The sequence below is a fragment of the Nonomuraea indica genome, from assembly GCF_002850745.1.
GTDB lineage: Bacteria > Actinomycetota > Actinomycetes > Streptosporangiales > Streptosporangiaceae > Nonomuraea > Nonomuraea indica.
The window spans coordinates 91,961-146,200 of the sequence record NZ_KZ559479.1; the positions used below are offsets into that span (position 1 = coordinate 91,961).

Annotated in this window: 57 protein-coding genes and 2 pseudogenes (2 of these 59 only partly in view); 32 read left to right on the forward strand and 27 right to left on the reverse strand. The window is 73.6% G+C overall.

What is annotated here, in order from left to right:
- Positions 1–643 carry the 3' portion of a dienelactone hydrolase family protein gene (locus CXR44_RS29475; RefSeq protein ID WP_180903764.1) on the forward strand. 92 nt of this gene lie to the left of the window's left edge, so 643 of the gene's 735 nt are visible here — the last part of the coding sequence; its start codon lies off the left edge, out of view; it ends in the stop codon at positions 641–643.
- 22 nt (positions 644–665) lie between these two features.
- On the opposite strand, the gene CXR44_RS29480 is transcribed toward CXR44_RS29475, so the two are convergent.
- Complete coding sequence (locus CXR44_RS29480) at positions 666–2,105, reverse strand: FAD/NAD(P)-binding protein (RefSeq protein WP_101789401.1); 1,440 nt, start codon at positions 2,103–2,105, stop codon at positions 666–668.
- Positions 2,106–2,292: 187 nt separating this feature from the next.
- Between CXR44_RS29480 and CXR44_RS29485 the strand changes: the two genes are divergently transcribed.
- The gene (locus CXR44_RS29485) at positions 2,293–3,372 is read left to right on the forward strand and encodes a helix-turn-helix transcriptional regulator (protein ID WP_101789402.1); all 1,080 of its coding nucleotides are present in this window, start codon (positions 2,293–2,295) and stop codon (positions 3,370–3,372) included.
- 203 nt (positions 3,373–3,575) lie between these two features.
- Here the strand turns inward: CXR44_RS29485 and CXR44_RS41240 are convergent, their stop codons facing one another.
- The 3 genes from CXR44_RS41240 to CXR44_RS29500 form a co-directional block, all read right to left on the reverse strand.
- The gene (locus CXR44_RS41240) at positions 3,576–4,991 is read right to left on the reverse strand and encodes an RNA polymerase sigma factor (RefSeq protein ID WP_101789403.1); all 1,416 of its coding nucleotides are present in this window, start codon (positions 4,989–4,991) and stop codon (positions 3,576–3,578) included.
- A gap of 166 nt (positions 4,992–5,157) precedes the next feature.
- The gene (locus CXR44_RS29495; RefSeq protein WP_101789404.1) at positions 5,158–5,538 is read right to left on the reverse strand and encodes a hypothetical protein; all 381 of its coding nucleotides are present in this window, start codon (positions 5,536–5,538) and stop codon (positions 5,158–5,160) included.
- A gap of 43 nt (positions 5,539–5,581) precedes the next feature.
- The gene (locus CXR44_RS29500) at positions 5,582–6,730 is read right to left on the reverse strand and encodes an AMP-binding protein (RefSeq protein WP_101789405.1); all 1,149 of its coding nucleotides are present in this window, start codon (positions 6,728–6,730) and stop codon (positions 5,582–5,584) included.
- A gap of 129 nt (positions 6,731–6,859) precedes the next feature.
- Between CXR44_RS29500 and menD the strand changes: the two genes are divergently transcribed.
- Positions 6,860–8,518 (forward strand): 2-succinyl-5-enolpyruvyl-6-hydroxy-3-cyclohexene-1-carboxylic-acid synthase, encoded by a 1,659-nt coding sequence (gene menD / locus CXR44_RS29505; protein ID WP_101789406.1) that lies wholly within the window; start codon positions 6,860–6,862, stop codon positions 8,516–8,518.
- 6 nt (positions 8,519–8,524) lie between these two features.
- Here the strand turns inward: menD and CXR44_RS29510 are convergent, their stop codons facing one another.
- Complete coding sequence (locus tag CXR44_RS29510) at positions 8,525–9,265, reverse strand: GntR family transcriptional regulator (protein ID WP_101789407.1); 741 nt, start codon at positions 9,263–9,265, stop codon at positions 8,525–8,527.
- A gap of 136 nt (positions 9,266–9,401) precedes the next feature.
- Between CXR44_RS29510 and CXR44_RS29515 the strand changes: the two genes are divergently transcribed.
- A complete protein-coding gene (locus CXR44_RS29515) occupies positions 9,402–10,187 on the forward strand; it encodes an inositol monophosphatase family protein (RefSeq protein ID WP_101789408.1) in 786 nt (261 codons plus the stop codon).
- Between the two features lie 60 nt (positions 10,188–10,247).
- Here CXR44_RS29515 and CXR44_RS29520 read toward each other — a convergent pair whose 3' ends face one another.
- Positions 10,248–10,874, reverse strand: a complete 627-nt coding sequence (locus CXR44_RS29520) for a GntR family transcriptional regulator (RefSeq protein WP_101789409.1) — start codon at positions 10,872–10,874, stop codon at positions 10,248–10,250.
- Between the two features lie 153 nt (positions 10,875–11,027).
- Here CXR44_RS29520 and CXR44_RS29525 point away from each other — a divergent pair, with 153 nt between their 5' ends.
- Together CXR44_RS29525 and CXR44_RS29530 are read left to right on the forward strand one after the other, a co-directional pair.
- Positions 11,028–12,215 carry a CaiB/BaiF CoA transferase family protein gene (locus CXR44_RS29525; RefSeq protein ID WP_101789505.1) on the forward strand — a complete coding sequence of 396 codons (1,188 nt, stop codon included), beginning with the start codon at positions 11,028–11,030 and terminating at the stop codon, positions 12,213–12,215.
- Positions 12,212–13,159, forward strand: coding sequence for an HpcH/HpaI aldolase/citrate lyase family protein (locus CXR44_RS29530; RefSeq protein ID WP_101789410.1), 948 nt, complete (start codon positions 12,212–12,214; stop codon positions 13,157–13,159). The genes CXR44_RS29525 and CXR44_RS29530 overlap by 4 nt, the downstream gene beginning before the upstream one ends.
- Positions 13,160–13,163: 4 nt before the next feature.
- Here the strand turns inward: CXR44_RS29530 and CXR44_RS29535 are convergent, their stop codons facing one another.
- Positions 13,164–13,796 (reverse strand): TetR/AcrR family transcriptional regulator, encoded by a 633-nt coding sequence (locus CXR44_RS29535; protein ID WP_245899538.1) that lies wholly within the window; start codon positions 13,794–13,796, stop codon positions 13,164–13,166.
- Positions 13,797–13,929: 133 nt separating this feature from the next.
- Between CXR44_RS29535 and CXR44_RS29540 the strand changes: the two genes are divergently transcribed.
- From CXR44_RS29540 to CXR44_RS29550, 3 genes are read left to right on the forward strand one after another with little or no spacing between them, the layout of a single operon-like run.
- The gene (locus tag CXR44_RS29540; RefSeq protein ID WP_101789412.1) at positions 13,930–14,904 is read left to right on the forward strand and encodes a sugar ABC transporter substrate-binding protein; all 975 of its coding nucleotides are present in this window, start codon (positions 13,930–13,932) and stop codon (positions 14,902–14,904) included.
- A gap of 19 nt (positions 14,905–14,923) precedes the next feature.
- Positions 14,924–15,976 carry an ABC transporter permease gene (locus CXR44_RS29545; RefSeq protein WP_245899540.1) on the forward strand — a complete coding sequence of 351 codons (1,053 nt, stop codon included), beginning with the start codon at positions 14,924–14,926 and terminating at the stop codon, positions 15,974–15,976.
- A complete protein-coding gene (locus CXR44_RS29550; protein WP_101789413.1) occupies positions 15,973–16,731 on the forward strand; it encodes an ATP-binding cassette domain-containing protein in 759 nt (252 codons plus the stop codon). Before CXR44_RS29545 ends, CXR44_RS29550 begins: the two co-directional genes overlap by 4 nt.
- A 5-nt stretch (positions 16,732–16,736) precedes the next feature.
- Here CXR44_RS29550 and CXR44_RS29555 read toward each other — a convergent pair whose 3' ends face one another.
- Both CXR44_RS29555 and CXR44_RS29560 read right to left on the reverse strand, forming a co-directional pair.
- The gene (locus CXR44_RS29555) at positions 16,737–17,315 is read right to left on the reverse strand and encodes a TetR-like C-terminal domain-containing protein (RefSeq protein ID WP_180903765.1); all 579 of its coding nucleotides are present in this window, start codon (positions 17,313–17,315) and stop codon (positions 16,737–16,739) included.
- A 218-nt stretch (positions 17,316–17,533) separates the two neighbouring features.
- Positions 17,534–18,652, reverse strand: coding sequence for an epoxide hydrolase family protein (locus CXR44_RS29560; RefSeq protein WP_245899542.1), 1,119 nt, complete (start codon positions 18,650–18,652; stop codon positions 17,534–17,536).
- A gap of 134 nt (positions 18,653–18,786) precedes the next feature.
- Between CXR44_RS29560 and CXR44_RS29565 the strand changes: the two genes are divergently transcribed.
- A complete protein-coding gene (locus CXR44_RS29565) occupies positions 18,787–19,548 on the forward strand; it encodes a TSUP family transporter (protein ID WP_101789416.1) in 762 nt (253 codons plus the stop codon).
- A gap of 11 nt (positions 19,549–19,559) precedes the next feature.
- Here the strand turns inward: CXR44_RS29565 and CXR44_RS29570 are convergent, their stop codons facing one another.
- Positions 19,560–19,799 (reverse strand): hypothetical protein, encoded by a 240-nt coding sequence (locus CXR44_RS29570; protein ID WP_101789417.1) that lies wholly within the window; start codon positions 19,797–19,799, stop codon positions 19,560–19,562.
- Between the two features lie 173 nt (positions 19,800–19,972).
- Between CXR44_RS29570 and CXR44_RS29575 the strand changes: the two genes are divergently transcribed.
- Positions 19,973–20,944: a helix-turn-helix transcriptional regulator gene (locus CXR44_RS29575; RefSeq protein WP_101789507.1), complete on the forward strand. Its 972-nt coding sequence runs from the start codon at positions 19,973–19,975 to the stop codon at positions 20,942–20,944.
- A gap of 24 nt (positions 20,945–20,968) precedes the next feature.
- A complete protein-coding gene (locus tag CXR44_RS29580; RefSeq protein ID WP_101789418.1) occupies positions 20,969–21,181 on the forward strand; it encodes a hypothetical protein in 213 nt (70 codons plus the stop codon).
- Positions 21,182–21,188: 7 nt separating this feature from the next.
- Here the strand turns inward: CXR44_RS29580 and CXR44_RS29585 are convergent, their stop codons facing one another.
- From CXR44_RS29585 to CXR44_RS29610, 5 genes are all read right to left on the reverse strand, one after another.
- A complete protein-coding gene (locus tag CXR44_RS29585; RefSeq protein ID WP_180903766.1) occupies positions 21,189–21,698 on the reverse strand; it encodes an SRPBCC domain-containing protein in 510 nt (169 codons plus the stop codon).
- On the reverse strand, positions 21,695–22,018 hold the full coding sequence (locus CXR44_RS29590; protein WP_101789420.1) for an ArsR/SmtB family transcription factor: 324 nt from the start codon (positions 22,016–22,018) through the stop codon (positions 21,695–21,697). The genes CXR44_RS29585 and CXR44_RS29590 overlap by 4 nt, the downstream gene beginning before the upstream one ends.
- Before the next feature lie 61 nt (positions 22,019–22,079).
- Positions 22,080–22,520, reverse strand: coding sequence for a MerR family transcriptional regulator (locus CXR44_RS29595; RefSeq protein WP_101789421.1), 441 nt, complete (start codon positions 22,518–22,520; stop codon positions 22,080–22,082).
- A 223-nt stretch (positions 22,521–22,743) separates the two neighbouring features.
- Positions 22,744–23,574, reverse strand: coding sequence for an alpha/beta fold hydrolase (locus tag CXR44_RS29605; RefSeq protein WP_101789422.1), 831 nt, complete (start codon positions 23,572–23,574; stop codon positions 22,744–22,746).
- 138 nt (positions 23,575–23,712) lie between these two features.
- Positions 23,713–24,858, reverse strand: coding sequence for an alpha/beta hydrolase family protein (locus CXR44_RS29610; RefSeq protein WP_245899543.1), 1,146 nt, complete (start codon positions 24,856–24,858; stop codon positions 23,713–23,715).
- Between the two features lie 194 nt (positions 24,859–25,052).
- Between CXR44_RS29610 and CXR44_RS29615 the strand changes: the two genes are divergently transcribed.
- The gene (locus CXR44_RS29615; protein ID WP_101789424.1) at positions 25,053–25,523 is read left to right on the forward strand and encodes a pyridoxamine 5'-phosphate oxidase family protein; all 471 of its coding nucleotides are present in this window, start codon (positions 25,053–25,055) and stop codon (positions 25,521–25,523) included.
- Between the two features lie 73 nt (positions 25,524–25,596).
- On the opposite strand, the gene CXR44_RS29620 is transcribed toward CXR44_RS29615, so the two are convergent.
- On the reverse strand, positions 25,597–26,358 hold the full coding sequence (locus CXR44_RS29620) for an SDR family NAD(P)-dependent oxidoreductase (protein ID WP_101789425.1): 762 nt from the start codon (positions 26,356–26,358) through the stop codon (positions 25,597–25,599).
- Between the two features lie 119 nt (positions 26,359–26,477).
- Entirely contained in the window at positions 26,478–27,146 is a 669-nt protein-coding gene (locus tag CXR44_RS29625) for a TetR/AcrR family transcriptional regulator (RefSeq protein ID WP_101789426.1), read from the reverse strand.
- A 141-nt stretch (positions 27,147–27,287) separates the two neighbouring features.
- Here CXR44_RS29625 and CXR44_RS29630 point away from each other — a divergent pair, with 141 nt between their 5' ends.
- The 4 genes from CXR44_RS29630 to CXR44_RS29645 all read left to right on the forward strand — a co-directional run bounded on the left by CXR44_RS29630 (position 27,288) and on the right by CXR44_RS29645 (position 31,983).
- On the forward strand, positions 27,288–27,833 hold the full coding sequence (locus tag CXR44_RS29630) for a (2Fe-2S)-binding protein (RefSeq protein ID WP_101789427.1): 546 nt from the start codon (positions 27,288–27,290) through the stop codon (positions 27,831–27,833).
- Positions 27,833–28,825: an FAD binding domain-containing protein gene (locus CXR44_RS29635; RefSeq protein WP_101789428.1), complete on the forward strand. Its 993-nt coding sequence runs from the start codon at positions 27,833–27,835 to the stop codon at positions 28,823–28,825. The genes CXR44_RS29630 and CXR44_RS29635 overlap by 1 nt, the downstream gene beginning before the upstream one ends.
- A gap of 124 nt (positions 28,826–28,949) precedes the next feature.
- A complete protein-coding gene (locus CXR44_RS29640; RefSeq protein ID WP_101789429.1) occupies positions 28,950–31,259 on the forward strand; it encodes a xanthine dehydrogenase family protein molybdopterin-binding subunit in 2,310 nt (769 codons plus the stop codon).
- A 49-nt stretch (positions 31,260–31,308) separates the two neighbouring features.
- Complete coding sequence (locus CXR44_RS29645) at positions 31,309–31,983, forward strand: TetR/AcrR family transcriptional regulator (RefSeq protein WP_101789430.1); 675 nt, start codon at positions 31,309–31,311, stop codon at positions 31,981–31,983.
- A 121-nt stretch (positions 31,984–32,104) separates the two neighbouring features.
- On the opposite strand, the pseudogene CXR44_RS29650 reads toward CXR44_RS29645, so the two are convergent.
- A pseudogene (locus tag CXR44_RS29650) lies at positions 32,105–32,851 on the reverse strand (MBL fold metallo-hydrolase); the annotation flags it as partial.
- A 142-nt stretch (positions 32,852–32,993) separates the two neighbouring features.
- Between CXR44_RS29650 and CXR44_RS29655 the strand changes: the two are divergent.
- Positions 32,994–33,596, forward strand: coding sequence for a CGNR zinc finger domain-containing protein (locus CXR44_RS29655; protein ID WP_101789432.1), 603 nt, complete (start codon positions 32,994–32,996; stop codon positions 33,594–33,596).
- 85 nt (positions 33,597–33,681) lie between these two features.
- Here CXR44_RS29655 and CXR44_RS29660 read toward each other — a convergent pair whose 3' ends face one another.
- On the reverse strand, positions 33,682–33,924 hold the full coding sequence (locus tag CXR44_RS29660; protein WP_101789433.1) for a hypervirulence associated TUDOR domain-containing protein: 243 nt from the start codon (positions 33,922–33,924) through the stop codon (positions 33,682–33,684).
- A 132-nt stretch (positions 33,925–34,056) separates the two neighbouring features.
- Between CXR44_RS29660 and CXR44_RS29665 the strand changes: the two genes are divergently transcribed.
- Both CXR44_RS29665 and CXR44_RS29670 read left to right on the forward strand, forming a co-directional pair.
- Positions 34,057–35,529 (forward strand): SDR family oxidoreductase, encoded by a 1,473-nt coding sequence (locus tag CXR44_RS29665; RefSeq protein WP_101789434.1) that lies wholly within the window; start codon positions 34,057–34,059, stop codon positions 35,527–35,529.
- Positions 35,530–35,591: 62 nt separating this feature from the next.
- Positions 35,592–36,461: an aldo/keto reductase gene (locus CXR44_RS29670; protein ID WP_342748608.1), complete on the forward strand. Its 870-nt coding sequence runs from the start codon at positions 35,592–35,594 to the stop codon at positions 36,459–36,461.
- Between the two features lie 17 nt (positions 36,462–36,478).
- Here CXR44_RS29670 and CXR44_RS29675 read toward each other — a convergent pair whose 3' ends face one another.
- The 3 genes from CXR44_RS29675 to CXR44_RS29685 form a co-directional block, all read right to left on the reverse strand.
- A complete protein-coding gene (locus CXR44_RS29675; RefSeq protein ID WP_101789435.1) occupies positions 36,479–37,393 on the reverse strand; it encodes an LLM class flavin-dependent oxidoreductase in 915 nt (304 codons plus the stop codon).
- A 130-nt stretch (positions 37,394–37,523) separates the two neighbouring features.
- Positions 37,524–38,627, reverse strand: coding sequence for an NAD(P)/FAD-dependent oxidoreductase (locus CXR44_RS29680; protein WP_101789436.1), 1,104 nt, complete (start codon positions 38,625–38,627; stop codon positions 37,524–37,526).
- A 99-nt stretch (positions 38,628–38,726) separates the two neighbouring features.
- A complete protein-coding gene (locus CXR44_RS29685; RefSeq protein ID WP_180903767.1) occupies positions 38,727–39,209 on the reverse strand; it encodes a MarR family winged helix-turn-helix transcriptional regulator in 483 nt (160 codons plus the stop codon).
- A gap of 310 nt (positions 39,210–39,519) precedes the next feature.
- Between CXR44_RS29685 and CXR44_RS29690 the strand changes: the two genes are divergently transcribed.
- Together CXR44_RS29690 and CXR44_RS29695 are read left to right on the forward strand one after the other, a co-directional pair.
- Complete coding sequence (locus CXR44_RS29690; RefSeq protein ID WP_101789437.1) at positions 39,520–40,164, forward strand: TetR/AcrR family transcriptional regulator; 645 nt, start codon at positions 39,520–39,522, stop codon at positions 40,162–40,164.
- Positions 40,161–40,481 (forward strand): DUF6204 family protein, encoded by a 321-nt coding sequence (locus tag CXR44_RS29695; RefSeq protein ID WP_245899545.1) that lies wholly within the window; start codon positions 40,161–40,163, stop codon positions 40,479–40,481. The genes CXR44_RS29690 and CXR44_RS29695 overlap by 4 nt, the downstream gene beginning before the upstream one ends.
- Before the next feature lie 18 nt (positions 40,482–40,499).
- On the opposite strand, the pseudogene CXR44_RS29700 reads toward CXR44_RS29695, so the two are convergent.
- A pseudogene (locus CXR44_RS29700) lies at positions 40,500–40,769 on the reverse strand (FBP domain-containing protein); the annotation flags it as partial.
- Between the two features lie 109 nt (positions 40,770–40,878).
- Here CXR44_RS29700 and CXR44_RS29705 point away from each other — a divergent pair.
- Positions 40,879–41,841 carry a hydroxyacid dehydrogenase gene (locus tag CXR44_RS29705; RefSeq protein WP_101789439.1) on the forward strand — a complete coding sequence of 321 codons (963 nt, stop codon included), beginning with the start codon at positions 40,879–40,881 and terminating at the stop codon, positions 41,839–41,841.
- Between the two features lie 80 nt (positions 41,842–41,921).
- On the opposite strand, the gene CXR44_RS29710 is transcribed toward CXR44_RS29705, so the two are convergent.
- Positions 41,922–42,677, reverse strand: a complete 756-nt coding sequence (locus CXR44_RS29710; protein ID WP_245899547.1) for an SDR family NAD(P)-dependent oxidoreductase — start codon at positions 42,675–42,677, stop codon at positions 41,922–41,924.
- A 197-nt stretch (positions 42,678–42,874) separates the two neighbouring features.
- On the opposite strand from CXR44_RS29710, the gene CXR44_RS29715 reads away from it, so the two are divergent.
- From CXR44_RS29715 to CXR44_RS29735, 5 genes are all read left to right on the forward strand, one after another.
- On the forward strand, positions 42,875–43,447 hold the full coding sequence (locus tag CXR44_RS29715; RefSeq protein ID WP_101789440.1) for a TetR/AcrR family transcriptional regulator: 573 nt from the start codon (positions 42,875–42,877) through the stop codon (positions 43,445–43,447).
- 124 nt (positions 43,448–43,571) lie between these two features.
- Positions 43,572–43,937, forward strand: coding sequence for an MmcQ/YjbR family DNA-binding protein (locus CXR44_RS29720; RefSeq protein WP_101789441.1), 366 nt, complete (start codon positions 43,572–43,574; stop codon positions 43,935–43,937).
- Positions 43,938–44,198: 261 nt separating this feature from the next.
- Positions 44,199–44,543, forward strand: a complete 345-nt coding sequence (locus CXR44_RS29725) for a YbaB/EbfC family nucleoid-associated protein (RefSeq protein WP_101789442.1) — start codon at positions 44,199–44,201, stop codon at positions 44,541–44,543.
- On the forward strand, positions 44,540–45,445 hold the full coding sequence (locus CXR44_RS29730; protein WP_101789443.1) for a WXG100-like domain-containing protein: 906 nt from the start codon (positions 44,540–44,542) through the stop codon (positions 45,443–45,445). Before CXR44_RS29725 ends, CXR44_RS29730 begins: the two co-directional genes overlap by 4 nt.
- Positions 45,446–45,455: 10 nt before the next feature.
- Positions 45,456–45,971 (forward strand): LysM peptidoglycan-binding domain-containing protein, encoded by a 516-nt coding sequence (locus CXR44_RS29735; RefSeq protein WP_101789444.1) that lies wholly within the window; start codon positions 45,456–45,458, stop codon positions 45,969–45,971.
- 1 nt (position 45,972) lies between these two features.
- On the opposite strand, the gene CXR44_RS29740 is transcribed toward CXR44_RS29735, so the two are convergent.
- On the reverse strand, positions 45,973–46,734 hold the full coding sequence (locus CXR44_RS29740) for an IclR family transcriptional regulator (protein WP_101789445.1): 762 nt from the start codon (positions 46,732–46,734) through the stop codon (positions 45,973–45,975).
- Positions 46,735–46,999: 265 nt separating this feature from the next.
- Between CXR44_RS29740 and CXR44_RS29745 the strand changes: the two genes are divergently transcribed.
- The 3 genes from CXR44_RS29745 (at position 47,000) to CXR44_RS29755 (ending at position 49,688) form a co-directional block, all read left to right on the forward strand.
- Complete coding sequence (locus tag CXR44_RS29745) at positions 47,000–47,494, forward strand: hypothetical protein (protein WP_144070129.1); 495 nt, start codon at positions 47,000–47,002, stop codon at positions 47,492–47,494.
- Between the two features lie 186 nt (positions 47,495–47,680).
- Positions 47,681–48,241 carry a dihydrofolate reductase family protein gene (locus CXR44_RS29750; protein WP_101789447.1) on the forward strand — a complete coding sequence of 187 codons (561 nt, stop codon included), beginning with the start codon at positions 47,681–47,683 and terminating at the stop codon, positions 48,239–48,241.
- A 70-nt stretch (positions 48,242–48,311) separates the two neighbouring features.
- A complete protein-coding gene (locus CXR44_RS29755; protein ID WP_144070130.1) occupies positions 48,312–49,688 on the forward strand; it encodes a pentapeptide repeat-containing protein in 1,377 nt (458 codons plus the stop codon).
- A gap of 219 nt (positions 49,689–49,907) precedes the next feature.
- Here CXR44_RS29755 and CXR44_RS29760 read toward each other — a convergent pair whose 3' ends face one another.
- A complete protein-coding gene (locus CXR44_RS29760) occupies positions 49,908–51,689 on the reverse strand; it encodes an nSTAND1 domain-containing NTPase (protein WP_342748609.1) in 1,782 nt (593 codons plus the stop codon).
- Positions 51,690–51,816: 127 nt separating this feature from the next.
- A complete protein-coding gene (locus CXR44_RS29765) occupies positions 51,817–52,011 on the reverse strand; it encodes a hypothetical protein (protein ID WP_101789450.1) in 195 nt (64 codons plus the stop codon).
- 136 nt (positions 52,012–52,147) lie between these two features.
- Between CXR44_RS29765 and fxsT the strand changes: the two genes are divergently transcribed.
- A protein-coding gene (gene fxsT, locus CXR44_RS29770; RefSeq protein WP_101789451.1) for an FxSxx-COOH system tetratricopeptide repeat protein crosses the window boundary here: on the forward strand, positions 52,148–54,240 show its 5' portion. 412 nt of this gene lie beyond the right edge of the window; only the first 2,093 of its 2,505 coding nucleotides appear in the window; its start codon is at positions 52,148–52,150; its stop codon lies beyond the right edge, outside the window.

A 54,240-nucleotide genomic window follows, 5' to 3' on the forward strand; every position in this document is an offset into this window, starting at 1 on the left:
GCCGGGGGTGGTGATCGTGCACGAGGTCTACGGCGTCGAGCCCGACATGCTCGATGTGGCGGACCTGTTCGCCGACCACGGGTACGCGGCCGTCCTGCCCGACCTCTACAGCCACGGCACCAGGATCGCGTGCCTGGCGCGGTCCATGCACCAGCTGGTCACCGGCAGGCCGGGGCGGCCCACCTCCGACATCGACGCGACGCGGCGATGGCTGGCAGGACGCGACGACGTCGACGGCCACCGGCTCGGCGTGATCGGGTTCTGCATGGGCGGCGGGTTCGCCCTCGCCTACGCCGCGGGCGCGCCGCCTGGCGTGCGGGCCGCGTCGGTGAACTACGGCGCGGTCCCGCGCGACATGGCGCGGCTGCGGGCGGTGTGCCCGGTGGTGGGCTCCTACGGCGGCCGTGACAGGGGCTTCCGGACACACGGCAGCCGGCTGCGGGAGCACCTGAGCGCGCTCGGCGTCGAGCACGACGTCGAGATCTACTCCGACGCCGGGCACTCCTTCATGACCGACGGTCACCATCCCGTGGCGAGGCTCGCGCTGTTCCCGCTGCGGCACGGCCTCGTCCGCCCGGCCGCGGACGAGGCCTGGCGGCGCACGTTCGCCTTCTTCGACGCGCACGTCGCCGGCCACCGCTGACGCGCCCCCGGCCCGCGACGGATCAACCGTTGCGGGAGGCCGCCAGCGCGACCGCGGCACGGGCGCCCGCCGCGGCGACGCCGGGGATGCTCGACGTGATGAACGGACCGCCGCCGGCAAGGTCCCCCACCACGTGCAGGCGCGGGTCGGCGGGGACCAGCCCGCCCGCCGGGTGCAGCGCGGCGAGCCCGTCGTCGAGCAGGGACGTGACCAGCGGCTCGGCCGCGCGGGGCAGTGCCTGGGGCGGCGGGTTCACGGCGTTGACGACGGCGTCGGCGTCCAGCTCGCCGGTGTCGCCCAGCACCCGGAACCCGCCCTCCACCGCCTCGATCTTGCGCACGCCCGCCACCATGGTGAGCTGCCCGTCCTCGAACAGCCGCAGCAGGACGGCGGCGTTCACCGGCACCATGGGCGAGGCCAGGCTGGTGGCGAGCCGGAAGTGCGCGCGCAGCCGCTCGCGGTCGGCCTCGGGCAGCAACCGCCACGCGTACGGGCCGACGGTGTGCGCGGCCTCCTGCAGCACCCGCCGCCCGATCCCGGGGTCGTCGACGGCCGCCAGCTGCCGCCGCAACCGCCGCACGGGCTCCTCGGACCCGGCCGACAGCAGCTCGGCCGTGAAACGCGCGAAGTCCTCGCCCGTCTCGGCCAGCTCGGCCCGGAACAGCCCGGCGAGGTCGTCGAGGGTCAGGCCGCCGTGCTCGCGGCACAGCTCCTCCACCCGTCCGACGGTCAGGTGCACGGGCCGGTGGCCGAGGGGACGCTGCCAGACATGGGGCAGCATGCCGCTCCGGGACACCAGCGTGATCCGCCCGGCATGGCCGCGTGCGGCGAGCGACACCACCGCGTCCACGGCGGTCAGCCCGCTGCCGATCACCGCGACGTGGGCTCCGGCCGGGATCCGGCCGAGCGTGTGCGCCAGCGGATACGGATCGTCCACGAACCCCGCGGCGCCGCCCAGGCCGTAGTGGTCCTGCGGCGTCCCCCTGCCGATGCACAGCACCACCCGATCGGCCCGGTGGTGGTGGCCGTCCTCCGTGCGCAGCGTCACCCGCGCACCGCCGGAGCGGGCCGCCGCGACGACCCGGGCGGCCACGACCCGGGTCCGCCAGCCCCGCCGCCGCAGTGCGGCGAGCGCGGCCTCGGCGGCGTCGGCGAGGTACTCGCCGTAGAGCCCGCGCGGCACCAGCGGCTGTCCCAGCAGCTCGTCCAGGTGGGCGGCGGCACGCTCCGGGCCCAGCCAGGAGGCGTAGTGCCCGCCGTCCTGGTGGCGGATCGACATGATGGCGGGCGGGGCGTTGACCAGCACGCTGTCCAGATCCGGCCCGTACGGGCGTCCCCGCCACAGATGCGCGGACGGCTCGAACACGGTGACCTCCCCCGCCTCCATCCCCGCCCCGCCGACGGCCAGAGCGTCCAGCAGCCCGACAGCGGCAGCGCCGCCCCCCACGATCGCGATACGCATGACGTTCCTTCCTTGTCGGTCCCCACGGCTCTTCCGAGCCTCGCGGGCGCCGGGATCGCGCTCCATCACCCCGATGCGGGGGATCGGCGAGGAATGACCCCCTCGAATGAGGGGTTGGCGAGAGAGAGGAGAACGGGCAGGCTGACGCGTGTCCAGCCCTCGCAGGTGACCCGCGTCAGGAGGTTCGATGACCCACCCGCCCCGCCACGCCGGGATCCTGTCGGCCGCCGAGCGGGCGGCGAGCCCGCTGGAGCTGTTCAGCCGCGCCTCGGCCCGTTTGCGGCGGGTGCTGCCGTTCGACGCCGCCGTGTGGTCGGCCACCGACCCGGAGACGGGCCTGGTCACCGCGCCCATGCTGGTGGAGAACCTCGGTTCCGGCGAAGGGTGCGCCGCCTACTGGGAGAGCGAGCTCCTGGAGGAGAACGTCCTGCCGTTCCGTGACCTCGCCCGCGCCGCCGTGCCCGCGGCCGGTCTGCGCGCGGCCACCGGCGACCTGCCCGCGCGCAGCGCCCGGTTCCGCCGCCTGCTCGGAGACCAGGGCGTGGACGACGAACTGCGGGCCGTGCTGCGGATCGGCGGCCGGCCGTGGGGGTCGGTGAGCCTGTTCCGCATGCGGGGCGGCCGGCCGTTCGGCCGGCCCGAGATCGCGTTGCTCGCCGAGCTGTCCGGACCGCTCGCCGACCGGTTGCGCCGCTTCGCCCGCCCGTCGGCATCGGACGGCGGGCCCGGGGCGCCCGCTCCCGGCCTGCTGCTGTTCGACGAGCACGGCGAGGCCACGTCGATCAACGAGGAGGCCCGGCGCCATCTCGCGCTGCTGCCGGACGGCCCGTCCACGCCGTCGGCGCTCGGGCTGAGGCTGCCCATCTGGCTGATCGGCACGGCTCTGCAGGCGCGCGCCGTCGCGCGGGGCCACGATCGCGGCAGCGCCCGCACCCGCATCCGGACCGTCGACGGCCGGTGGCTGACCTGTCGCGCCTCGTGCCTGAGCGGCCCCGGCGGACGGCCGGGCCCGACCGCGCTCGTCATCGAGCCCGCGGCCCCCGCCGACCTGGCCGTCATCGTCGCCGAGGCGTACGGCCTGACGCCACGGGAGTTCGAGGTCGCTCAGCTGGTGGCACGGGGCCTGCCCACCACGGAGATCGCCGCGGCCCTGTTCATCTCTCCGCACACCGTGCGCGGCCATCTGAAGGCCGTCTTCGGCAAGGCGGGAATCACCAGCCGGGGTGAGCTGGTCGCGCAGCTGTTCGCCGAGACCCACCGGCCGTAGGACCGGCCGTAGGACCGGCCGTGGGAGCCGCCGTCGGCCGCCGCCATCCCGCCGTCCCGCTCCGGCCGTATGCCGTGGCCCGCCGCCGGACATGGCGGAGCCCCGGCCGGTCGGCCGGGGCTCCGCCGTCGACCCTCATGCTCCGTGAGGGGGTGCGCTGGTGGCAGCGGTCCGTCAGGGGCGGGCCGCGCCGGGCGGCCGGGTCAGCTGGCCCAGTCGAGCAGCGGTCGCGTGTTGCTCGGGTGCCGCAACTTGGACAGCGACTCCTTCTCGAGCTGGCGGATCCGCTCCCGGGTCAGGCCCAGGTGCTTGCCGATCTCGTCGAGGGTGTGCGGCTTGCCGTCCACGAGGCCGAACCGCAGCGCCATGATCTTCGACTCGCGCGGGGAGAGGTTCTCCAGCACGCCGCGCAGCTGGTCGCCCAGCAGCTGGCGGTCGACGATCTCCGACGCCTCCGGGGAGTCCACGTCCTCGATGAGGTCGCCGATCGTGGTCTCGCCGTCCTCACCGATGGTGGCGTTCAGCGAGATCGGCTGACGGCTGGTGCGCAGCAGCTCCTCGATCTGGTCGGGGGTCTTGTCCAGCTCGACGGCCAGCTCCTCGGGCGTGGGCTCGCGGCCCAGCCTCTGGTGCATGTCGCGCTCGATGCGCGACAGCTTCGACAGCATCTCCAGCACGTGGACGGGCAGCCGGATGGTGCGCGCCGAGTCGGCGAAGCCGCGCTGGATGGCCTGCCGGATCCACCACATCGCGTACGTGGAGAACTTGAAGCCCTTGGTGTAGTCGAACTTCTCCACCGCCCTGATCAGGCCCAGGTTGCCCTCCTGGACCACGTCGAGCAGCGACATGCCGCGGTCGGTGTACTTCTTGGCGACCGAGACGACCAGCCGGAGGTTGGCCTCCAGCATGTGGTCCTTGGCCTCCTTGCCGTCGCGGACGACCATCTCCAGGTCCTCACGGGCGGCGGGGGACAGGGAGACGTCGGTCTCCAGCTTGTACTCGGCGTACAGGCCGGCCTCGATCCGCCGGGCCAGCTCGACCTCCTGCGCGGCGGTCAGCAGGGTGCGCCGCCCGATCGACTTGAGGTAGGTGTGCACCGAGTCGCCCATGACGGACTGGTTGTCGTCGAGGTCGAGCGCCTCGTCGCCGTCCAGGTCGGCGTCCTCGGCGACGAGGACGGGCGCGTCGGGCTCGGCCTCGGCGGGGGTGGGGGTCGCGGTGACGGCCTGGACCGGCTCGGGGACGACCGGCTCGGGGACGACCGGCTCGGCCGTGGTCAGGTCGGCGCGCGTCAGGGCCGCGTCGGTCGCGGCCGCGCGCTTGGTGCTGGTGGTGGTGCTCGTCGTCGCCTTCTTCGCGGTCCTGGTGGTCTGGACGGTCGGGGTGGCCTTGCGCGTGGTCCTCCTGGCAGGCTTGCCCAGGGACGGCTCGTCCTCCGCGGCCAGGCTGACGCCGGCCTCGGTGAGCTCGCGCAGGATCGACCGGCCCTGTACGGGACTGATGCCGGCCTCCGCGAACGCGTCACGCAGCTCCGCGAGGGAAAGATGACCCTGGACTCGCCCTCGGTCAAGCAGCTGGTCGAGGGTCGCGGGCGGGGTCGCCACGGCGGTTCGGGGCATGAGGACACCTCCTCCATACGGAGTCGAAGCGATCAGGCAGGTTGTGGTGGGGCGGCTCCGGCCGCTCAGCGCACCAGTATCAATAACGCCATTCGCCGCAGTTTGTTCCCGCATGGACGAAAAAAGGGGCGGACCACCCCGAAAGTGACCCACCCCACCAGGGGTTCTACTCCTCGACGACGACGTCGCCCGGCTTCACCTCGGGCATCGGCATGGGCTGGGCCTCCTCGAGCCGGTCGTCCGACCAGTATTCGAGCACCTCGCCCGGGTCGGGATTGACCTCCTGGGACACCACGACGTCCTCCGGCGCGCGGGTCGCCTCGGTGAGCTGGTCGACGGGCTGCGGCGCCTGCTCGGACGGCTGGGTCGCCCGCGTGTCCGGCGCGGCCGGCTGCCCGGACGGCGCGGCCTTCTCCACCACCGCTCTGGTCTCCTTGGCGACCTGGTCGAGCCTGCCCGCGGAGGCGGCCGCCGCGACGGAGACGCCGCCGACGACGATCACGCCGACGACCGCCGCGGATGCCCACATCTTGCGGGTCTGGTCCATGAAGGCTCCCTCCTTGCTTTCCCCACTATGACGCATCCGAAGGTCACCGGGTTCCGGAGCGCAGCCGCTGGAGGTCGGGCTTGCCGTTCGCCAGCAGCGGCAGGCGCGCGACGACGCGCAGGTCGCGCGGGGCGGCGTAGGCGGGCAGCCGGTCGGCGCAGTAGGCGCGCAGATGGGGGAGGGTCGGCGGGGCCGCCGGGTCGGCGGGGACCACGACGGCGACCACCACCTCACCCCACTCGGGATCGGGCCGGCCCACCACGGCGGCCTCGGCCACCGCCGGATGGCCGGACAGCACTTCGGCCACCGCGCCCGCCACCACCTTCTCGCCGCCGGTGTTGACGACGTCGTCGGCCCGGCCGAGCACCCGCAGCCTGCCCCCGGACAGCTCGCCGAGGTCGGAGGTGACGAACCACTCGCCGTCGCGGGGCACGGGCTCGCCCGACCGGTAGCCGGACAGCAGCACCGGCCCCGCGACGCGGATCAGCCCGTCGTCGCCGATCTTGACGTTCACGTGGTCGAGGGGCCGGCCGTCGTACACGCAGCCGCCGCACGTCTCGCTCATGCCGTACGTCGTCACCACGTGGGCGCCGAGCGCGCGGGCCTCGGCCAGCAGGCCCGGCCGCGGCGCGGCGCCGCCGAGCAGGACGGTCCGGAACCCCGACAGGTCGGCTCCCAGCTCGACCAGCCGGTGGAGCTGGGTCGGCACCAGCGACACGTGGTCGGCGCCGGACTCCAGCACCCGCCGGGGGTCGAAGCGCGGATGGATGATCGGCTCGGTCCCGCTGAGCAGCGCGCGCACCAGCACCTGCAGCCCGGACACGTGCGACGGCGGCAGGCAGCACAGCCACCGCTCGCCCCTGGTCGCCGCCACCCGCCGCAGCGACGCCGCCGCCGAGGCGCGCAGGGCACGCGCCGACAGCAGCACGCCCTTGGGCGCGCCCGTGCTGCCGCTGGTGGCGATCACCACGGCCACGTCCTCCGGCACGCCCGCGCCGCCGTCGTGGCGCGCGCCGCCGACGTGGGTCGGGCGCAGCGCGGAGATCGCGGCGCCGGCCTGGTCGGGGGAGAGCGGCAGGACGGCCGGCCCGGCACCGGACAGCGCGTCACGCAGAGCCGCGAACAGCTCGGGCCCGGGGGGCAGCACCAGGGCGTGCAACGGACGGTCCGGATGCGGCGACGTGGTCGGCATGCTCGTAAGGTTAGTGGCGCACAACGTGCCGCCGGCGACAGCCGCCGGCCCGCGGTGCACGCCCATGACCCTGCCCGCATTCGAGATCCGATCTCCCTCGTGGCTTCGCCGGATCCAGGAGGCCGCCCAGTGAACCCCGCAACCGCGCTGGCCACGGTGCTCGTCGACGAGCTGGTGCGCTGCGGCCTCACCGACGTCGTGGTGGCGCCGGGCTCGCGGTCGGCGCCGCTCGCGCTGGCCTTCCACGCCGACTCGCGGGTGCGGATGCACGTGCGGGTCGACGAGCGGTCGGCGGCGTTCCTCGCCCTGGGGCTGGCCAGGCGCTCCGAGCGGCCGGTCGCGCTGGTCTGCTCCTCAGGCACGGCCACCGCCAACTTCCATCCCGCCGTCATCGAGGCGAGCGAGTCCGGGGTGCCGCTGATCGTGCTCACCGCCGACCGGCCGCCCGAGCTGCGCGCCACCGGCGCCAACCAGACGATCGACCAGGTCAAGCTGTACGGCTCGGCGACCCGTTTCTTCGCCGAGGTCGGCGTGCCCGAGGAACGGCCCGGCCAGGTGGCCTACTGGCGTTCGCTGGTCTGCCGCGCCCACCAGCGGGCCACCGGCCCGGCCGACCCCGGTCCGGTCCACCTCAACCTCGCCTTCCGCGAGCCGCTCATCCCCGACGGCGACACCGCCTGGTGCGAGCCGCTCGACGGCGCCGAGACCGGGCCCTGGGTGCGCGCCCGCGTGGCGCCGCCGCCCGTCGCCCTGCACCTGCCGCCGACGCGGCGCGGCGTGCTCGTGGTGGGCGACGGCGCGATGAACGTGCGCCGCTACGTCGCCGCGGCCGGGATGGCCGGCTGGCCGGTGCTGTCGGAGCCCAACGGCGGCGCCCGCTACGGCGACCACTCCGTCTCCGCCTACCACTACCTGCTGTCCACCCCCGAGTTCGCCGACGCCCACGTGCCCGAGGTGGTGGTGACGCTGGGCCGGCCGGGCCTGTCGCGGCCGCTGCTGTCGTGGCTGAAGCGCGCCCCCGAGCACATCGTGGTCTCCACGGGCCTGGAGCGCTGGCCCGACCCGACCCGGTCGGCGACCCAGGTGGCGCAGGCGGTCGAGATCCCCGTCGCCTCCGGCGACGACAGCTGGCTGCACGCCTGGCGGCACGCCGACCTCGCGGCGCGGGAGGCCGTGGACGAGGTCCTCGACGCCTCCGGGATGAGCGAGCCGCGGGTGGCACGCGACCTGGCCGAGGCGCTGCCCAACGGGGCGCTGCTCTTCTGCGGGTCGTCGATGCCGGTCCGCGACCTCGACCAGGCGATGCGGCCACGGCGCGGGCTGCGGCTGATGGCCAACCGCGGCGCCTCCGGCATCGACGGGGCGGTGTCCACGGCCATGGGGGCGGCGCTGGCGCACAACGGGCCGGCGTACGCGCTGCTGGGCGACCTGTCGTTCTTGCACGACCAGAACGGCCTGGTCCTCGGGCCGCGCGAGCCCCGGCCCGACCTGTGCCTGGTCGTGGTCAACAACGACGGCGGCGGGATCTTCTCGCTGCTGCCGCAGGCGGCGATCCGTGACGCGTTCGAGCGGGTCTTCGGCACGCCGCACGGGGTTGACCTCGGCTACGTGGCCGCCTCGACGGGCACTCCGTACACGCTGGTGGAGGACATCGGCGACCTGCCCAAGGCGATGCGCGGCCATGGCCCGCGGGTGGTGGAGGTCCGCACCGACCGTGAGGCGAACGTCGCGGTGCACGCCCGCCTGCGCGAGGCCGCGCAGGCGGCGGTCCGCGCCGTCGTCGCCTGACCCCGGTCAGCGCTCGATGAGGGTGACCTCCAGGGAGTAGTGCGAGGCGCGGTAGATGTGCGAGCCGTGCTCGACCGCCCGGCCCTGGTCGTCGTAGGTGGTGCGGACCATGGTCAGCAGCGGGGCGCCGCGCCGCTCGTGCAGCAGCCGGGCCTCCGCCTGGCTGGCCGCGCGGGCGCCGATGCGCTGGTTGGCGACCCGCATCCGCACACCCGCCCCGCGCAGCAGCTCGTACAGGCCGCGGTCCTCCAGCGCGGCGGCGCCCAGCGGCGCGAGCCCCAGCGGCAGCCAGTTGTGCAGCACGGCCAGCGGCTCGCCGGCCGCGAAGCGCAGCCGCTCGACGTAGAGGATCTCGGCGCCCGGCTCCAGGCCGAGAATGGGGGCGATGTGCTCGTCCACCGGGCGCGGCTCCAGGGTCAGCACCTGCGTGGCGGGCTCCTGGCCGGCGCGGCGCAGGTCGTCGTAGAGGCTGGTCAGCTCGACCGAGCGCTTGACCTGCCCGTGCACCACCTGGGTGCCGACCCCGCGCTTGCGCACCAGCAGGCCCTTGTCCACGAGATACTGGATGGCCTGGCGGATGGTGGGCCTCGACAGGCCGAGCTTGTCGGCCAGCAGGATCTCGTTGTCGAGCCGGGAGCCGGGGGCCAGGTCGCCCCGGCGGATCGCTTCGGCGATCTGCTCGGCCACCTGGAAATAGAGCGGCACGGGACTGGATCGATCCAGGTCGATCGCCAGATTCGCGGTCATGCCGATCAGCGTACCGAGGTCAGAATGTCCTGACAATCTGACGGCGAAGGCAGGTCGGGATGCCCCGTCGTGCGCCGATCGTCCTGTCGTGGGCATGAGAGGTTGCTGGAGACCCGTACGGACTGCCGGAGGAGACATGGACGTGACGCGACACCCGGACACGGAGCTGCTGGAGACGGCCGTCGAGGCGGCCAGGGCGGTGGGCCCCCGGTTGCGCAAGGCGTTCCGGTCGCGGCCGGCGGTGACCACCAAACGCGACTTCCACGACCCGGTGACCGAGCACGACAGGGCGGCCGAGGAGACGATCCGCGCGGTGATCGACGCCCGCTGGCCGGGCAGCGCCGTCGTGGGCGAGGAGGGCGGCGAGACCGGCTCTGGAGACCTGCGCTGGTACGTGGACCCCATCGACGGCACCGCCAACTTCGCCGCCGGACTGCCGTTCTTCTGCGTCTCCATCGCGGCGGCCGTGGCGGGCGAGCTGGTGGCGGGAGTCGTGTACGACCCGGTGCGCGAGGACGAGTTCACCGCCTCCGGCGCGGGCGCCTGGTGCAACGGCACGCCGATCCGCAGCGTCGGAGCCTCGCGCGACCGGGAGGCGATGCTGCTGTCGAGCTATCCCACTCCCGAGGACATGGTCGCCGGGCGGGAGGAGGCGCTGGGCCGCTACGGCAGGTTCCTGGCGTCGTTCGCGGCCGTGCGGCGGCCCGGCAGCGCCGCGTTGAAGCTGGCGCACGTCGCGGCCGGCTGGTCCGACGCCGCCTACGGCACGGGCGCGAGCCCCTGGGACGTGGCGGCCGGCGCGCTGCTGGTGCGCCGGGCCGGCGGTGTCTACCTGGGCGACCCGCTGGCGAAGGGCGACTACCTGGCGCACGTGGACGGCTTCGACCTGAGCTCGTCGGCGCTGGCCGAGGTGACGCCCTGAGCGACCGACCCGGCCCGGCCGCCGCTGACGGCGGCGACCGACCCGGCCCGGCCGCCGCCGTCAGCGCGTTCGCCGGTAGTCGCCGGCGCGGCGCACGTGGTCGGCCATGAGACGTTCGGCGGCCGCCCCGTCGGCGGCGGCCAGGGCGTCCAGGATGCGTTCGTGCGCCTCCAGCTGCGGGCCGACCTGGGCGTCGTCCAGCCAGAGCGACGCCTCGGCGGGCACCGGGAAGCTGTTGCGCACCGCCCGGGCGTGCCTGCCGAGGAACGCCGGGCCGCCGATGTCGGCGATGCGCAGGTGGAAGAGCCTGCTCTGCTCGCCGAGCCGGTCGTGGTGGCCGGCCCCGGCATCGCGGACCATCGCGGCGTGCAGCTCGCGCAGCCCGTCGAGCTCCTCGTGGGTGATCCGGGCGGCGGCCAGGCGCGCGCCGAGCCCCTCCACGACCGCGCGCACGCCGTAGAACTCCTCCAGCGCGTCCTCGCCCAGGTCCACCACCGTCGCGCCGTGGTGCGCCTCATAGCTGATCAGCCGGTCGTTCTCCAGCCGGCGCAGCGCCTCGCGCACCGGCGTGACCGACACCCCGAGCCGGCGGGCGACCGCGCCGGCGCGCAGCGCCGTGCCGCCGGGGATGCGGGCCGAGCGGATCTCGTCGAGCAGCACGCTGTAGACGTAGTCGGCCTTGCTCATCGGCGGGCTCATCGGCGGGCTCGTCGGCGGGCTCGTCGGCGGGCTCGTCGGCGGGCTCGTCGGCGGTCGGGGCTCGCTGGTCGGCATGCACCCAGTGTCGTGCAATCTGGGCAAAGGTTGCGCCATTTCGTATTTCTTATACGTTATATGGTCATGACAAGCCTCGCCGGTCTGCGGGTCATCGACGCCGCGACGCTGTTCGCCGGACCCTCCGCCGCGATGATGCTGGGCGACTTCGGCGCCGACGTCATCAAGATCGAACATCCCCGGCGCGGCGACCCCGCGCGCGGGCACGGCGCCTCCGTGGACGGCGTGGGCCTGTGGTGGAAGACGCTCGCGCGCAACAAGCGCGCCGCCGCCGTGGACCTGTCGCACCCCGACGGGCAGCACGTCCTGCGCCGCCTGGCCGAACGCTCCGACGTCCTGATCGAGAACTTCCGTCCCGGCACCCTGGAACGCTGGGATCTCGCCCCCGCCGGCCTGCTGGAGCTGAACCCGCGCCTCATCGTGGCCCGCATGACCGGGTTCGGGCAGGTCGGGCCGATGGCCGGGCGGCCGGGGTTCGGCACGCTGGCCGAGGCGATGAGCGGGTTCGCGGCGATGACCGGGGAGCCCGACGGGCCGCCCACCCTGCCGCCGCTCGCCCTCGCCGACGGCATCGCCGGCCTCGCCATGGCGTACGCCGTCATGGTGGCGATCCAGGCCCGCGAACGCACGGGCCGCGGGCAGGTCATCGACATGGCGATCATCGAGCCGATCCTCGGCCTGCTCGGCCCGCAGATGACCGCCTACCGGGCGCTCGGTGTGGTGCCCCGGCGCACCGGCAACCGGTCCAGCAGCAACGCGCCGCGCAACACCTACCGCACCCGTGACGGCCGCTGGCTGGCCGTCTCCACCAGCGCCCAGCCCATCGCCGAACGCGTCCTCACCCTCGTCGGCCGGCCCGACCTGGTGGCCCAGCCGTGGTTCGCCACCGGCAGCGGACGGGTGCGGCACGTGGACGAGCTGGACGAGGCCGTCGCGACGTGGATCGCCGAACGGGACGCCGACGAGGTCATCGCCCGCTTCGAGGAGGCGCAGGCCGCCGTCGCGCCCATCTACGACGTCACCGACATCGCCGAGGACCCGCAGTACGCGGCCCTCGGCACCTTCCTCGACGTGCCCGACGAGGAACTCGGCACCGTCACCGTGCAGAACGTGCTGTTCCGCCTGTCGGACACCCCCGGCGAGGTGCGCTGGGCGGGGCGGCGGCTCGGCCGGGACACCGACGAGGTGCTCGGCGAGCTCGGCTACGGCGCGGAGGAGATCGCGGCGCTGCGCGGGAGCGGGGTGATCGCGTGACCGCCCCGGCGACCGCTCCGGCGCCTCGCGTCAGGGTGACCTGGCTGTACGTGCCCGGCGACCGGCCGGAACGGTTCGCCAAGGCGGTCGCGTCGGGGGCCGACGTGGTCATCATCGACCTGGAGGACGCGGTGGCGCCCGCCCGCAAGGACGAGGCCCGCGCCAACGTGGCCGCCTATCTGCGCGAGCGCGGCGCGGCCGCGCCCACGGACGGGGTGGAGGTGCACGTACGGGTCAACGACCTCGCCACCCAGCGAGGACTGGACGACCTGAGCGAGCTGGTGGACCTGCCGGGACTCGACGCCGTCCGGCTGCCGAAGGTCGAGTCGCCGCGCACGCTCGACCTGCTCGACCACTTCCCGGTGCCGGCGTACGCGCTGCTGGAGTCGGCGGCGGGCATCGTGCGGGCCGCCGCGATCGCGGCCCATCCGCGGGTCGCGGGCGTCGCGCTCGGCGAGCAGGACCTGGCCGCCGAGCTGTCCATCACGGACGCGAGCGCCCTCGACCACCTGCGGCTCCAGGTGGTGCTCGCCGCGGCCGCCGCCGGGCTGCCGCCGGTGCCGCTGTCGGTCCACCCGCACGTACAGGACGAGCGGGGGCTGCTCGCCTCGTGCCTGGCGGGCCGGGCGCTGGGCCTGTTCGGCCGGGCGGCCATCCACCCCCGCCAGCTCCCGGTGATCAGGCAGGCGTTCGCCCCCACCGCCGAGGAGACGGCCCGGGCCAGGGAGATCGTCGACGCGGCCGAGCGCGCCGAGCGGGACGGGGTGGGGGCGGTGGCCCTGCCCGACGGCCGCTTCGTGGACGCCCCCGTCGTGGCCCGCGCCCGCCGCACGCTCGCCCTCGCCGACCGCCTCGCCCCCGATCCCGGTCGGCGCCGGCGCGACGGCGCCGACCCGGGCCAGGCCCCCTCCGGTCCCGCCCGGCCCGGTCACGCCGCCCCCTGACCTCTCACGGGTTCCAGCGGGACGACAGCTCGCCGTCCTCCGGGGCGGGGCCGGGGAGCGGGCGGTGGGCGGGCGGCAGGCGCAGCGCGTCGAGCGCCAGCGCCAGGAAGCGGTGCCGGAGCTGCGAGGTGCGCTCCTGGCCGCCCAGCCTGACCGAGGCGAGCTGCTCGAAGAGCAGCGCGATGTCGGCGGTCGTCACGTCCGGCCGCAGCACCCCCGCCTCGACGGCCCGCCGGTGCACCTCGGTCGCCAGCTCGGAGGCGCGGACGGCGTCGCGGAACAGCTCCTCCGTGGGCTGGAACGTCCCGGCCAGCTTGATGGTGAGCGAGTTGGTGTCGGCGTCGACGATGCCGCGCATATAGCCGGCGAACTCCTCCCACGGATCGCGGCTCTCGCGCATCACCCGCTCGCACACCTCGATGTAGAGCTTCAGCCCGTCGCCGCAGAGCTTCTGCAGCAGCGCCTCCTTGCTGGGATAGCGGCGGTAGAGCGCGCTGATGCCCACGCCCGCCCGGTCCGCGACCGCCGCGATGGGCGCGCCGGGGTCGGCGGTGAAGACCTCCCGCGCCGCCTGGAGGATCAGCTCGTCGTTGCGCGCTGCCTGCGCCTTGCGGCCGCTCATGGGTGCAGTTGTCATGCACCCAGCATACGGGAACGAATGATTCCGTTCTACTATGCCGACACGTGACCCGCATTGGTCCGTATGTCTATACAAATGGTTGACATTGGGGTAGAACCGGGGCTAGCCCGTTGGTCCTTGGAGGTGTCCCATGAGACGTACCCCAATCGCGCTCGCCCTGCTCGCAGCCCTGACCCTGACCGGCTGTTCCACCCCTGCCGGACCCGGCACCGAGACCGCTCCCGCGGGGTCCGCCGCCCCGACCGGGGGCGGCACGTTCGCCGTCATCACCCACGGCGCCCCCGGGGACGCCTTCTGGGACGTGGTCAAGAACGGCGCCGAGGCGGCCGGCAGGCGTTACGGTGCCACGGTCACCTACCAGGGCGACGGCGACCCGGCCAAGCAGTCGCAGCTCATCGACCAGGCGGTGTCGAGAAAGGCCGACGGCATCGTGGTGTCCCTGGCCAACCCCGACGCGCTCAAGGAGTCCGTCGGCAAGGCCGTCGCCGCCGGGATCCCGGTGGTGACGATCAACTCCGGCAGCGACTCGTCCAAGGAGTTCGGTGCCCTCACCCACGTCGGCCAGTCCGAGGACGTGGCCGGGCGGGGCACCGGCGAGCAGCTCAAGGCCGCGGGCGTGACCAAGCTGCTGTGCGTCATCCACGAGGCCGGCAACATCGGCCTGGACCAGCGGTGCAAGGGCGCGGAGGAGACCCTCGGCGGCGCGGTCGAGCGGCTGCAGGTCGACGTGAGCAACCTCGCGGACGTCACCTCCAAGGTCACCGCCAAGCTCCAGTCCGACCAGCGGATCGACGGCGTCCTCGCGCTCAACCCCGCCGTGGCCGTCGCCGCCCGCGACGCCATCGCCGACGCCGGGTCGAAGGCCAGGCTGGCCACGTTCGACCTGTCCGCCGACGTGGTGACCGCGATCAACGCGGGGGAGATCCTGTTCGCCGTGGACCAGCAGCAGTACCTCCAGGGTTACCTGCCGATCACGTTCCTGACCCTCTACAAGGACAACCTCAACACCGTCGGCGGCGGGCTGCCCGTCAACACGGGACCCGGCTTCGTCACCAAGGACAACGCCGCGCAGGTCGCCAGGCTGGCCGAGGCGGGCACCCGATGAGCGGTCGAGAGGAGGCGGCGTGACGTCGGTGGCCGGCCGCGCCGGCGGGCGGACGGACGAGCGGGTCGCCGCCGGCGGGCTGCTGCGTCGGCTGCTCATCCGGCCCGAGCTGGGCGCCGTCGTCGGGATGCTCGTGGTGTTCGCGTTCTTCGCGAGCCAGTCGGCGGTGTTCCGCTCGCCCGCGGGCATCGCCAACTGGCTCGATCCGGCCGCCACGCTCGGCATCATGGCGGTCGCCATCGCGCTGCTGATGATCGGCGGCGAGTTCGACCTGTCGGCCGGGGTGCTGACCGGCACCACCGGGCTGATCGTCGTCACGCTGGCCACCCGCTACGGGCTCGACGTGTGGTCGGCGATGCTCGTCGCCCTGGTCGTGGCGCTGGGCGTCGGGTTCTGCAACGGGATGATGGTGACCCGGACCAGGCTGCCCAGCTTCATCGTCACACTCGGCACGTTCCTCATGCTGCAGGGCGTGAACCTCGGCGTCACCAAGGCCCTGACCGGCACCGTGCAGGTCAGCGGCCTGCGCCGGGCGGCCGGCTTCGAGGAGGCCCGAGCGGTCCTCGCGGGCACGATCCAGATCGGCGGCACCCCCTTCCGGGTGGCGATCCTGTGGTGGCTGCTCGTCACCGCCGTGGCCACCTGGGTGCTGATGCGCACCCGGGCGGGCAACTGGATCTTCGCGGTGGGCGGCGACGAGCAGGCCGCCCGCGCGGTCGGCGTGCCGGCCGCCCGTACGAAGATCGCGCTGTTCATGACGACGGCGTTCGCCGCCTGGCTGGTCGGCTCCATCCTCGCCCTGCGCTACACCTCCGTGCAGGCCAACATCGGCATCGGGCAGGAGTTCATCTACATCATCGCCGCCGTCATCGGCGGCTGCCTGCTGACCGGCGGCTACGGCTCCGCGATCGGCGCCTCGATCGGCGCGGTCATCTTCGGGATGGCCGACAAGGGGATCGTCTTCCTGGGCTGGGACGCCGACTGGTTCACGTTCTTCCTGGGCGGCATGCTGCTGCTCGCCACGCTGGCCAACCGCCTGGTCAGGCGGTACGCCGAGGAGGTGAGACGGTGATCCTGGAAGCGCGCGGGATCGGCAAGACGTTCGGCTCGGTGCTGGCGCTGCGCGACGTCTCCATGGGCGTCGAGGCCGGCCGGGTGACGTGCGTGCTCGGCGACAACGGCGCCGGCAAGTCCACGCTCATCAAGATCCTGTCGGGCGTGCACCAGCATGACGCCGGCACGCTGCTGCTCGACGGCGAGGAGGTGCGGCTGGCCGGCCCGAGGGAGGCGCTCGACCGGGGGATCGCCACCGTCTACCAGGACCTTGCGATGATTCCTCTCATGTCGGTGTGGCGCAACTTCTTCCTCGGCTCAGAGCCGCGCCGGGGCCTGGCGTTCGACGTCGCCAAGGCCAGGCGGGTCGCCCGCGAGGAACTGCTGGCCATGGGCATCGACATCCGCGACGTCGACCAGCCCGTGGGGACCCTGTCGGGCGGCGAACGGCAGTCGGTGGCGATCGCCAGGGCGGTCCACTTCGGCGCCCGCGTGCTCATCCTCGACGAGCCCACCTCGGCCCTCGGCGTCAAACAGGCGGGCGTAGTGCTGCGCTACATCGCCAGGGCGCGCGACCGCGGGCTCGGCGTGGTGTTCATCACGCACAACCCGCACCACGCCTATCCGGTGGGCGACCGCTTCCTGGTGCTCAACCGGGGGACGAGCCTCGGCGAGTACGGCAAGGCCGACATCACCCGGCAGGAGCTTACCGCGCTCATGGCCGGGGGCGCGGAGCTGGAGGAGCTGGAGCATGAGCTGAGACGCGAACAGTAGCCCGCCTACCTGCGGCCGGTGGCCAGCGGCAGCATGACGTGGTCGACCAGGCGGCGGGCCAGCTCGCCGTCCACCGGCTCGCCGCTGACCAGGCCCCGGAAGAGCAACGTCGCCGGGCCCACCTGCCACAGCAGCTCGGTGTCGGCGGCGGCGTCCAGCTCGCCCCTGGCCCACGCCCGCTGGAAGATCTCCAGCGCCAGGCGGCGGCGCCGCTCGACGTAGTGCGCGTCGACCGCCGCGGCGAGCCGCGGGTTGTGGCGCATCTCGCCGACGAGGCTCACGAGGACGTCGCCGAGCCGGTACAGGTCCTCGACCAGGAACTCCATGAAGGCGAGCAGGTCGGCGCGCAGCGCGCCCGTGTCGGGCGGCTCGGGCACGGGGGAGGCGGCGGCGGCGAACGCGGCCGCCGCGAGGTCGGTCTTGGTGGGCCAGCGCCGGTGGACGGTCTGCCGGCCGGCCCTGGCCCGCGCCGCGACGGCGTCGGCGCTCAGCCGCTCGTAGCCGCCCTCGGCCAGCACCTCCAGCGCCGCGCCGAGCAGCTCGGCCTCCCGCGCGGCGCCTCCTCGCAGGGGCGTCACGGACATGACTTCCACAGTAAGCGGGGACGGGGCGCGACTGTAAGGGTCAGCGCTGCCAGACTGTGAGGTCCACCGAGACGTGGTCATGCCTCCCGCTCGGAGCCGCGCCACCATCCGTGCCCGTCAATGAATCTACAACGTAAAGGCGCTCGGCTGAACGCACAACAGCCCGTTCCCGCGGGCCTCTCGTGGAAGGTCTCGGGAACGGGCGGCGGCGCGGGGCGTCAGCGCAGACCGGCGAAGAACTTCCGGACGTCGCGCACAAACGCCTCGGGCTGCTCCAGGGCGGCGAAGGTGCCGCCCCGGTCGTGCTCCACCCAGCCGACGATGTTGTTGTCCCGCTCGGCGAAACGGCGGATCGGCCGCAGGATGTCCTTGGGGAAGACCGAGACGGACGTGGGCACCGTCGCGGGCTTCAGCTCCCACTCGACGCTGGTGTCCTGCTCGGTGTCGGGCGTCTCCACGAACGACCGGGCCGCAGAGCCGGCGGTGTTGGTCAGCCAGTAGAGCATCACCGTGGTGAGCAGCCGGTCGGTGTCGACGCCGCCGTCGGTCCATTCGTGGTAGACGCCGGCGAACCACGACAGCAGCGCCACCGGCGAGTCGGCCATGCCGTAGGCGAACGTCTGCGGCCGGGCCGACTGGATGAGCTTGTAGCCGTACTGCTCGGTCAGGTAGCTCTCGCGGAACGCCATCCGCTCCTGCTCCACCTCGGTGAGGCCGTCGAGCTCGCCCGGCGCGCCGATGGGGAAGCAGATGATGCCGTTGCCGTGCATGCCGACGACCCGCTCGGGGGCGAGCACGCCGGTCTCGCGGGAGATCCAGGTGCCCCAGTCGCCGCCCTGCACGCCGAAGCGCTCGTAGCCGAGCCGGGTCATCAGCTCCAGCCATGCCCTGGCGACGCGGGTGGAGCCCCAGCCCATCTCGCGGGTCGGGCCCGACAGGCCGTATCCCGGCAGGGACGGGATGACGAGGTGGAAGTCGCGGCTGAGCGGCTCGATCACGTCGAGGTACTCGACGGGGGAGCTCGGCCAGCCGTGTGTGATCAGCAGCGGCAGCGCGTCCTCGCGGGCGGAGCGGACGTGCAGGAAGTGGATGTGCTGCCCGTCGATCTCGGTGGAGAACTGCTCGTGGCGGGTCAGCTCGCCCAGCGCGCGCTCCCAGTCGTAGCCGGTGCGCCAGTGGCGCACCAGCTCCTTCAGGTGGGCGAGCGGGACGCCCAGCCGCCAGTCCTGGCCGGGCACCTCGTCCGGCCAGCGCACCCGGTCGAGCCGCTCGTGCAGGTCCTCCAGGGCGCCGGCGGGCACCTCGAAGCGGTAGGGCCGGATGGAGTGGTGGGTCAAGGTCGTGCCTCCCGTAGCGTTTCGGTACGGTGTACCGTACAGCATACGGTTCGATGCGGCAACCCTGCTTCCACGGTCTTCGCGGCCGGTTCTGTACGCTCTTGGGGTTTATGTCGGGGGACCGGGGGAGTCGGGTGTCACTGGAACAGGTGCTGTTGCTGCTGGTGGCCGCGGCCGGAGCGGGCTGGGTGGACGCCGTCGTGGGCGGTGGCGGGCTGCTGCAGCTTCCGGCGCTCATGGTCGCCGGCGTGCCACCGGTCCAGGCGCTGGCCACGAACAAGCTGTCCTCCGTCTTCGGCACCGCCTCCGCCGCCGTCACGTACGCGCGGACCATCAAGGTGGACCGGCAGGTGACGATCCCCGGGGCGGCCCTGGCGGTGGCGAGCGCCGGGCTGGGCGCCTCGGCGGCGGCCGCGATCTCGGTGGAGGTGCTGCGTCCGGCCGTGATGGCGGTGCTGCTGGCGGTGGCCGTGTTCGTGGCGCTCCGGCCCGCGCTGGGATCGGCGCCCCGGCCGCACCTGCGAACCCGCGGCCGCACGGTGGCCGCCGTCGCGGTCGGCGGCGTGGTCCTCGCCTTCTACGACGGAATCATGGGGCCGGGCACCGGCACCTTCCTGATCATCGCGTTCACCACGATCCTGGGCTGGGACTTCGTCTCCGCGTCCGCCTCAGCCAAGATCCTCAACACCGGGACGAACCTGGGCGCGCTTCTCGTGTTCGGCTGGCAGGGGCACGTGCTGTGGTGGCTGGGCCTCGGCATGGCGGCCTGCAACATCGCCGGAGCCCAGGTGGGCGCCCGGATGGCGCTCAGGCGTGGCACGGCCTTCGTCCGGATCGTGCTGCTGTGTGTCGTCGTGGCGATGGTGATCCGGCTCGGCTGGCAGCAGTTCGGCTGACCCGCGCCCCCTCACCCGGTACGGGGACCCTGCGCCCGGCCGGCCGCCACCGCCACGGCGACGCCCAGGACGGCCAGCGCCAGGTTCGCGAACACCTCGTACCCCTCGAAGAGCGCCACCCGGTGCACCACCAGCCGGTTGAACGCGTTGAGCACGATCCCCATGAACGGCTGCCCGGCGATCTCGTCGATGGTGCCGCTGACCCCTTCCAGGATCATGAGGACGCCCAGGAGGCGGATGGCGTTGCGCATGCACCCACGCTAGTGACGGCGACCCCGCCGAGGATCGGCCATCCGGCTCGCCCGGACGGTCCAGCGATGATCTTTGGTCGCCGCGCCACCGACCAAAGTAGCGTTCCGCTCGCGAACCCGGCGGCCCCCACGGCCTCCGCTGACGCGCGGCCGGCGTCCGTACAATGGCCGCCATGCGCGCCGGCCGCCTGCTCTCCCTCCTCCTGCTGCTGCAGACGCGCGGCCGGATGACCGCCCCCGAGCTGGCGGCCGAGCTGGAGGTGTCGGTCCGCACCGTCTACCGCGACGTGGAGGCGCTGGCGTCCGCCGGTGTTCCCGTCTACGCCGACCGCGGCCCCGCGGGCGGCTACCAGCTGCTCGACGGCTACCGCACCCGGCTGACCGGGCTGACGGCCGAGGAGGCGTCCTCGCTGTTCCTGGCGGGCCTGCCCGGCCCGGCCGCGGAGCTGGGGCTGGCCGAGGTGGCGGCCACCGCCGAGCTGAAACTCCTGGCCGCGCTGCCGCCCGAGCCGCGCTCGCACGCCTCCCGGATGCGCGAGCGGTTCCTGCTCGACGTGCCCGGCTGGTACCGCACCGCCGACGACGTCCCGCACCTCAGCGAGGTGGCCGACGCCGTGTGGGAGCCGCGTCCGCTGGAGATGACCTACCGGCGGTGGGGCAGCGAGGAGGTCGAACGGATCGTCCACCCGTACGGGCTGGTGCTCAAGGGCGGCTCCTGGTACATGGTGGCCGCGCCGCAGGGGGAGCGGCCGCGCACCTACCGCGTCTCCCGCATCCTGCGGCTGCGGACGCTGCCCGGCCGGTTCGAGCGGCCCGCGGGTTTCGACCTGTCCGCGTTCTGGCAGGACTACGCCCGCGAGTTCCGCGCGCGCATGTACACCGCCGAGGCCGTCATCAGGCTGGCCCCCGGCGCCGACGGCCTGCTCGCCTACACGCTGGGCGGCGACGTGGTGACGGCGGCGCTGGCCGCCGCGGGCGAGCCGGACGCCGACGGATGGCGCACCCTCACCGTGCCGGTCGAGTCGTTCAGGCACGCCCGCTGGCTGCTGCTGCGCATGGGGGCGAGCGTGGAGGTGCTCGACCCGCCCGAGCTGCGCGCGATGATGGCCGAGGCGGTCGCCGACCTCGCCGAGCTCTACGGCTGACCCCCGCTGGTCTACCGTGGACACATGACGAACGACCTGGGAAGCCTGATGCGGCAGGCGCAGGACGACGACCCGTTGCTCGCCCTGCAGGCCACCACGGCGTTGCGCCACGAGCTGGAGCGCATGGAGGCGGTGCAGGTGCGCCGGGCGCGGGTGGCGGGGCTGCCCTGGTCGCAGATCGCCGACGCCATCGGCGTCAGCAAGCAGGCGGTGCACAAGAAGTACGGGCGCAGCTAGCCGGCCGCTACGGCGGCGTCCGGTCCGGCTCCGCTCCGGAGGCCGCCGTCTTCGACGCCGCCTCCGGCCGCGTGCCGCCGAGCGCCCCGGCGAACCACTGCAGCGCGATGTCCCAGGAGTAGCCGAGGCGGATGCGGCCGGCCACGGCGGGCGGCAACGTGTCCAGGCCGCGGTGCTCCAGCAGCACCTCGGTGCCGCCGGCCACGGGGGAGAAGACCACCTCGACCTCCATGCGGCCCGTCCGGTGCAGCAGGTCGGCCCACACGAGCCGGCGCGGCGGCTCCCACACCAGCACCCGCCCGGTGTCGACGTGCCCGCCGTCGTCCCACAGCTCCCGCAGGTAGCCGCCCTCGAACCTGATCGCCGTCGCCCGGGCCGGATCGACCCAGCTGTGCGGGCCGCGCACGTACCAGCCGTCGATCTCGTCGGTGAAGATCCGGAACGCCGTGGCCGGGTCGACCGGCACCGTCACCCGCGCCCGCACGCTGTCGGGCGGCCCGTCGGCCGGGCGGCTCACCGGCCGCGCTCCACGTGGTCCTTGAACGAGCCGAGCTGTTCGGCCCAGAACGCCTGCACCTGGTCCAGCCACGCGCGCAGCGCCTCGAACGGCTCCTGCCGCAGGGTGTAGAGCCGCAGCCGGGCGTCGTCGCCGCCCGTGGCGACCTCCACCAGCCCGACGCCGCGCAGCACCCGCAGGTGCCTGCTCAGCGCAGGTGCGCTCATCTGGACGGCCTGCGCCAGCTCCCCAGCCGGCCGGGGGCCCTCGCGCAGCAGGTCGATCACCTTGCGCCGGGTCGGGTCGGCGAGGGCGGCCAGCGTCGCGTCCACGTCGTCCACGTCTGCCTTCCACCGCCTTCGCCGGGGTCCTCGCCGTCCACGATAGCGGCGTGCGCGGCGGTCATCCTGCGGGCGCCGGGGACTCCTGGCGAGGCGGCTCGGCGGGCAGGGCGCAGCCGTGGCCGTGATCGAGGATGTCCTCGTACACCCTGACCTTGAACTCGATCAGGTCGAGGCTGCGGCCGAGCAGCTCCAGCTGGGCGTTGACCGTCTCGCGGTGGCGGCGCAGCAGCTCCAGCCGGCCGCTCTCGTTTCCCGGGCCCTCGGCGCTCAGCCGGGCGTACTCCCGGATGGCGGGCAGCGGCATGCCCGACGCGCGCAGGATGACGCACACGCGCAGCCATTCGACGTCCTGCTCGGCGTAGACGCGCCGTCCGCCGGCCGCGCGCCGCACCGGCCGCGTCAGCAGGCCCTCGCGCTCGTAGAAGCGCAGCGTGTGCACGCTCAGGCCGGTGCGCTCGGCCACCTGCCCGATGCTCAGTCCGTCCGTGTCGCTCGGCATGCGGGCCAGGATACGGCCTTGACCTGGAGCCGGCTCCAACCCCTGGCTTGTGCCCTCGAAGCATCGGCCGCACGCTCCCCGAGCTGGCCGTGGCCTTCGCCGCCGAGCGCCCCGCCGTCACCTCGGTGATCGTCGGGCCGCGGACCATGGAGCAGCTGGAGGCGCTGCTGCAGGGGGCTTCGCTGACGAGCGTGCCGCCCGCCCGCGTCCGCCCGCCTCCGCCTCACGCGCCGCCGAGCGCCCTTTTCAGGGCCACGGCGAAGTCGGCGGAACGGCCCACGAAGCCGCCGTGGTCGCCGGGGAACACGGTGGGCGGCGTGCCGAGCTGCTCGGCCAGCGCGACCGCGCTGCGGTAGGCGTACTGGCGGTCCGTCGAGGCGTCCCCGACCCCGATGACGATCCTGGCGGGGCCCGACCGCAGGGCGGCCACGTCGGGCAGGTAGCCGCTGACCGGGCGCAGCACGTGGGCGAGGAAGAAGTCGAGGTTGCCGCCGATCCGGCCCCAGCCCTCCATCATCTCGGGGCTGGGCGGGGTCCGCGGCGGCTCCTGCTCCTCGCCGCTGAGCCCGACGAGCTCCTCGAACCGCTTCATGCCCGCTTCGACCCCCTGGTCGCGGTAGGCCTGGTAGACCTCCTCGGTGCCCGCGACGTACTCCTCGGCGTCGGGCAGGACGCGCCCGCACGGCGGCTCGTGCGCCACCAGCACGCGCACCCGGCCGGGATACCGGGCGGCCAGGTTGAGGCCGATGACGGCGCCGCCGCTGGAGCCGAACACGTAGGCGGGCTCGTCCCCCAGCTCGGCGAGCAGGCGGTGGGCGTCGTCGCCGTGCACGTCGGCGTCCACGTCCTGCGCCGGGCCGTCGAGGACGCTGCGGGAGTTGCCGCGCGGGTCGTAGGCCACGACCGTGAAGCGGTCGGTGAGGTGCGGCACGAGGTCGGCGAAGATCGCGGCGTCGGTGGGGCCGCCCGGGATCATCAGCAGCACGGGGCCGCTGCCCCGCACCTGGTAGTAGAGGGTCGCGCCGGGAACCTTGAGCGTCTTGTTCGCTTCCATGCCCTGACCCTCTCACCGACAAAAAAATTTGTCAACAGGTGGGTGCGGAGGCGCGGAGCCCCACCCGGCCAGGGCGATCGGACGGGGCCCCGCCGGCCTCTCCGGGCGCCGTCCCGGGAACCGCTCCCGGGACGGGCCTCACTTCCAGAAAGTGACCTCGGGGAAGGCCGCGGAGGGGCCGTCCAGCAGCCGCTGGTCGCGCTCGCGCAGGTGCCGGTCCATGAAGGCGGTCACGTACGCCCGGGTGATCTCCAGCTCTCGGGCCGACTGCTTGGTGAGCAGCGGGTAGTCCGTGAAGGAGGAGTGGTCGCCGCCTCGCACGGTGAGCCAGCGCTTCCAGCCCGTCATGCGCGCCCAGTCACGGCCCCAGGTGACGTCCTTGCCGCCCGGCTCGTGCGCGTCGCCCGCGCCCATCAGCATGAACGGCCGTGCCGGCCCCTTGTCCGGGACGGGAACGAAGAAGGTGCCGTCCATGTTGACCCCGGCGCGCACGCGCGGGTCGTTCAGCATCGTCCACGTCGTGCTGGAGCCGCCCAGCGAGTGCCCGGCCATGCCGATGCGTGAGCGGTCCACGAGCCTGCCGCCCTGCCACACCGGATGCCGCCCGAGCAGCCGGTCGAGCACGAACGACACGTCCGCCTGCCGGGCCCTGACCGCCTTGTCCCCGAACTTCCAGGCGTCGGCTTCCTGCTCCGCGCAGGCCTCGCAACCGGCCAGCCGGCCGCCGGGCAGGCTGGTGCCGTACGACTCGTGGACGTGGTCGATGCCGGCGACCACGTACCCCCGGCTGGCCAGCTCCTCCGCGAGGCCGGTGAGCGACGAGCGCGCCATGGTGAACCCGGGCGAGAGCACCACCAGCGGCAGCGCTCCCTTGCGCCCGGCCGGGCGGGCGCCGGTGACCGCGTGGGTCCTGATGCCGCTGAGCGCCTCCTTCGGCACATCGGTGATCTTCTGGCCCGCCAGGAGGGCCGCGGCCTCCGCGTCGGTCATGTACGGCGCGGGCCGGCCCTCGCCCCTGCGGGCCGGGTACCACAGCGAGACCATGAGCTCCCTGGCCTTCGCCGTGGGCACCCAGGGGTCCGGACGGCCTCGGTCGACCAGGTGCAGGCTGACCGTTCCCACCGGCTGCGACCCGGTCGGGGCGGGGAGTGCGAGGCTCTCACCCGGGGCGGGCTCGGCGCGCGCCGGACCCGTCGCCTGGGCCGGCACGGCCGCGACGAGGGCGAGCAGACCCGCGGCGACGGCGCCCGCCACGCGGGCGCCGAGCATGATCGTGATTCTCATGCCGCCCATGCTCCAGGTCCCGCCGCGGCGTCCGCTTCGGTCGAACGTCCACGCTCCACCTGCGACTTCCGGGCCACCGTCTACGCCCGTGGTCGTACCGGACGCGACCACGCCGCCGCCTGGCCGCTTCGGGTGGACCCGTGCCCCGCCCGTCCTCCGGAGATTCTGTCGGTGGGCGTGTGGATGATGGGGGCATGGCTTCTTGGCGGGAGTTCGAAGATCAGGCGCCCGAGCTGGCGGCGGTGGCGCGGCGGTTGATGGACCGATACCAGCACAAGGTGCTGGCCACGCTCCGGAAGGACGGCTCGCCGCGGGTCAGCGGCACCGAGGTCGACTTCCGCGACGGTGAGCTGTGGCTGGGGTCCATGGCGGGTGCGGTCAAGGCGCTCGATCTGCGGCGAGATCCGCGCATGGCCGTGCACGTCACCTCCGCCGCCCCCGACCCGGCCGACCCGTCGAGGTGGGAGGGTGACGTCAAGCTGGCCGGGAGGGCGGTGGAGGTGACCGACGCGCAGGTGCTCGCCTCGTTCGAGCTGCCCGGCGTCGGCTCGCACCTGTTCAGGGTGGAGCTGACCGAGGTGGTGTGGACCCGCGTCGAAGCCGACGACCTGGTCATGGACTCCTGGCGTGAGGGAGTGGGCGTCCGGCACCTCCGGCGCAAGTGATCTACAACGTCGGACACGCGATCGCCGGTGCGCCCGCACGCCCTCCACGACGGCGGAAGGCCCGAGACGGCGGTCAGTGCACGGCGAAGCCGCCGTCGACGAAGAGCATCTGGCCGGTGACGAAGCCGCAGGCGTCGCTCGACAGGAACACCGCCGCGCCCGCGAAGTCCGCGGGCACACCGTTGCGGCCGACCATGTGGCGGGCCGCGAGCTGCTCGGTGCGGCCGGGGATCGCCTGGGCGGGCGCCGTCAGCGGGGTCAGCACGAAGCCGGGGATGATCGTGTTGACCTGGACCCCGTGCCGCGACCAGGCCTCGGCCTGCGAACGGGTCAGCCCGGCGATGCCGGCCTTGGCCGCACCGTAGACGCCGCTGTCGCCGAAGGCGCTGACGGTCTGCTGGGAGCCGACGTTGATGATGCGGCCCCAGCCGCGCTCGGCCATGCGCGGGCCGAAGTGCTGTCCGAGCAGGTAGGGGGCGGTCAGGTTGACCGCGATGGTCTGCTCGTAGTCGTCGAGGGTGAGCTCGGCCATGGGCTTGCGGATGTTGTTGGCGGCGTCGTTCACCAGGATGTCGATGTGGCCCGCCTCGTCGCAGACCCGCTGGACGGCGTCGCGGTCTCCCAGGTCGGCGCTGATGGCCGAGGCGGTGACGCCGTGCCGCCGTAGCCCGGCCAGGGCCTCGTCGAGTGCCGCCTGCCGGCGGGCCACGATGACCACCTCGGCGCCGGCCCGGCCGATCGCCTCCGCCATGGCGTACCCGATGCCGGAACTGCCGCCGGTCACCAGGGCGCGGCGGCCGTCAAGGGAGAAGAGCTCACGCAAGTAGTCGGACACGGATGAGCAAGCTAGCAGGCGGCGCCGGAGTTTTCCAGGGATTGACCGATGATGGGATGAATGCTGCGGGAGCGCGGCGACGTCCGGCCGGGCCGCCGGGTCCGGCAGGGCGGCGAGCGCTACGCCGGCTGGTCGCGGAGGGTGGGCAGGCCGGCGGCGAGGGCGGCGAGGGCGCGGCGGAGGGTGGGCAGGAACGGCGGGCACAGCGCGGCGAGGAGATGGGGTTCCTGCTGGTAGAGCTCGGCGATGGCGGGCGAGGGGTGGGAGGCCGCGTACAGGCAACCGGCCAGCCAGGCGGCGAGGTGGGTGAGCTCGACGGCCTCGTCCACGGTCAGCTCGGGATGCGCCCGGGCTACCGCGCGGCCGAGTCCGGTGGTCAGTTCGAGGGCGGTCTCCTTGAAGGCGCGGGCCGCGGTGAGCGAGACGTTGTGCTCGAGGTGCTGGGAGAGCTGTCCGAGCAGGTCGCAGAAGAGGGGCCGCTCGGCCAGGGTCTCGGCCAGCACGGTGACGACGTCGCCCGGCGGGGTGGGCGCGCCGAGCCGTTGGACGACGGCGTCGTGCCAGTCGCGGCCGGCCTCGCTCAGGAGCTCCAGGTAGATCTCCTCGCGGGTGCCGAAGTAGCGCACCACGTTCGACTTGGCCAGCCCGACGGCCGTGGCGACGCCGCCGAGGGTGACGTTGCGGACCCCGGACTCCAGGGCGAGCCGGCGGGCGGCTTCGAGGATCGCCTCGCGCCGTTGTTGCTTGTGCTCCGGCCGTCTGGCCCGCACGAACGTGGGTCGGGTCATAGCCGACCCAGCATACGCCCGGCACCTAACGGAACAGCAGTCTCTTGTTAAGGGAACGGTGTTCTGTTAATGTCGGCCGGGCATGCCGCCCCCGTACGGCGGGGCATGCTGGACGGCGACGGACGCGATCGGAGAGAGCACATGGCCGAAGTGCGGATACGGGTCAACGGCGCCACCGCGACGCTCGACATCGAACCCCAGGTCAGCCTGCTCGACGCGTTGCGCGAGCACCTCGGCCTGACCGGCGCGAAGAAGGGCTGCGCGCAGGGAGCGTGCGGCGCGTGCACGGTGCTCGCCGACGGCGAGCGGATCGTCTCCTGCCTCGCGCTGGCGGTGCAGTACGAGGGACGGGAGATCACCACCGTCGAGGGCCTCGCCGACGGCGAACGACTGCACCCGCTCCAGAAGGCGTTCATCGCCCACGACGGCCTCCAGTGCGGATACTGCACCCCGGGCCAGCTCTGCTCGGCGATCGGGATGCTGGCCGAACACCGGGCGGGAGCGCCGAGCGCGGTGACCGAACAGCCCCCCGGCCTGCCGGAGGCCCCTTCCGGGCCGCCTCCCGTGCTCTCCGAGGCCGAGATCCGCGAGCGGATGAGCGGCAACCTGTGCCGCTGCGGCGCCTACAACGGGATCGTCGCCGCGATCCAGGAAGTCGCCGCCACGGACGCGGAGATGACGCGCTGATGAGGCCGTTCACGTACGTGCGCGCCGGAGACGTCGCCGAGGCGGTGCGCGAGGCGGCGCGGCCGGGCGCGAAGTTCCTCGGCGGCGGGACCAACCTCGTCGACCTGATGCGCGAGGACATCGAGCGGCCGAGCACGCTCGTCGACATCACCCGGCTCCCGCTGGCCGAGGTGACGGAGCCGCCGGGCGGCGGGCTGCGGATCGGCGCGCTGGTGCGCAACAGCCACCTGGCGGCGCACCCGCTCGTGCGCGCCCGCTACCCGGTGCTGTCGCAGGCGCTGCTCAGCGGCGCCTCGGCGCAGCTGCGCAACATGGCGACCGTGGGCGGCAACCTGCTCCAGCGCACCCGCTGCCTGTACTTCTACGACGGCGCCGCCGCCTGCAACAAGCGGGAGCCCGGCAGCGGCTGCGACGCGATCGGCGGGTTCAACCGCTACCACGCCGTGCTCGGCACGAGCGAGAGCTGCATCGCCACGCACCCGTCCGACATGGCGGTCGCGCTGGCCGCCCTGGACGCGGTCGTGGAGGTGACGGGCGAGGGCGGCACGCGCCGGATCTCGCTGGGCGACTTCCACCGCCTGCCCGAAGGCACCCCGCACCTGGAGACGACGCTCCGGCCCGGTGAGCTGGTGACCGCCGTGGAGCTGCCCGAGCTGCCCGTCGCGGCCCGGTCCCGCTACCGCAAGGTGCGCGACCGGGCCTCCTACGCCTTCGCCCTGGTGTCGGTGGCCGCGGCGCTGGAGGTGCGCGACGGCGCGGTCGGCGCCGTGCGGCTGGCGCTCGGCGGGGTGGCGGCCAAGCCGTGGCGGGCGCACGAGGCCGAACGGGTGCTGCTCGGCGGGCCGGCGACGGAGGAGGCGTTCCGGCAGGCGGCCGACGCCGAGCTGGCGGCGGCGACCGGCCGGCCGGACAACACGTTCAAGATCGAGCTGGCGCGGCGGACCGTCGTGGCCACGTTGCGGCAGCTGGCGGCCGAGGCGGGCACGGCATGAGCGGCAGACCCGGTTTGACCGGAATGACCAGCATGAGCGGCCGGAGCGGTGTGGGCAACGTGAGCGTGACCGGTCGGCCCGGTCACGGAGGTCCGGCGGGTACGGGTGACGAGAGGAGCACGGCATGACCACGGTGACCGAGGCGCCGGCCCCGCCCGGCGGCGCGACGGGCGTCCGCCCGGTGGGCGCGCCGGTCGACCGGGTGGACGGCCGGGAGAAGACCACGGGCGCGGCCCGCTACTCGGCCGAGTACCCCTATCCCGATCTGGCGCACGCCGCGCTCGTGCCCGCCACGATCGCGCGGGGCCGCGTCACGCGCATCGACACGGACGAGGCGGCCGCCGTCACGGGCGTGCTGGCCGTGCTGACCCACCTGAACGCGCCCAAGCTGAAGCCGGCACGGCGGCCGACCCCGTTCGACCTGAGCGGCGCCGTCTCCGGCACGCCGGTCGACTACCTGGGCACCGACGAGGTCCACTGGGACGGCCAGCCGGTGGCGGTGGTCGTCGCCGAGAGCCTGGAGGCGGCACGGCACGCCGCCCGGCTGGTGCGCGTCGGCTACGAGGAGAGCCCGGCCACGGTCGACTTCGCGGCCGAGCTGGACCACGCCGAACCCGACAAGGGCAACCCCGTGCAGCCGGGCCGGACGGTCAAGGGTGACGCCCCGGCCGCGCTCGCCGCGGCGGCCGTCTCGGTGGACCTGCGTTTCCGCACGCCGCCGTACAACCACAACGCGCTCGAACCGCACTCGACCACCGCGGTCTGGGACGGCGACCGGCTGACCGTGCATGAGGGGACCCAGCACATCGGCTGGCTGCGCAAACACCTGGCCAACCGGTTCGGCGTGCCGGCCGACGGGGTGCGCGTCGTCTCGACGTACGTCGGCGGCGCTTTCGGCGGCAAGTTCCGGGTGTGGGCCGGCACGCTCCTGGCGGCGCTGTCGGCGCGGGCGGTGGGCCGGCCGGTGCGGCTGATGCTGACCCGCGAGGAGGTCTACCGCACCGTGGGCGGCCGCACGCCGTCGGTGCAGCGGGTGGCGCTGGGCGCGCGGCCGGACGGCACGCTGACCGCGATCGTGCACACGGCGATCACCCGGACGGGACGCTCGGGTGGCGACGTCGAGCCGGTGACGGGAGTCACCCGGCATCAGTACGCCTGCGACAACATCCTGGCCGAGCAGAAGCGGGCGCGACTGGACGTCCTGCCCAACACCACCATGCGGGCGCCGGGCGAGTCGATCGGCACGTTCGCGCTGGAGTCGGCCGTCGACGAGCTGGCCGTCCGGCTGGGCCTGGACCCGATCGAGGTGCGCATGCGCAACGATCCTGAGGTGGGCCCGGTGGACGGCAAGAAGTTCTCCCACCGCAGGGTGCGCGAGGCGTACGCGGCGGGCGCCGAACGGTTCGGCTGGGACAGGCGGGACCCGCGGCCGGGCTCGATGCGGGACGGCCGGTGGCTGGTCGGCATGGGGGTGGCCACGGCCTACCACCCGGCGCTCATGATGGGCGCGCAGGTGACGGTGCGGCTGTCGGCCGGCGGGTCGGTGCTCGTGCGGTGCGGGTTCCACGAGTTCGGCAACGGGGCCTCGACGGCGCAGACCCAGATCGCCGCGCAGGCGCTGGGGGTGCCGGTCGAGGCGGTGACGGTCGAGTACGGCTCCTCAGACCAGCCGGTGGGGCCGATGGGCGGCGGGTCGATACAGACGGCGAGCGTGGCCGCCGACCTGCTGGCCGCCTGCGAGAAGGTCAGGCGGGAGGTGCTCGACCTGGCCGGGCGGTCGCCCGACTCGCCGTTGCGCGGGTGCGCGCCAGGTGACGTCGAGGCGCGCGACGGCGGGCTGTTCCGGGTGGGCCGGCCCGGCGCGGGGGAGACGTACGCGGTGATCCTCGGCCGGGCGGGTCGCGGCGAGGTGGAGGCGGCGGTCGGCACGGGGTCGCGGCTGGCCGGGGTGGCGGGGCAGGCGCGGTCGTTCGGCCGGGCGCTGCGCGGCCTGCGGGGGTTCGGCCGGGCGGCGACCGGGGCGCAGTTCTGCGAGGTGCGCGTCGACTCCGACACGGGCGAGGTGCGGGTCACGCGGTGGACGGGGGTGTTCGACATCGGCACGGTGGTCAACCCCAAGCTGGCCGGCAGCCAGCTGCGCGGCGGGATCGTCATGGGGCTGGGCATGGCGCTGGGCGAGGAGACGCTGGTGGACCCGCGTACCGGCCGGATCATGAACCCGAGCCTGGCGGAGTACCACATCCCGGTCCACGCCGACGTGCCGCGGATCGACGTGCACGTGCTGGACGACCCCGACCCGACGATGCCGCTCGGCGTGGTCGGGGCGGGGGAGGTGGGCATCACCGGGGTCGCCGCCGCGGTCGCGAACGCGGTGCGGCACGCGACGGGGCGGCGGCTGACCGAGCTGCCGATCACCCTGGACCAGCTGCTGTGACGGGCTCCGTGGCCGGATCCAAGGAACCGGTGGTTCGTAGACTGGCGGCGTGACGACGTTCCAGCGTGCGCGGAGCGAGGAACAGCGCGCGATCCGCCGGCGGGCGATCCTCGACGCCACGGCGGCGATGCTCGACGAGATGCCGGTGGGCGATATCAGCCTCAACGAGCTGAGCCGGCGCGTCGGGCTGGCCAAGTCCAACGTGCTGCGCTATTTCGACTCGCGGGAGGCGATCCTGCTGGAGCTGCTGGACCGCGCCCGGCGGGAGTGGACGGCCGAGCTGCCCGGCCTGCTCGCGGCCGAGATCGACCCGGCGGGCCCGGCGGCAGGGCGCGGCGACCGGTTCGCCGCGGTGCTCGCCCGTTCGCTGGCGCGGCGGCGGGTGCTGTGCGACCTGCTCAGCGCCCAGGCCGGGGTGCTGGAGCACAACGTCTCCGCCGAGGTCGCGGCCCGCCACAAGAGGGCCGCGCTGGCGAACGTCGGTGAGCTGGCCGCGCTGGCGGCACGTCACCTGCCCGAGCTGGGGGAGCTGGCGCGCCCGTTGTGCGCGCAGGCGATCCTGGTGACGGGAGCCGTCTGGACGCACGCGCGGCCGTCGCCGGCGATGCTCGCCGCCTACGAGGCCGATCCGTCGCTCGCGGTGCTGAGGACGGACTTCGCCCGCATGCTGGAGGAGACGCTGGCGACCCTGGTGGCCGGCGCGCTGGCCCGCGCCGCCCGCTGAGAGCGGTCGTGGGCGGCTCGCGGCGCCCGCTGAGAGCGGTCGCGGGCGGCTGCCGGCGCCCGTGGGCGAGCTTGTCGGGCCGGCCTGGCCGCACGCGTCGTGCACGGACTTCCCCGGGCGCCTACCGGCGGGTGTCCGTCGGGTCCAGCCGCAGGCGGTCGGCCAGCCCGGCGGCGGTGAAGGCGGCCACCAGGTCCTCCAGGCCCTCGGTGAAGTGCGCCCAGCTGTCGTAGTGCACCGGCACGACCCGGCGGGCGCCGAGGATCTCGGCGGCCTGGGCGGCCTGGGCGCTGTCGAGGACCAGCGGCGCGCCGTCGAACAGGACGGGGAAGCGGGGAGCCCCGGCGAAGAGGATGGCGGTGTCCACCGGGCCGAAGCGCTCGGCGATCTCCTTGACCGCGTCGAGGGAGGCGTTGTCGCCGCTCACGTAGACCGTGGGCAGCCCCTCTCCGGTCAGCGCGAATCCGACGACCTGCCCGGTGATCGGTTCGACCAGCTCTCGGGCGCCGGGCCCGTGGATGGCGGGCAGTCCCGTCACGGTGATCGTGCCGCCTCCGGGACGGTCCAGGTCGATCGACTCCCAGTCGGCCAGCCCCCTGGCTCCGCCTCCGAGGCGTCGCGCGCCACCGGGCGTGGTGAGGGTGAGGGGGACGTCGGCGAGCAGGGCCCGGCCGGAGTCGTCGAGGTTGTCGGGGTGCTCGTCGTGGGAGAGGAGGACCACGTCGATGCGGCCGAGCTCGGCGGGGCCGGCGGCGGGGGGCGCGGTCTTGGTCAGCGGCCGGCCACCGGGTCTCGGGTAGCCGCCGGGTGCGTCGAAGGTCGGATCGGTGAGGAACCTCAGCCCGCCGTACTCGAAGAGGGCGGTCGGGCCGCCGAGGACGCGGACGGGAACTGCTCACGGATCGTGCCGGTAGAAGCCATGACCACAACACCTCACGGATAGGAAGCGGGTTATCCGTGAGTGACGGTAGCGGTTTCTCACGGATGAGCGCAAGCCGTACCATGAGGGCATGGAGGAGAGCGCCCCCGCCACGCCTGCCCCGCCGTCCGCGCCGGGGGCGGAGCAGTATCCCGCCCTCGACTTCGCCAACAGCGCCATCGCCCTGCCCGGCGGCCAGTTCGTCGACCTCCTGGGCACCCCGGCGGACGCCGGCCGGTGGCTCGCCGACCACGGCCTCGCTCCCGCCGGCACCGACGCCGGGCTGCGCGAGATGTGCGCGGCTCAGCTGCGCACCCTGCGCGAACAGATCCGGGCGCTGCTCGCCTCCCAGGTGGACGGGCACCCCGTCCCCACCGGCGCGCTCAACGCCGTCAACGACGCGCTGACCCGCGCCCCCGCGTCCGACCTGCTGCGCTGGGACCCCACCCGCGGCCTCTACCGCGCCGCCCCGCACCCCACCACCCAGATCGTCGACCACGCTCTGGCGACGCTGGCCGCCAGCGCCGCCGACCTGCTCACCGGCCCCGACGCCGGACGCCTCACCGCCTGCGGCTCCGCTCCCTGCAACCGCTACCTGCTGCGGCACGGCCGCCGCACCTGGTGCTCGGTGCGCTGCGGCGACCGCGCCCGCGCCGCCCGCGCCTACGCCCGCCGGGCTCAGGTCGGCCCATGACGCCCGTGCCCGCCGGGCCCAGGCCGGCCCATGACGCCGGCCGGCCCGGTCACCCGCCAGGTCACCCGCCAGGTCACCCGCCAGGTCACCCCTGTGACGGTCCCTCGCCGTCCTCGTGCAGCGCCGACGGCTTGTGGACGGCCTTCTTGCCGGTGCCGGAGCTGCGGACGACGTACTGGGGCTCGTCCTCGGACGCCGCGACGGTGCGGCCCGCCTCCCGCGTCCGCTCGGTGATCTTCTTCTCCACCGTGCCGTGGACGGTGTTCCCATGGCTCCGCCACGTGACCTCGTCACCGATGCCGGGCTCTTTGTCGCGCTTGTCACCCATGCGCTCCGCGCTACCCTGGCGTGCGCGCGCACTCCGCTCCGCGGGCAAATTCCCGCTTTACCCCTGATCCGGATCGACCGTGGTTCGGGCGGAACTCTCCCGGGCAGCCGCCCGTGAGGGAGAGGGGGTGCCGTGGCGCGTTGCCTGGTCACCGGGGCGACCGGTTACATCGGCGGCCGGCTGGTCCCCGAACTGCTCGCGGCCGGCCACGAGGTCCGCTGCATGGCGCGCTCCCCCGACCGGCTGCGCGACCTGCCGTGGGCGGACCGCGTCCAGGTGGCGGTGGCCGACGCGACCGACCCCGAGCGGTCCCGGGCGGCCCTCGACGGCGTCGAGGTGGCGTACTACCTCGTGCACACGATGGGCGCGACCGGCCGGTTCGCCGAGCGCGACCGGCTGGCGGCGCGGACGTTCGCCGAGGCGGCGGCACGGGCCGGGGTGCGCCGCATCGTCTACCTCGGCGGGCTCGTCCCCGACGAGCGGCTCTCCCCGCACCTGCGTTCCCGGGCCGAGGTCGGCGAGATCTTCCTGCGAGGCGACGTCCCGGCGGTGGTGCTGCGCGCCGCGATGATCATCGGGTCGGGTTCGGCGTCGTTCGAGATGCTGCGTTACCTGACCGAGCGGCTGCCCGTCATGAGCACTCCGCGCTGGGTGCGCAGCCGCACGCAGCCCATCGCCGTGCGTGACGTGCTGCGTTACCTCACCGCCTGGGCCGGCGTGCCCGGCACGGTCAACAGGGCGTTCGACATCGGCGGCCCCGACGTGCTGACCTACGCGGGCATGATGCACGGGTACGCCTCCGTCGCCGGTCTGCCCCGACGGGTGATCATCCCGGTCCCGCTGCTCAGCCCGAGGCTGTCGAGCCTGTGGGTCGGGCTGGTCACGCCGGTTCCGCCGGGCATCGCGCGGCCGCTGGTGGAGTCGCTGCGCAACGAGGCGGTCTGCCGCGAGCACGACATCGCCCGGTACGTGCCCGACCCGCCCGACGGGCTGATCGGCTTCCGCCAGGCGGTGGCCCTGGCCCTGACGAAGATCAAGGGAGCCGACGTGGCCACCCGGTGGTCGTCGGCCTCCCACCCCGGCGCCCCGAGCGAACCGCTGCCGACCGACCCGGCCTGGGCGGGCGGCAGCCTCTACGTCGACGAGCGCAGCCGTGAGGTGGCCGCCGCCCCTCAGACGCTGTGGCAGGTCATCGAGGGCATCGGCGGGAACAACGGCTGGTACTCCTTCCCCGTCGCCTGGCAGGCCCGGGGGCTCCTGGACCGGCTCGTCGGCGGGGTCGGGCTGCGGCGCGGCCGACGGGACGCCGCCCGGCTGCGGGTGGGCGACTCCATCGACTTCTGGCGCGTGGAGGAGGTGCTGCCCGGGCGGCTGCTGCGGCTGCGCGCCGAGATGCGGCTGCCCGGCCTGGCCTGGCTCGAACTCGGCGTCACCCGCTCCGGCGACCGCACCGTCTACACCCAGCGGGCGATCTTCCACCCGCGCGGCCTGCTCGGCCACCTCTACTGGTGGGCGATCTCGCCGTTCCACGGCCTGATCTTCGGCCGGATGCCCGTCAACGTGGCGGCGGCCGCCGCACGGAACGAGTCCCGGCCGTCCGGGTAGGCCACGCCGACACGGGCGGCGGCATTTGACCTGGAGCCCGCTCCAGGCGACATGGTGGAACCATGCACGACGCCATGAGAACGCGCACCATCGGTCACCGTCACGTCGGGGTCATCGGACTGGGCGCCATGCCCATGTCGGTGGCCGGGCACATGCCGGACGAGAGGCAGGCGATCCGTACCGTTCACGCCGCCCTGGACGCCGGCATCACCCTGATCGACACCGCCGACGCCTACACTCCCTCGCACACCGACATCGGCCACAACGAGCGCCTGGTCGCCCGCGCCCTATCCCAGTGGTCGGGCGACGCCGGCACCGTGCTCGTCGCGACCAAGGGCGGGCACACCCGCACGCCCGGCGGCGGCTGGTCCGTCGACGGCAGCCCGGCGTACCTCAAGCAGGCCTGCGACCGCTCCCTCAAGGCCCTCGGCGTGGACAGCATCGGCCTCTACCAGCACCACCGGCCCGACCCGGCGGTGCCGTACGAGGAGACCATGGGCGCGCTGAAGGAACTGCACGACGCGGGCAAGATCCAGATGGCCGGCATCTCGAACGCCGGCCCGGACCAGATCAGGCTCGCGCACGACATCCTCGGCGACCGCCTGGTCAGCGTCCAGAACGAGTACTCTCCGCGCTTCCGCTCCAGCGAGCCGGAGATCGACGTCTGCGCCGAGCTCGGCCTGGCCTTCCTTCCCTGGTCCCCGCTGGGCGGCATGAGCAGCGCCGGGGAGCTGGGCCGGCGGCACGCCGCCTTCACCGAGATCGCCGAGGCGCACGGCGTCTCCCCGCAGCAGGTCTGCCTCGCGTGGGAGCTCGCCCGCAGCCCCGTCGTCATCCCGATCCCCGGAGCCAGCCGCCCGGAGACGATCCTCGACTCCGTCGCGGCGGCCACGCTGGAGCTCGGCGAGGAGGAACTCGCCCGCCTCGGCTGACCGCGGGGCAGGACGGTTCAGCCGTCCTTCCGCGCGGTCGCCTCGCGTACGGCCGGGGCGATCTCCGCGGCCCAGCGGCCGAGCGTGACGGGATCCGGCGCGGAGTGATCGGCGGCGAAGAGCGTGAAACCCGACGCGCCGTGCTCCAGGACGGCGCCGGTCAGCTCCTCGACCCACTGGCCGACGGAGCCGCCGATCCAGCGGCCGTCGCCGTCGCGGGTGGCGGGCAGCGGCCGCTCGGTGACGCGTCCGGGGAAGTTGAAGACGGTGCGGATCTCGCGGGGGTCGCGGCCCGCGGCGGCCGCCGCCTCGTCGATGATCGGCCGCGAGGTCCGGTACCGCTCGCTGAGCCAGTCGGCCGCGTGGCCGGGGATCCAGCCGTCGGCCACGCGGCCGGTGGCAGCCAGCGATCGAGGGCCGACCGATCCGGTCCACACGGGAGGTGCGGCCACCGGAGCCGGCTCGATCCGCTCGACCTGGTAGTGGCGGCCCCGGTAGGTGACCGGGGGGCCGCCGCCCGACAGCAGCCTGACCAGGACGATCGCCTCCTCGAAGGCGTCCACGGCGTCGCTCGGCGACAGCCGTGGCACGCCCATGGCGGAGATCCGGTCCCACAGCCCGCCCGCGCCCATGCCGAGCACGACGCGGCCGCCGGACAGCGCCGACAGCGACGTCACCGTCCGCGCCAGCATGGCAGCGGGCCGGGTCGGCAGGTTGGTGACGTTGGCGAAGCCGGAGATGCGCCGCGTACGCCCGAGGACGAAGGCGAGGGAGGCATAGGCGTCCAGGCGCCCGCCGAGGTAGGGATGGTCCGACAGCGAGAACAGGTCGAGCCCGTCACGATCGGCCTGCTGGACCAGGCTCAGCAACTCCGGCGCCTGCTCGACGCCGCTGTGCGCGCCGAAGCCGAAGACGACTTCTCGTACAGACAAGGGTCTGCCTTCCTTTTTCGATCGGGTGGTTCATCGTCGATGGGGGTGATCACCGGGCGTCCGCCCGGAGGGCGGGCTCGGGTCCGTCCGGCGCGGGCGGCGCGAACGGCTCGTCCGCGGCTCCGCTCCTTCAGGCGCTGCCGAACTGTTCGGTGAAGCGGCCGGTGAACAGGTCGGCGCCCTTGTACTGCGAGACCGTCTCGGCCGTGACGACGACCGGGCCGTCGGGTGTGGGCAGCTGGCCGACGCCGCCGCGCGGTCCGAGCGGGAGCAGGATCATGGGGTGGGGCAGGGGCCGGTAGGTGGCCGTGGGGCGCTCACCGTTCAGGTGGGCGGTGATGTTCCTGGCGACCACCTCGGCGTGCTGCATCGCGTATCCGGCCATCTTGGCCTCGGCCACGTCGGTGATGTCGCCGATGGCGTAGACGTGCTCGTACACGGTGTCGTGGCCGCGGACGTTGAGGGTCTCGGTGACGGCGACCTGTCCCCGCGGAGTGCGGGGGGCGAGGCGGCCGTCGGCGAGGTAGCCGCTGTTGACGCGTACGCCGTGGGCGCGGAACCAGATGTCGGCGGTGATCTCGTCGCCTCCGGCGGTGGTGACGGTGAAGGTCCCCGCCCGGCCGGGCTCGGTCGGCGGCGGCGCCACCAGGCCGGTGCCCAGCCGCAGCCGGACGCCGAGCTCGTCGAGCTGGCGGTAGAGGTCCTGGCGCATCTCCGGCCGGAAGCCGGCGAGGTGCTGTCCGGTCGGGTCGGCGACGGTCACGTGCTTGTGCGGCCAGACCTCCTTGATCTCCCCGGCCAGCTCCAGACCGACCGGCCCGGCGCCGAGGATCAGCACCCGGTCGGCGCCGGCCAGTTCCTTGTGGGTGCGACGCAGGTCGTCGAGGGCCTCGCCGGTGGAGTCGGCGTCGGGCTTGGCCGGATAGGCGTAGCTGGAGCCCGTGGCCAGGACCAGGTAGTCGGCCTCGACGCGCCGGCCTGAGGCCAGGGTGACGCCGCCGGGGTCGACCGAGACCGCTCGGTCGCGGATCACCGTGCCCCGCGTCAGCCACCTGTCGTAGGGGAAGAACATGGCGCCGGCCCAGTCGGGCTGGGTCAGCGCCCGCAGCGACCCGGCCGTGTTGACGAACGCGTCCCGAGGGTCGATGAGAACGACGTCGGCCTCCGCGTCCAGCGCCTTGGCCAGCGCCGAACCCCCGTAGCCTCCGCCCACGACCGCGACCGTACGGCTCATGATTTCACGCTCCTACCGAAAAGAAGAGTTGCAGTTCGTGCTACGAACCATATTAGTTCGTGCTACGAACTGCAACTCCGGTGCCAGGAGCGGGCGTTTTCAGCGGGTGCGGCCGGCCGGGGCTCCCGTGTCGGACTCCGGGAAGACCGCCGGGGTGTTGTTCTCCAGCACGACCCGCCCGAGCAGCCCGGCGAGCGCGTCGCGTTCGGCGTCGGTGAGCCCCGTCGCCAGCTGCTCGATCCGCCGGCAGGTCTCCTCGTAGAACTCCGCCGCCAGCCTGCCGCCCCGCCTGGTGAGCGCGACCCGCACCGCGCGCGAGTCCTCCGGGTCCGGCCTGCGCTCCACCAGGCCGTTACGCTCGGTCCGGTCCACCAGCCCGGTCAGGCTCGACTTCGCCAGTCGCAGCGTCGCGCCCAGCTCGCTCATCCCGTACGGTCGCGCCATCAGCACGCACAGCAGCTGACCCTGCTGCGCGGTGAGGTCGTACTCGCGGGCTGACTCGGCGTACACCGCGTTCACCAGGAACGTCGACCGCACCAGCCCGGCCACGACCCCGATCTCTCCATCATTCTTCTCGGCCACGCGGCCATGGTACCGAGAATCACCGCTCAATTCGTGGGACGAACTAGCTGTGGCGGCGCCGTTCCCGGCGTTCTCCGCTCCAGGGCGTGGGCGGTGACGCGCGGCGACGGACGCGGGCCTCGCGCCGCGCGAACTTTCCACCCGCCGGAGGCGTCCAACCCGTCAGGGAGCCGCCGGTCATCGTGAGGCCGGTGACTTCGCGCGCGAGGAGCCCACCCGCCCCCTTCCGGGCGGGTGGGCTCTTGCTCATCCGCCGGGCCGCCACGCCGAAAACTGCAATGGACTTAAAGTTTGCAGTAGGCTCCAGAACATGAGCGAAGGGCTGCGGGAGCGGAAGAAGCGGCAGACGCGGCAGCGCATCAGCGACGTGGCCATCGGCCTGTTCGTGGAACACGGCTTCGACAACGTCACGATCAACGAGGTCGCGGCCGCCGCCGAGGTGTCGGTGAACACCGTCTACAACTACTTCTCGGCCAAGGAGGACCTCGTCCTGCCGCCCGAGGAGGCGTCACCGCGGCGGCTGGCCGACATCGTGCGCGAGCGGCGGCCCGGCGAGTCGGCGGCGGAGGCCGTGCTGGCGCGGCTGCGCGAGGAGGTGCGCGGGCGCGCCCGCCGGGTGGGCCTGGACGAGGGGTTCGGCCGCGTCCTGGAGATGATGCGGGCCGCCCCCACGCTCACCGCCCGGCTGGAGAGTCTGGGCCACCAGATGACCGACGCGCTGGCCGACGTGCTGGCCGAAGAGACCGGCGCTGCTCCCGATGACCCGCTGCCTCGCGTCATGGCCTGGCACATCGGCAGCCTGCACGCGCTGGTCCTGTCCGAGATCGGCCGGCGCACCGCCGACGGGGAGCGGCCCGACGAGATCGCCGCGGCCGTGCTGCGGCTCATCGACACCGCGCAGGACGTGCTCGGCGAGCGCGTCCTCGCCTATGCCGTACGAGAGGAGTCCGCATGACCGTGTTCAGAGTGACGATCAGAGGCAAGTTCGCGAGGCTGGACGCCGAGGGCCGGGCCGCCGTGCTGGCCGCGGCCGGCACGGCGTTCACCGAGGCCGGGACGTTCACCCATGACGCGGGTGTCACCGCGTTCACCTTCCGCTGCGAGGTCCCCGCCGGGCCCGACGACGGCGAGGACGAGGCGGCGCTGGGGGCGATGGCCGCGCTGGAGGCGTTCGGGCTTCCGTACGAGATCCTGCGGCTCGCGGTGACGGACATGCGGGAGATCAAGGTGCGGCGCAGGGGTCGCGCCGCCGCCGGCGGGCTGACGGGCTGACGCGGCCGGGGGAGGCGGTCAAGCCGTCACCCTGTCCAGGAAGGAGCGCAGGTCGGCCCGGACGCGGGCGACCTTCTCCGCCCGGGTGAGCGACTCGTCGACGACGCCTCCCCCCGCGGCCTGCCTCCTGCCGCGGGGGGAGGCGGGCCGGTGCGCACGTACTGCCCGACCGAGTCGCCCTGGCGGCCCGCCTCGCCGGTCCGCCGCGCCGGTCCGCCGCGCGGTCATCAGCGCCACGCCGCCGTTGGTGTGCGTGGTCAGGCACAGCGAGCACATGCTGCGCGCGGTGAAGCCGCGTGAGGGCCACCGGCCTGACGGCCGCCGATCGAGCCCGGCGAGAAGCGGGGCTCCGGAGCTGCCAAGATCGTCAGTAGTTCACCGAGAAAGCGGGTAACTCATGACATCAGTGGTCGGCGTCTGCATCGGCCGCACATGGTCGCGCACGGTCCTCACGGACGAGACCAGGAAGCTCATCGGACGTCGGGCTCAGCTCGTCGAGTTCGATCCGGACGTCGGTCCACGGCAGGACGTCCGCGTCCTCGTCACCGGATGGGACGCCACGGCGCTGACCGGGGAGGTGCTGGACCGGCTGCCGTCGCTGGAGCTGGTGCTGCACGCCGCCGGCAGCGTACGGGGGATCGTCACCGACGCCGTGTGGACCCGTGGCGTGCGGGTCTCCACGGCCGCCGCCGCCAATGCCGTGGCGGTCGCCGACTTCACCTGCGCCCAGGTCCACCTGTCGCTGAAGAACGCCTGGCGGCTGGCCCTGGACGCCCGCACGGCACGGGCGCCGGTGGCCAGGACGGGCGTGCGCGGCGTGGACGGGGCCACGGTCGGTCTGGTCGGGCTCGGCCACATCGGGCGGCTCGTCGCCCGGCGGCTGGCAGCGAGCGGCCTGCGCGTGCTCGCCCACGACCCGTACGCCGGCGAGCAGCAGGGAGTCGAGATCGAGGATCTGGACACCGTCATCGCGCGCAGCGACGTCCTGTCGCTGCACGCGCCGCACAACGCCGCCACCCACCACATGATCTCCGCGGCCCGCCTGGCCCTGATGCCGGACGGCGGCACGCTGCTCAACACCGCCAGGGGCGGGCTCGTCGACCACGACGCGCTGGTGGAGTTCCTGACCGCCAGGGACGACGTCTTCGCCGTGCTGGACGTGACCGAGCCGGAGGAACTGCCGTCCGGGCATCCCCTCTTCACCCTGCCGAACGCGCTGATCACCCCGCACATCGCGGGCAGCCTCGGCACCGACCAGGCCAGACTCGGCGAACTCGCCGCCGGCGAGCTCTTCCGCTTCCTCGACGGCCTGCCCCTCGAGCACGAGATCAGCCGGGACGGCCTCGCGTTCTCCGCCTGACCCCTCCGCGAGAACCGGCCGCCGCCCCGACCCGGGCCGAGGGTGGCACGCCTGCCCTGGGGCGGCCGGTGCGCGGCTGCTCAGGCCGCGGACCAGCCGCCGTCCACGGGCACGATCGCGCCGTTGACGAAGGAGGCCGCGTCCGAGGCGAGGAAGAGGGCGGCGTCGGCCATCTGCTCGGGCTGCGCCAGCCGCTCGCCGAGGGTGAGCACGGGAGACAGCCGGGCCGCGCCGGCCGGGTCGAGGGTGGTGTTCGTGACGATGCCGGTCAGGGTGGGGCCGGGCAGGATGGCGTTGCAGCGGATGCCGTCCTTGGCGTACGCCCAGGCGACGCTGCGGGTCAGGCCGACGACGCCGTGCTTGGAGGCGGTGTAGGCGGCGCCGGCGGCGCCGCCGCGGATGCCCGCCTCGGACGCCGTGTTGACGATCGCGCCGCCGCCCTGGCTCAGCATGTGCGGCAGCACGGCGTGCGTGACGAGGAACGTCCCGGTGAGGTTGACGCGCAGCACCCGCTCCCAGAGGTGCGGCGGGATGTCGGCGGGCAGCGCCATCGTGTCCATGATCCCGGCGTTGTTGCACAGGACGTCGATGCGGCCGTACGTGCTGATCGCGGTCTCGACCAGCGCGGCCACGGAGTCCTCGGCGGAGATGTCGGCGGTCACGGGAAGGGCGGCGTCGCCGATCCCGGCGGCCGTGTCCGCGGCGCTGCCGGCGTCGATGTCGCACACCACGACGCGGGCGCCGGCCGCGGCGAAGGCGACGGCCATCGCCCGGCCGATGCCGGAGCCCGCTCCGGTGACCAGCGCGATGCGCTTGTCGAAGGTGGGGATGGTCACGTGCGCGTCCTTTCGAGGGGGAGTGACGGCGGCCGGGCGACCACGGCACGCGCTGGAGGGCGAGGGTCCGGCGACAGCCGCGCCGTGACGCGCTGCTCGACAACCGGACAGTGCTGTCCGGTTGTCACCGTAACGCGCCCGCCCGGCCGGTGTCGAGGCCGACCGGATGACATCGTCCGGTTGCTACGCTGGCCGCCATGCCGGACGCCCGCCGTACCAACCGAGGGCCCAGCGCCGCCGCCGCGAACCGGGCCGCGCTGATCGCGGCGGCCCGTGAGCTGTTCGCCGCCGATGGCTACGACGCGCCGCTCACCGCGATCGCCCGCGCCGCGGGCGTCGGCCAGGGCAGCCTCTACCGGCACTTCCCCGACCGTGTCAGCCTGGCGCTGGCCGTGTTCGAGGACGGCGTCGGCGAGCTGGAGGCGCTGGCCGCCGAGCCCGGCACGACGCTCGACGACGTGCTGGCGCTGATGACGGAGCAGACGATCGCCTCGACGGCGTTCATCGACATGGTGAGCGCGACGCCGGCCGACCCGCGTGTCCTCCGCGTGCGCGACCGCGTGGCGGCCCTGCTGGACGGCCCGCTCGCCGAGGCCCGCCGGGCGGGGCGCGTCCGCGCGGACGCCACCGTCGACGACCTCGTCCTCGCCGTCGCCATGATCGCCGGAGTGCTGTCGAAGTACCCGGCGGCCGTCCGGCGCCAGACCGCCGAACGGGCCTGGACGCTGCTCCGCAGCGGCCTCGACTCCCAGGCCAGGGGTGGCGGATGAGCTGACGGCCGACGTGCTCGGGTGCCGGTGCCGACCGCGGGGAAACGCCGCAGGGGCAGGTCCGCGCGGAGGGGCGTCGTCCGGCTCCCGACCGCTCCGACCGCTGGATGGTTAGGGTGGCGGCATGGTCACAGTCGAGGACGTGCGGCGGCTCGCGGTGACGCTGCCGCGTTCGTCGGAGCACCTCGTCCGGGATCGGATCAAGTTCCGGGTGGGTTCGATCGTGTACGTGTCGTTCTCGCGTGACGAGACGGTGCTGGGCTTCGCCTTCCCCAAGGACGAACGCGCCGCGCTGGTGGCCGCCGAGCCGTCGAAGTTCCTCCTGCCTCCCGAGAGCGACCTGCGCTACAACTGGGTGTGCGCCCGCATGGCCGTCCTCGACCACGACGAGATGTGCGAGCTGGTGGTGGAGGCCTGGCGGATGGTCGTGCCGAAGAAGGTCTACGCCGCCCGAGCCGCTCAGGGCTGGCCCGGCGGAGGCTCACCGTGACGAGTGCCGGCCACGTCCCCGGGCCCGCCGTGTGACGACGGCGTCCCGCGGCCCGGTCCTCCGAGGGCCGCGTCGGCGGCCCACCGGGGCGTCGGCCCGCAGGCACGGGCGTCCCTCCACGTGCCCCGCGCCGGTACGATGATCGGCCGGAAGGCGCCACCCAAGGATTTCCCTATTACCTACCAGTTGTATTAGGTTTTAGGTCGATCATGTACCCGACCCGCCCCGCACGCGGCCGAGCGTGCCAGGGCCAGGAGCACGATGACATCGCCTGTGGACCCGCTTCAGGGAAGCGGTGACAAGGAGCTCGACCGGCTGCTGGAGCAGTTCAGCGGCGAGGTCGCCGCGCTGCGGGAGCTTCAGGAGCAGATCGCCGGGGTCCGGGGCCGCGGCACGGACGAGCAGGGGCGTGTCACCGCCGAGACCTCGCTGACCGGCGCGCTGGTCGGTCTCACGATCGATCCGCGGGCTCTGCGGCTCGGCTCGGCCGAACTGGCCGAGGCCGTGCTCTCGGCGGCCGGCCAGGCGACCGCCGACGCCGAAAGGCGGGCCAGGGAGCTGGTAGGGCCCTTCCTCGACGGCACCCCGCTGGACCCGGGCCGTTGAGCGTCCGGCCCGGACGGGTCTCGATCTACGCCACCGGCACGCTCGGGATCGCGGCGTTCGTCTTCAAGATGCTCGCTGTCGAGTACCCCGACGGCGACCCGGCGCGCGCCCGGCAGGCCCGTGACGTCTGGTCGCGGCTCGCCGACCGCCTCGAGCAGAGCCCGCAGTACACCTACCCCGCCGCCGAGGCGGTGTGGAAGAGGAACGCCGGCGAGGGCGTCGAGGCGTTCAAGGAGACCGTCACCGCCGGGCTCTACCCGCCGCCTCCCGACGTCGGATACCCCGGCCTGCTCGCCCAGGTCTGCCGCCGCAACAGCGAGGCGTGCGAGGAGTACGCGGACGTCGTCGAGACGGCGCAGCACGCCTACTGGACGGCCGCCCTGGCGAACTTCGCGAGCTTCGTCTTCATCACCACCTTCCCCTGGCAGGCGGGGGTGGCCTACCAGATCACGCAGTTCCTCATCCGGCGGCTGCAGGCGAAGATGCTGTCCAAGCTGCTCGAACACGCCGTGGCCAGGATCGTGGCCAGCAAGCTCACCGAATACACGATCGGGAGCACGTTCTTCGCCGTCGGCGACGTGGCCGTGGTGGCCGGCGTCCGGGCGGCACGCGGCGAGGACCCGGGCTCGCTCGGCGACAACACCAGACAGGCGTTGAAGGAGTTCGCGGCCTCGGTCGCCTTCTACGGGGTGTTCGACGCGGCGATGCCCGCGGCCCGCGCCGTCACCAAGAACGCCGACCTCCAGTACTTCCTGGGACGCATGGCCGGCGGCTCGATCGGCTACGGGCCCAGCTACGACCTGCTGAACGGGCAGAGCGGTGGGGAGCTCGTCCCCACCTGGAAGGAGACCCTGGGCAGGATCCTGCTCTACTTCACCATGGCCCACAAACCCGCCGGCTGAGGAGAGACTCATGACCGAACCCCCGGAGCGGCCGGAGAGCGTCACGCTGACGCCGGAGGACACGCTGTGGAGCCTCGCCGAGGAGTACTTCGAGGACGCCTCGCGGTGGAAGGCCATCTACGAGGCCAACCGCGACGTCCTCGCCGACCCCGCGGCGGTCCGGCCCGGCATGGTGCTCCGCCTGCCCATGGAGATCTATCCCCGCCACCTCAGGGCGGTCGCCGGCGTCTTCGAGGACGAGGCCGTCGATCTCGCGGACGTCGCCAGGCAGGCGGCCGACGACCTGAACGCCATCGGTGACTTCTGGGGCCAGGGCACGCTCGGCACCACCTTCTTCAAGGGGGAGGGCGGCGAGAGGGGGTACGAGGCCGTCTCCGGCCAGTTCACCCAGGGCCTCAAGTCGCTGGAGGAGGGCCATCAGGGGATCGGCAGGCGGCTGCGCCTGACGGCCGACCGCGTCGAGGTGGCCGACTGGGAGAGCGTCGCCGCGATCCTCGCCGCCCTGCCGGACCCCGAACAGCCGTGACCTAGCGGATGCCCTCCCTGCGCAGGGTGGCGGCCAGGGCGCGGGTGTGCCGCACCAGCGCTTCGGTGACACGCTCCACCAGCGCCGGCGCGAGCCCGTCCGGCACCGAACAGCTGATCGCGTCCGTGGCGGGAATGCGGTAGTCGACCGTCGCGGCCACGCAGGCCACGCCGGGCGTGCACTGCCCCCGCTCGTAGGCCCACCCCCGGACGCGCACCCGGTCCAGCTCGCCGGCGAGGCGTGCCCGGTCGGTGACGGTGTGCTCGGTGCGGGCCGCCAGCGTGGCGGGCAGCAGGGCCGCGACCTCGCCGTCGGTGAGCTGGGCGAGCAGCACCTGGCCGAGCGCGGTCGCGTGGGCGGGCAGCCGCCCGCCCACCTTGGGCGGCGTGTGCGGGGCGTCTCGCGCCTCCCGCGAGCCCAGGAAGATCACGTGCGCGCCGTCCCGGCGGGCGAAGTTCACCGTGTGGCCGACCTCGGCCCGCAGATCGTCGAGGGCCTGCCGGGCGAACGGCAGCGCCGGGTCCTTCTTCAGGTACGCGGTCCCGGTCAGCAGCGCGTGCGGCCCGATGCCGAACGTCGACGTGGCCGGGTCCGCCTCCACCCAGTTGAGCTCGACCAGCGTCCGCATGAGGCCGTGCAGGCTGCTGCGCGGGAAACCGGTGCGCTGCTGGAGCTGCGACAGGGTCAGATTCCCGCGCGCCTCGGCCAGGGTCTCCAGAACGCGGACCGTACGCTCGGCCGACTTCATCAACGGGGGCTTCATGCTCGTTCCATCTCGACGTGCACCGATGGTGTCAGCATATGGGTTGCCGTCCAGATATATGGACATGCAACCGGTGAACGGGGCCGTCACACAGCCCGCACCCTGCGGCAAGTCCACGTCAACGGTGGCCATGCACCTGTTCCGCGTGCCGGACGAGCGGGCGTGAGATGCTGATCTCCGGCCGCCGCGCCTGGAGGCCGGCGAGCGACGTCGTCGCACGGCCGAGTCGCCTGACGGGGAACGGATCGAGGCTGTGGAGGCACGGTTGCGACGGTGGAGGGAGACTCCCGCGTTCTGGCGCGTGCTGACCCTCGTCCTGGCGGGTCTCCCGCAGCTGCTCAGCACCGAGCATCCCTTCGTCGGAACGGATCCGGCTGACCACGGCGAGGAGGTGAGCCGTGCCCCGGCGGACACCGCGACGGTGGCGATGATCGCCACGAGCCGCTCACCGCTCGCTCTCCGGCTGCTCGAGTACGCCCTGGAATCCGGCCTGGTCCTCCTGCTGGCCGCCGTCGTGCTCGTGCTGCCCGGGGAGCGCGGCCGCCGCGTCAGGTTCTGGGCGGCGGCGGCCCTGGCGGTTCTCGGGCTGGCCCTCGGCTACGCCGGGATGTCAGCGCTGGACAGCAGCGACCTGTCGATGGGATACCTGCTGGTTCTGTCCCCGTTCTACCTGCTGGCCGCGGTCACCCTGGTCATCGCCGAGCGACGGACCGCCCCCAGGCAGGCCGAGGACGAAACGCCCACGAGCGATCAACCGTGACGGGCCGCGCGCGCCCCCCGTCCGATCCGTCCGCACCGTGACCGGCCGGTGCGGCCCGGTCGCGCCGTCCGGGTCCCCCGCCCGTGGTCCCGTAAGGCCGGCGGAAGGAAACCTTAAGGGCCTGATGGGAGGGTTGACTCATCGCCAAGGCGGACACGCCGCCGCAACATCCCGAGAGGAACCCTCATGCGTACGTTCAAGCTCCAGGTCCAGACCACCGTCGACGGCTACCTGGCCGGCCCGGGCGGGGCGATGGACTGGCTGGCGGGCCCGTGGACCGACGACCTCAACGCCTACGTCGACGAGCTCAGCCGGCCGGTGGACTGCATGGTGCTGGGCCGCAGGCTCGCCGAGGGGTTCATCCCGGCCTGGGCCGCCGGGCCCGAGGGCGAGGACCAGAAGTCCATCGACTGGATGAACGCCACACCCAAGGTCGTGATCTCCAACTCCCTCACCGAGTCGCCGTGGGAGAACGCCGTCGTCGCCGGCGGCGACCTCGCCGAGACCGTGCACCGGCTGAAGGAACAGCCGGGCGGCGACATCATCACCTACGGCGGGGCCACGCTGGCGGCCGAACTGATCGCCAAGGGGCTGCTCGACGAGCTGCACCTGTTCGTCAACCCGGTCGCGACCGGGGGTGGCCTGCCCGTGTTCGCCGCCGGCGCCCGCCGGCGGCTCCGCCTGGTCGCCGCCCGCCCGTTCGCGTGCGGCGTCACCGCCCTGCACTACGAGCCGGAGCGCTCCTGAACCGCCGGGGACCGGGAAACGGCTCCGGACGGCACCTTGCGCGGCGGCCACCCGCCTCTACGGTGGCTGTGTGGGTGAAGCAGCGAAGGAACAGCCGCCGCCGCGCCGGCGGAGCGGGATCGGGATCGTGATCGCCGTCTCGGCCGCCGGGGTCGCGGTGGTCGCCGTGCTGACGTTCCTGCTCTGGCCGCTCGCGGACCTGATCGCGGCGCACGACGTGGAGCATCTCGCCGGGCCCGAGCGCGGCAAGGAGCTGCGCGTGGCCAGGGACGCGGCACGCGGGCGCGTCATCCAGGTCCTGGCCGGAGTCCTCGCCCTGGGCGGGTTCGTCTACACGGCGCGCACGTTCAACCTGGCGCGCCAGCAGAGCGAGCTGAACCGGCAGACGCTCGAACTGGCCATGCTGCAGGCGCGCGAGCAGACCGAGGCCACCCGGCGGTCGCTGGAGCAGAGCGAGAACGCCCAGCTGACCGACCGATTCATGCGTGCCGTCGACCAGCTCGGCAACGAGGCCGCCGACATCCGGCTCGGCGGCATCCACTCGCTGGAACGCATCGCCCGCGACTCGCCGCGCGACCATCCGGCCGTCATGGAGGCGCTGGCGGCCTTCGTCCGGCGGACGTCGCAGTCCAGGCCCGGCCCCGTCACGCAGGTTCCGCAGGACCTGCAGGCCGCGATGACGGCGCTGGTCCGCCGGTCGGCCGACGCGGACCAGGGGCGGCTAAGGCTGCACGGCGCCCGGCTCGACCACCTGGACCTCGTGGGCGCCAAGCTGGCCGGAGCCGACCTCACCGGTGCCGTGCTGGCCGGGGCGGACCTCACGGCGGCCGACCTGAGCGGGGCGACGCTGGACGACGCCGACCTGCGCGGTGCCCGGCTCGACGGGGCGAGGCTGGGCGGCGCCCGGCTCGCCGGCGCCCTGCTGAAGGCGGCAGGCCTCCCCGGCGCCGATCTCGCCGGGGCCGAACTCGGCGGCGCCGACCTGCGCGGGGCGAACCTGCGGCACGCCAGGCTCGCGGATATCCGCGCCGTCGGGGCCCGGTTCGCTAAGGCCGACCTCACGGGGGCCGACCTGGTGCGGGCGGACCTCACCGAGGCCGAACTCAACGGCGCGATCTTACGCGACGCGGGACTGGCCAGAGCGGTGCTGCGGCGGGCGACCCTGTCGGGGGCCGACGCCGAGCGCCTGTCCGCGGCTGGTGCCGTGCTGGCCGGCGCCGTGGCCAGCGACATATGCCTGACGTGGGCCGACCTGAGCGGCTGCGACCTCACCGACGCCAACCTGTCCGGCGCCGAGCTCCGGCAGGCGCGGCTGGACGGCGTCGACCTGACGGTGGTCAAACTCGTGGGCCTCGACCTGACCGACGCCATCGCGGCCGACGGCGCGCGCGTACCGTCAGGCTGGGAACGCCTCCCGGACGGCCGCCTCACCCGCCGCCCATCCTGACGCGCCCGGCCTGACGCGCCCATTCTGACGCACCCGGCGGTAGGAGCCCGGCCTGACGCGCCCGACGGTACGAGCCCGGCCTGACGCGCCCGACGGGACGAGCCCGATCTGACGCGCCGGCCTGACGCGCCCTCCTCACCCCTCCTGGCGCACGGCCTGCGCAGGGACACGCCCCGACGTGGCGGCCGGGTCAGGTCATGTCCCGGTCTTCCCGGGGCCTCATGTCGCGTGGTCGCTCATCTCGGTGACGAGGTCACGGTGCAGGGCGTGGGCCTCGTCGTCCTCGGCCGCCGTCATGACGGTGCTCAGGATGGCGACCGCCGCCGTGCGCTGGCCGGTGCCCGCCAGGGCCCTGGCCAGCTCGACCTTGATCGACCGGTCCGCCGGCAGGCGCGCCGCCGCGGCGCGGAGCAGGCCCTGGGCGGCCGGGAGGTCGCCCCGGCTGAGCGACAGCCGGCCGATCGCCGCCAGCATGACCCCCACGGACGCCTTGTCCCGCTGGGTCTCCAGCAGCACGAGGACGCGTTGGTAGGCGTCCTGCGCCACGGCGAGCTGACCTCGGGCGAAGGCGACGTTGCCCAGGATGGTGTGCGCGTCGATCTGCAGCCGCAGGTCGTGGGTGGCGGTCGTGACGACGTGGCGGGCGTGCCGTTCGGCTCTGCTCTGGTCGCCGTCCGCGAGCGCCTCCAGCGCGGCGCGCAGCCGGTCGGAGAGCCCGAGCGCCGGGACGCCGAGGGCGCCGGCCTGCCGGGCGAGCTGCCCGAGGGGCGCGAGAAGGCGGTGGCCGAGGACGTAGGTGCGCGCGCCGCCGCTGACCGTCACCCGCAGGACGGACCGCCGCACCAGAGCCCGCAGCACCGCGTTGGGCATGCCTGCGGTTTCGGCGGGACCTTCCGCCAGCGTGCCGGCCGCTCCTGACGGGGCGACCAGGTGGGTGGCCAGCCACCCGCACAGGCGGACGGGGTCATGGTCGAATGCGGCCGCCACCCGCCAGATCGCATCCCACAGCACGCCACGGATCGCGCCGTCGGTCACCCCCGACGGGTCGCCGCCCGACGGGTCGGCGGCTGCTCCCACGGGACCGCCTGGCGGATCGCCCGATGCAAGGGCGCCAGGTGCCGGGTCGCCGGGTGCCGGGGTGACGGCTGACGAGGTGACGGCTGACGGGGTGCCGGGAGGCGCGCCATGGCCCTGGGGCCAGGTGCGCCACAGCCACAGGCACGTGGCCTGCAACTGCCACGGCTGCACCGCCTCCAGGTGCTCGCTCGCCCGCACGCGGCCGGTCTCGTCGACGATCCGCTCCGTGGCCAGGTCGTCGGCCAGCGCCTCGGCCGTGGCCGGGGGAACGACGCGGCCCGCGTCGCGCAGGGGGCGGCCCAGCGCCTCGGCCGCCGCCGCGGGGGCGAGCCCGCCCAGCCCGAACAGGGCGATGTCGGGGAAGAGCCCCTCCGCCTCGCCGAGGAAGGCGTCGAGCCAGTCGTCGCGGATGCACAGCAGCAGGTGGACGTGCCGGGCCGGGGCGAGCAGGCCGAGAAGCTCGCGCCGCGCGGCGTCACGGTCGCCCGCGTAGGCGTCCTCGAGCTGGTCGACGGCCGCGAGGACGGGCCGGGAAGGGCGCCCGGCCCGCCGCAGGAACCGGTGGACGCCCGCCGGGGGCAGCGACGTGTCCGGCACCCAGCTCCGCAGCAGCGCGCGGACGAGCGGGTTGGCCGACGGGATCGCCGCCTCCGGGAACACCGGTCCGGCCGTTACTCCGCCCACCGGAAGCACATCTGCCCCAATTCGCCGCAAAAGGGGTAGAACACCGGCATGAAGAAGGGAGGATTTCCCTATTCCGGAAGGCCCGTGCAGAACCGTCAATGCCCGGGTGCGCCAAAGCGCTGCGAGCTGCGCGGACTCCTGAGCGCGTCCCCTGAACAGGCCCTCTTCCGTCGACCGGTAAGGGCGCAAGCCAGGAAACGGGCAGGCGGTATTGGGGGCCATCACGTTGTTCGCGGCCATGACCAGTACCTTGCGACGGTGGACACTGCAGCAACGATAGAGGAAACGCCGGGGCCGGCGGGTGACTTGCGCAGGTCGTCGTGGCGTCGCAGGGCCCACGGCGGGGCCTGGCGCGGACGCCCGCGCATCACTGCTGCTCGTCGGGTGGCCGGGACGACGGCGGGTCGCCGCCGAACAGCGGCTCCGCCGGATCGGCGTCGGCGGCCAGAATGCGCATGACCACCTGATGGAGACGCCGCTGCCCGATCGATCCCATGGCGGACAGCGATAAATCGGTCAAATCGACAATTTCGGTCTCGACGTCGCGCGGAGAATGCGCCATCGTGGCCCGATCTCCTTCCGTTCACCCCGGTAATCATCATCACTTGCCCATCATGGTCTTGGCTACCGTCTTCCTTGCTCAAAAACCGCGGCGTTCATGTCTACGATGACTGTGTGCTGAGTTTTATGGAGCGGACATGACCGAGATGCGGCGCAGGCCTCACGTGTGGGGGCGGGTTCCGCCTCGCAACAAGGACTTCACCGGACGTGAGGAGCTGCTCGAACAGCTTCGCCGCGGGGTCAGTGGTGGCGTCACGGCGGTGCTGCCCACCGCGCTCCACGGACTCGGCGGAGTAGGCAAGACGCAAATCGCAGCAGAGTACGCACATCGGTATAAATCGGACTATGACGTGGTCTGGTGGGTCCCGTCGGACCAGCCCCTGCTGATCGCCTCGTCGATCGCCCGGCTCGCCCCCTATCTCAGCCTGCCCAAGGCCAACGAGATCGGCGTGGCCGACGCCGCCGAAGCGGTGATCGAGGCACTGCGCAAGGGCGAGCCGTACGAGCGGTGGCTGCTGATCTTCGACAACGCCCACGCGCCCGAGTCGATCATGGAGTTCGTGCCCGACGGGCCGGGCGGCGTCCTGATCACCTCCCGCAACTTCGCCTGGAACGGCGTCGTGGAGACCCTGACCGTCGACGTCTTCTCCCGTGCCGAGAGCCGGCAGTTCCTGGACCGGCGGGTGCCCGGCATCGTCGGCAGCGAGGCCGACGCGCTCGCCGAGGCGCTCGGCGACCTGCCGCTCGCCCTCGACCAGGCCGGCGCGCTGCAGTCCGAGACCGGCATGCCGGTCACCGAATACCTGGCCCTGCTCCGCAACCAGACCGGCAAGCTGCTGGCCGAGGGCCGGCCGATGGAGTACGACGTGCCGCTGACGGCGACGTGGGCGCTGTCGGTGGCCACGCTGCGCGAGGAGCAGCCCGACGCCGTCGAGCTCCTGCACCTGCTGGCCTTCTTCGGCGCCGACCCGATCCCGCGCGACGTCCTCAGCACCAGCCGGGGCACGGTGGAGCCGCCCCTGTCGGACATCCTCGACGACCCGCTCCGGTTCAGCCGCGCCGTCGGCGCGCTCGGCCGCTACGCGCTCGTGCAGATCGACCGGGAGCACCAGACGCTCCTGGTCCATCGCCTGGTGCAGGCTCTGTTGCGCGAGGACGTCAGCGACAGCGACCGCGACAGGTTCCGGCACAACGTGCGGCGGCTCCTGGCGGAGGCGGTGCCGAGCGAGCCGGACGACACCGCCACCTGGCCGGCGTTCGCGCGGCTCATGCCGCACCTGGGGCCCGCGGAGATCGCGCAGTCCGCCGACCCGGCGGTCCGGCCGCTGCTGCACGACGTGGTCCGCTACCTCTACCAGTCGGGCAACGCGCCGGGAGCGCTGGCCCTGGCCCGCGAGTGCGTCGAGGCGTGGCAGGCCGACCCCACCCCCAACCCGCGCGACCTGTGCACGATGAAGCGGCACCTGAGCATCTCGCTGCGGTTCGTGGGCCGCTACCGCGAGGCGTTCGAGGTGGGCTCGCAGGCCCTCGCCGAGGCCGAGCGAGACCTGGGCCCCGACGACGAGGAGACGCTGCGGCTGACCAACAACCACTGCACGGACCTGCGGGCGATGGGCCTGTTCGCCGACTCGTTCGCGCTCAGCTCCGCGGCGGTGGAGCGGCACCGCGCCGCCTTCGGCGAGATGGACGAGCGCACCCTCCGCATGCGCACCAGCCTGGCCCTCGACCTCACGCTCACCAGCCGGTACGAGGAGGCCGAAGGCCTGCTCAAGCACGTCTACAGCGCGCTGCGCGACCTGTACGGTACCCCCAACCACCCCACGGCCCAGATCGTCATGAACAACCTGGTCCGGGTCATCAGGCTGCGCGGCGACTACGCCGAGGCGCGTGAGCTCGGCGAGGACGTCTACGCGGTCGGGGTGGCGACCCTCGGCGCCGACCACCCGACCACGCTGCGGGCCGCCGGCGACCTGGCCATCGCGATGCGCAAGGCCGAAGGCGGCTCCGAAGAGGTCGTGGCCTACGTCGAGGACCTCGTGCAGCGCTACCGGCGCCTGATGGGCGACCAGCATCCGGACAAGCTCGCCGCCGAGATGGCGCTGATCAACGCCTACCGCGAGGCGAGGCGGGTGGAGGCGGCGGTGCCCGTCGCGGAGCTGGTCACGCTGGCCTACGGGAAGATCAACGGCCCGGACCACCCCTACACCCACGGCTGCCGCGGCAACCTGGC

Bases quoted from the DNA above. Each gene is read 5' to 3' on its own strand.
- CXR44_RS29480 (WP_101789401.1), bottom strand. From the start codon at position 2,105: ATGCGTATCGCGATCGTGGGGGGCGGCGCTGCCGCTGTCGGGCTGCTG.
- CXR44_RS29485 (WP_101789402.1), top strand. From the start codon at position 2,293: ATGACCCACCCGCCCCGCCACGCCGGGATCCTGTCGGCCGCCGAGCGG.
- CXR44_RS41240 (WP_101789403.1), bottom strand. From the start codon at position 4,991: ATGCCCCGAACCGCCGTGGCGACCCCGCCCGCGACCCTCGACCAGCTG.
- CXR44_RS29495 (WP_101789404.1), bottom strand. From the start codon at position 5,538: ATGGACCAGACCCGCAAGATGTGGGCATCCGCGGCGGTCGTCGGCGTG.
- CXR44_RS29500 (WP_101789405.1), bottom strand. From the start codon at position 6,730: ATGCCGACCACGTCGCCGCATCCGGACCGTCCGTTGCACGCCCTGGTG.
- CXR44_RS29510 (WP_101789407.1), bottom strand. From the start codon at position 9,265: ATGACCGCGAATCTGGCGATCGACCTGGATCGATCCAGTCCCGTGCCG.
- CXR44_RS29515 (WP_101789408.1), top strand. From the start codon at position 9,402: ATGGACGTGACGCGACACCCGGACACGGAGCTGCTGGAGACGGCCGTC.
- CXR44_RS29520 (WP_101789409.1), bottom strand. From the start codon at position 10,874: ATGAGCAAGGCCGACTACGTCTACAGCGTGCTGCTCGACGAGATCCGC.
- CXR44_RS29525 (WP_101789505.1), top strand. From the start codon at position 11,028: ATGACAAGCCTCGCCGGTCTGCGGGTCATCGACGCCGCGACGCTGTTC.
- CXR44_RS29535 (WP_245899538.1), bottom strand. From the start codon at position 13,796: ATGACAACTGCACCCATGAGCGGCCGCAAGGCGCAGGCAGCGCGCAAC.
- CXR44_RS29540 (WP_101789412.1), top strand. From the start codon at position 13,930: ATGAGACGTACCCCAATCGCGCTCGCCCTGCTCGCAGCCCTGACCCTG.
- CXR44_RS29555 (WP_180903765.1), bottom strand. From the start codon at position 17,315: ATGTCCGTGACGCCCCTGCGAGGAGGCGCCGCGCGGGAGGCCGAGCTG.
- CXR44_RS29570 (WP_101789417.1), bottom strand. From the start codon at position 19,799: ATGCGCAACGCCATCCGCCTCCTGGGCGTCCTCATGATCCTGGAAGGG.
- CXR44_RS29575 (WP_101789507.1), top strand. From the start codon at position 19,973: ATGCGCGCCGGCCGCCTGCTCTCCCTCCTCCTGCTGCTGCAGACGCGC.
- CXR44_RS29580 (WP_101789418.1), top strand. From the start codon at position 20,969: ATGACGAACGACCTGGGAAGCCTGATGCGGCAGGCGCAGGACGACGAC.
- CXR44_RS29595 (WP_101789421.1), bottom strand. From the start codon at position 22,520: ATGCCGAGCGACACGGACGGACTGAGCATCGGGCAGGTGGCCGAGCGC.
- CXR44_RS29605 (WP_101789422.1), bottom strand. From the start codon at position 23,574: ATGGAAGCGAACAAGACGCTCAAGGTTCCCGGCGCGACCCTCTACTAC.
- CXR44_RS29610 (WP_245899543.1), bottom strand. From the start codon at position 24,858: ATGAGAATCACGATCATGCTCGGCGCCCGCGTGGCGGGCGCCGTCGCC.
- CXR44_RS29615 (WP_101789424.1), top strand. From the start codon at position 25,053: ATGGCTTCTTGGCGGGAGTTCGAAGATCAGGCGCCCGAGCTGGCGGCG.
- CXR44_RS29625 (WP_101789426.1), bottom strand. From the start codon at position 27,146: ATGACCCGACCCACGTTCGTGCGGGCCAGACGGCCGGAGCACAAGCAA.
- CXR44_RS29630 (WP_101789427.1), top strand. From the start codon at position 27,288: ATGGCCGAAGTGCGGATACGGGTCAACGGCGCCACCGCGACGCTCGAC.
- CXR44_RS29635 (WP_101789428.1), top strand. From the start codon at position 27,833: ATGAGGCCGTTCACGTACGTGCGCGCCGGAGACGTCGCCGAGGCGGTG.
- CXR44_RS29640 (WP_101789429.1), top strand. From the start codon at position 28,950: ATGACCACGGTGACCGAGGCGCCGGCCCCGCCCGGCGGCGCGACGGGC.
- CXR44_RS29655 (WP_101789432.1), top strand. From the start codon at position 32,994: ATGGAGGAGAGCGCCCCCGCCACGCCTGCCCCGCCGTCCGCGCCGGGG.
- CXR44_RS29660 (WP_101789433.1), bottom strand. From the start codon at position 33,924: ATGGGTGACAAGCGCGACAAAGAGCCCGGCATCGGTGACGAGGTCACG.
- CXR44_RS29670 (WP_342748608.1), top strand. From the start codon at position 35,592: ATGCACGACGCCATGAGAACGCGCACCATCGGTCACCGTCACGTCGGG.
- CXR44_RS29680 (WP_101789436.1), bottom strand. From the start codon at position 38,627: ATGAGCCGTACGGTCGCGGTCGTGGGCGGAGGCTACGGGGGTTCGGCG.
- CXR44_RS29690 (WP_101789437.1), top strand. From the start codon at position 39,520: ATGAGCGAAGGGCTGCGGGAGCGGAAGAAGCGGCAGACGCGGCAGCGC.
- CXR44_RS29695 (WP_245899545.1), top strand. From the start codon at position 40,161: ATGACCGTGTTCAGAGTGACGATCAGAGGCAAGTTCGCGAGGCTGGAC.
- CXR44_RS29705 (WP_101789439.1), top strand. From the start codon at position 40,879: ATGACATCAGTGGTCGGCGTCTGCATCGGCCGCACATGGTCGCGCACG.
- CXR44_RS29715 (WP_101789440.1), top strand. From the start codon at position 42,875: ATGCCGGACGCCCGCCGTACCAACCGAGGGCCCAGCGCCGCCGCCGCG.
- CXR44_RS29720 (WP_101789441.1), top strand. From the start codon at position 43,572: ATGGTCACAGTCGAGGACGTGCGGCGGCTCGCGGTGACGCTGCCGCGT.
- CXR44_RS29725 (WP_101789442.1), top strand. From the start codon at position 44,199: ATGACATCGCCTGTGGACCCGCTTCAGGGAAGCGGTGACAAGGAGCTC.
- CXR44_RS29735 (WP_101789444.1), top strand. From the start codon at position 45,456: ATGACCGAACCCCCGGAGCGGCCGGAGAGCGTCACGCTGACGCCGGAG.
- CXR44_RS29740 (WP_101789445.1), bottom strand. From the start codon at position 46,734: ATGAAGCCCCCGTTGATGAAGTCGGCCGAGCGTACGGTCCGCGTTCTG.
- CXR44_RS29750 (WP_101789447.1), top strand. From the start codon at position 47,681: ATGCGTACGTTCAAGCTCCAGGTCCAGACCACCGTCGACGGCTACCTG.
- CXR44_RS29760 (WP_342748609.1), bottom strand. From the start codon at position 51,689: ATGGCCGCGAACAACGTGATGGCCCCCAATACCGCCTGCCCGTTTCCT.
- CXR44_RS29765 (WP_101789450.1), bottom strand. From the start codon at position 52,011: ATGGCGCATTCTCCGCGCGACGTCGAGACCGAAATTGTCGATTTGACC.